The organism is Bacillus sp. V2I10 (assembly GCF_030817055.1).
GTDB lineage: Bacteria > Bacillota > Bacilli > Bacillales > Bacillaceae > Bacillus_P.
This window is the reverse complement of sequence record NZ_JAUSYV010000001.1, coordinates 2,125,396-2,182,680: the sequence shown is the minus strand read 5'-3', so window position 1 is coordinate 2,182,680 and position 57,285 is coordinate 2,125,396. Positions and strand designations below refer to the sequence as shown.

Here is a 57,285-nt window from a genome sequence, read left to right as displayed (position 1 = left end):
ACCTGGTGATACCATATTTGGCATATTATTATTACGCATCATATTTGTTTTGACTCCTTTCCTTCATTTCTTATCTGTCTTACAGTGATAGTCTATGAAGAAAAGTGTGTACATGTACTGATGCATTAACCTATTTTTTACAAGAAAGCGTAGAATGTGTCTTTGAAGTTTGAAAAGATAAAAACTGTTGCAAATAAAACGATGAAAAACAAGTAGAAAATCCCTTTGTACATATTCCGATCACCCCAGGCAGATAGTGTTTACAGTCCTTAATTTTACACACATCTACACCATTCTACAATTACCTATTTTATTCTTTTCAAAATTTCACAATATCGACAAATCCTCTGCGAAAAACCGCTGATTTTGCGCTTCCCCGGGGAATAATCAGCGGCTTTTATTTCCTAATCGCTTCATTCTTTTTAAGAGTGCAAGCTTTTCTTTTTCAGAATCGGTTTTTAGTGTTTGATCTTTTGCTTTAATCGTTAAGTAAGCAGATGTCGCATATGACAGTGCTTTTTCATAGTTCTTTTCTTTGTGTTCATAATACTTCGCAAGCTCTACTGCAGCTTTCGCCTTCTGTTTCAAGCTCGTGCACTCAGCAACAGAATGAAATAATGGCAGGGCTTCCTTCAGTTGTTTTTTCCTTTTCAAATGCATGGCCATTTCGAATTTCGCCTCGAATTCTTTAGCCTCACTGCGGTCTGCTACAGATCTGAATGTGTCGAACGCTGTTTCTTGATCTCCTGCAGACAGCAGCCATCTTGCCACTTCATACTGTTCTGTATCCGTTGCTTCGACACCCGGGAACAAGATTCGGTAAGAAAGATGTGTATACAAAGTAATTAAAGAAAGAATATCAATCTCGTTATGAATCATTACTCCCTCGATATGATCAGGATCCTGAGACTGAACAAAGGTAAAATAAAGCATAGGAGCAAGATAGCCAGGAACATCATGCTCACGTTCAATACCTAGTATTTCTTTCTCTACTATGCTGAGTTTTACTGATTCCAAGCTTGATTTCCATAACCTTCTCGCGGCATGGAACAAATCAAAGTGGCCGAAAGCAGGAAGTTTTGGCACTTGTTCGCGTACTAGAGTATGCCTTGTTTTCACCTGAGGCCAATCGAACGCTTTACCGTTATAGGTTACGAGAGTCTTTGTATTCACATGGCTTAAAAAGCTTTGATAAAGTGCGACTTCGTTTCCCGGTTTAGGGAGAAAATGCTGCTTGACAACCACCTTGTCTTTGAAAACCTGTGCATGCCCAAGCAGAAAGATTGTATTGCCTGCACCGCCCCCGAGTCCCGTCGTTTCTGTATCAAAGAAAAATAATTCAAAAGAATCATGGTCTTTGGACGATAATGGATGCAGGCTGTTTCTTTCATTCCAAAGAGAAACGGCTCTATGAAATTCACCCATTTGATAGAGACCATGTTTATAGTCCAGCGGATAAGTGCGTTCCCTGACCATGCAATACTCTCCATCAAACCAAAAGGGCTTGGCATCTAGAGCGTTCCACTTTTCAAGGTTGGGAATTTCCTCCGAATGGGCTGTTTGTACAGTTTCTGAACTGCCTTCAAGCGACATATGTGTTTTTAATCGATTTAACTTTCCTTTTAATGACAAGGATTCTCTGCTCCTTTTAACTGAACTAATAATTTAAGGGTATCGTTTTTTTGATGATCAGACCCTTCAAGTCCTGTGCACGATGGGCATCCGGATTCGCATGGACAGCCTGCAATCATCCCCATCGCTTCCTGCAGGACGATCTCCATTGTTTCAAACACCTTATTTGAAAGACCCACCCCGCCCGGATAACGGTCATACAAAAATACTGTCGGCAGGTCATTATGAGTCGCTTTCATTTGCGGAATAACACTAATATCGGATGGATCACACATCACGCTTAACGGGACAATATGCTTCAGAGCATGTGCAATTCCCAGCAGCGCTTCCTCAAGCCTGTCTTTTTTAAGCGATTTTGCCAGTTCCTCCGATAAACTGATCCAGGCAGCATTCGTATGCAGCTCTTCTTCCGGCAGATGAATGGGTCCCGAACCGATGTTTTCATGTGTATCGAATTTAATTTTTTTGAAGATCGTAGCCATTGCCTGAACCGTTACATCTCCGAATCCAAGCTGATGCGTATCGTTCCTTTTTGATTTATCTTCCTCCAGCACTTTTAGCTGGACAGCAAGATTTGCGTCCGTAAAATAATCAACATCCACTTCTCTCACAAACGCCTTTTTCTCTTCCCAGTCAAGCTTCTCAACCTGATATTGAATCCCCTGATGCAGGTAGATGGCTTCATCATGCAGCAGAGTCATTGTGCTGAATCTGTCCATTTCCCCAATAACTTTAACGTGAGCGATAGTTGACTGATCAACGATAATGACGTTTTCCTGGGAAGCTGATCTCAGGCTGATGTTATGGGCTGGAAACGAATCGTTCATCCAATGATAACGCTCGCGGTTAAAGTAAAGCACCTTTTCTTCCGTCAAAAATACAAGGATATCCTCGAGCTCGGCATTACCGAAGTTTTCCCCTTTTTTGAAGGGCAGTTCAAACGCCGCACATTTCACATGGTCTACTAAAACAATGAGATTATCTGGATTTATTATGGCTGTCTCGGGATTTTGCTTAAAAAAGTAATCAGGATGCTGAATGATATACTGGTCAATCGGCGTCGATCCTGCAACCATGACAATAAGCGCCTCTCCGCTTCTTCTTCCAGCTCTTCCAGCCTGCTGCCACGCACTTGCAATGGTCCCGGGATATCCCGTCATTATGCACACCTGAAGCTGGCCGATGTCTACTCCAAGTTCAAGGGCATTTGTACTGACAACTCCAAGAATGTCGCCGTTTCTAAGCCCTTTTTCAATCTCTCGCCTCTGCTTAGGCAAATATCCTCCGCGATACCCGCGTATCGTCTGATTGCCAAGTTCCCCTTTAATAAGCTCCTGCAAATACGTTAAGATAATCTCAACACGCACTCTGCTTCTTGCAAAAACGATCGTCTGAATCTTATTTTTTAATAGTTCGCTTGCAATTTTTCTTACCTCAAGCGTAGCGCTTTTTCGGATATTCAGCGGTTTGTTCACGATTGGAGGATTGTAAAATAAAAAATGCTTTCTCCCGGATGGTGCACCGTTGTCATCAACAAGAGACATCTCCTCCTCCAGCAAATTCTCTGCGAGTTCCTGCGGATTTGCTATAGTTGCAGATGTACAGATAAACACCGGATTACTTCCATAAAAACGGCAAATACGCTTCAATCTTCTTATGACATTAGCAACGTGGCTGCCAAATATCCCCCTGTAAATATGGAGCTCATCGATAATGATATATTTTAAGTTCTCGAAAAGAGAGACCCATTTCGTATGGTGCGGCAAAATCGCAGAGTGAAGCATATCCGGATTTGTCATGACGATATGCCCCGCTTTGCGAATGACATTTCGGATGTTTGGTGCCGTGTCACCGTCATACGTATATGAATTAATATTGACTCCAAGCTCTGTGATCAGCTCGTTCAATTCACTTTTCTGATCCTGCGCAAGTGCTTTCGTCGGAAACAAATAGAGTGCTCTGCTTGATTCATCATTTAGAATTTGCTGCAGCACCGGCAAGTTGTAGCAAAGTGTTTTCCCTGATGCTGTCGGTGTCACAGCTACAAAGCTTTTATTCATATGTGCAAGCTCATAGGCCGTAGCCTGATGAGTATATAAATTATGTATGCCTCTTGCTGCAAGAGCTGATTTTAATTTCGGGTCCACTGAAGCAGGCATTTCAGCCGTTTTTGCTTCTCTTGGTTCAATTGAATGAGCATGTACAACCTGATGCTTAAACTGCTCATCCTTTTTTAGAAATTCAATGATTTCTGCTAGTGACTGCTTTCTTCTCATTCGCTTCACCTCTTCATTCATTTTAACAGAATAAACGTTCGTTTTTAAGTGGAACAGCCCATAATTAATTATTGGAAATTTTGGTGAGGTTTATTGAGAAATATGAGGTCTGAGGTTTGGAGATCGGTTGCCTGATTTAAGAATGAATTCCATGACTTTTATTATGTATTCCGTTCAATTGGATCTAATGAAATCCATTCTGTTACCCTGCCACCTGCCAATAAAAAAAGCAGGCAGCTGCCCGCTTTATCCATTTCGTTATTTCACTTTTATTTCAAACACTTTATCAGAGCCGCCTTTAACCTCGCCTAATGGAGATTTTTGCACATTTTCTATAATATCTCCGTTTGTGATGATGATTGGTGTTATGGTGCTCGCTGCTTTTTCTTTAATTAAATTCAGATCAAACGTAATTAATTTATCTCCAGGTTTTACTTTATCGCCCTCTTTCACAAAAGCTTCAAAGCCTTCCCCGTTCATCGCAACCGTTTCAAGTCCGATATGAAGTAAAATTTCCATGCCAGTCAGGCTTTTAATTCCAATCGCATGTTTTGTGTGAAAAAGCTGAATGATTTCTCCTTCAACCGGAGATACAAGGATACCTTCAGAAGGTTCAATTGCCATCCCGTCGCCCATCATTTTTTGAGAAAAGACCGGATCCGGTACATCTTCAAGGTTAAGTAATCTTCCTGTTAGAGGTGCGTAAACCGTTTCTTCTGTTTGCTTTTCAGTCTTTTTTCCAAATAATTTTTTCAGCATGTTCATTCTCCTTTTCTGCTTTCGTTTCTATTATTAGAAATACCCTGTACCCCTGAATTTAAACGCTTCCCTAAGCCCGTCCCCATCTTAATCATCATTATTTAATCACAAAAAGCTTGAATCAAGCAACCAATTCACAACTTCTTGCATAATTTAGCCTAAAAGAACGGGGAGAGCATAAAAATGAATAAGAAAAAACAAAATCCTTTTTATGAGCTCGCAGAACATTTTTTTGGCGACAGCTCTTTTGAACAGCATTTAATTGAATTTGAAAAAATGTTTCAGAAAAAGGCGAACGCATCCTATCTGAAAATTTCTCAGTACGAAGAAAGCGGCCATTATTTTGTTAAAGCGGAGCTCCCGGGTATAAAAAAGGATCAAATCCGCATTGAACTGCATGAATGCTATTTAACCATCACCATCACCCATCAGGAAGAAATCAACATCCATCACACAGGAGGTTCGAGCGTTTCACAGACATGCGAGCACATCTCTAAAACAGTATTCTTGCCTTTTGCCCCGGATAAAAATCAATTATACACAACTTATAAAAACAGCTGTCTGCTGATTTCAATACCTATTGCAGAATCTTTTCCCCCATCCAAAAATTAACACTATAATTATGCCTCACCTATAAGAAACTATAGGCAGGAGGTGCAATACATGCAAAATGAACATACGAAAAGAATAAGCGCAGAACCTTCAGATTCCCCAAAGCTTGTGATTAAGACAAATCTGGACTCTTCAACCTCTGCTGAAGAGAATCCCTATTTTTCCGGCAGCGATAAGGAAAAAGTAAAAAAGTACTTTGAGGACCGCTGAAGATGGATAAATCATTAAGCTATTTGCGCGAGGTACTGTCCAATTATCTGGATGATCATGAAGTAAGCAGGCATTTATATCAAAAGCTGACTCAACAAGTCTATGATGACGAAAAACATTTTGCCCGTGAATTATCTGAAAAAGAACAGTCTTTTTTAAATAAGATGCTGCCTCATGAAATCAAGCACGCAATGGGTGAACAGGATTATGTGCGTGTTGATCAGCTCAATGAAGTTTATGAAGAACTGCTGTAGAGGTGATTAAAATGAATGAGACTGGAATTTCAAATACAAAGCAATACAGCAATACTGATATTGAAAAAGTGAAACAGCTGAATGCACAGTCAGGCCTGTCTTATCAGGATGTAAAACGGCTTCTGGCTCTTAAATATGCATCAGATCACAAAGAACCATAACAAAACAAAAACGCGTGCTGATTTTCACGCGTTTTTGTTTTGTTCATCATTATTTCTTTCGACCACTGATTGTTTATATGCCTGATGAGTTGTAATTGCTGCACCTGCCGCAATAAATCCATTTGCAATGCTGCTTACGGAAAAACCAAGTGTAAAAATACTTGCGATGATGCCCGTGCCCAGCAAAATCCAGATAATCATCCAATCTTGAACATTAGGAGTCCTTTTTAAGGCAGATCCTAAAATCATTAAAGCTGGTACAACAATAACTAGTTTGAGGATGAACGCTGATTTGATCAAACACGTTTGAAAGTGCGCCTATCACCAATTTGAACACCTCTTTTCACTTCTTCCTTCATGCATAAAATCCTTTTTATACCTTAAACATTGATGTAACACCTTTTACGAGGGAACTCATCTGGTTCACAGCACCCATCATCTGCCCCGCAGTATCCATCACCTTATTGAAGTCCATTTGTCCGTCCGGTTTTTTAAATTGGGACATAACAGTTGAGATTCCTCCTGCCTGATTTTTAGGATTTGGCACAGGCTTCGGATAAGGATTGGCATACATGGCTTGCGGGATAGTCTGCGGCTGCTGCGCTGGAAATCCTTGAGCATGATAGCCATTCATATAAGGCGGCATTTGACCTTGCTGAAAGTATCCTGGATTTTGCTGCATTTGTTGATAATTATGTTGAACCTGAGGTAAATATGTTGGGTTTTCAAATGGCGGATATCCTTCGTATGGATAGTAATAGCTAATTCTTTCTTCTTTTTTCCTTCTGTGGTTTTTAAATGAATTTGCTCCTGCTGAATACATGATTCATACCCCTTTCAGATACATTAGGCTATTTCATAGGTATGCAGAAAAAAGAGCGTCCGTGCTTGTCCTTCAAAAACGAAAAAATATGTCAACTCTTGTCGGAAGTTTAAATTTTACAAAAAATTAAGATAAAAAAATGACATGTTACGATATTAGAAAGGGGAATGGGAGGAGATAAAAGATGAATTTGCAAAGCATAAAAACATCATTTTTTGAAGCGAAGCAATTTGAACCAAAAAGCATGAGTGAGCTCCTGAATTTTATTAAAACTATGTACATCAAAGGGGAATTATCCATCAGCGAGTACCGAACTGCCGTTATGCTGCTTGAAACGTCTGAAACATCTAATCCCGGACAGAAAGTAAAAATATAGCCATTATTTTCTTAAACAGAGAGGCGATTCCTTCTCTGTTTTTTCTTTTTAAATACATAATCCTGCTGAATGAAACCATATTATGAAGGACTCTTAAATCAAATACTTGGAGGTTTTATATATGGGAAGAGGCAAAGATTTCAATCATAAGAAAAAAGGGCGGGATTTAATTTCAAAAAAAGGACAGCCCGTCGCTGCAAAACATTCTAAAGATGTCGAATATGCAATTGAACCTGTTGCAAGTGAAGGAGACCGTGCTGTCACCTTTCAGGAAGCTCGTGAAATTGATGAATAGATCGGGTAGGCCGGCTCAAGTTTAGCCGGTTTATGCTTTTTGATAACACAAAAAAGCTCCTCTTCAATTAGGAGCTCTTCATCTGAATGTGTGCAATTACTTGCTCAATCACATAGTCTATGGACTGTTTCATGTTTTTGAATCGAATTGGTTTTGACTCTTTATAAAAAGATTGCAGCACAAGCTGTTCGAAATTTTCTACTGTAGAGTCAATTTGAGCTGGAAATAAATATTTTGGTCTTGCTGTGATCCTCCATGTCAAGACATCTTCTTTCCACTCATTCATGATAGCCATCGCCTCTTCAAACGCAGGCTTTACTTCATTAAAGAAATCAACCTCATCCTTCTTTTTTGCATCATTTTCAAATCGGCTGACACATTCGCCTGTTATATGAAGGAGCTTATTTGAGTTTTTCAGAATTTTGGTATTCATGCTCTGACACCGCCTCTCTGGGGTATCTTACCAAACATGAACAGGAAATTCCATCATCTGCTGTACATTAGTAACTTAATCGATATCTCGGCTGAACTCTGGAGTTCGTGTCCTCCCTTGTCCCATCATCTTTCAAGAACTGGCTTGCTTCGGTTAAATGCAAAACAGCGCCTTCCATGTTCTTATATAGATCTTCTTCACTTTGGCATATCGTTTCTGTTACTCTTTTTTGTATGGCAAGTTCTAATTTCGTCATCTCTTCATCTAATTCCATCAATAACTTTTCAACAACCATCTTAGGTATGAGGTGCTCCACGCTGACTCCTCCTTTCAAACTACAGGTACTATTCGAGAAGCTTTACCTTCCTCCCTTCATGGGTGACAAAACTAGTTCGTATTCGGCAAAGAAAGAAGAAAATATTGGATAAAGCTTAATTTTCGACATCCTCTAATGCGACATTCTGCATGAAATCAATCTGCGTGCAAACAATATTGATAGGAGGTGGCATCATGGCAAAAGAAACGAAAAAGAAACAGCAAAAACAATCTCAGGCTCCATCAAAAAATGACCTGGATAAAAAGCTTGGAGGGCCGAACCGCCCTTCGACATAGAAAAGCGGAATCGCCCGTTTAGCTCCGCCAGAACTTGCTTAAGAAAAGAAAGCAAGGATCGATTAATCCTTGCTTCTTTTTCCTTTATTGTGCATGTATTCTTTTAACAAAGAAAATGCATGCATCTGATTTTGCTTTTTTATAAGCCACTCTGTCATGTCGAATTCTTTTGGTGACGGCAGAGGTCCATACCATTTTTTCATTGACTGGCCATGAAACCAATTTCTTTCTTTTACGTCTAATTGGTGGGAGATCACCGGATAGGATGTTCTTAAATAGGGTGTTTCTCTTTTTCTTCCATCATTCAAGTATTTTTCATAATCATATCTGGACCCTGTATGGACTGTCCGTTCTGAAAAGTCCATAAACTCCTGATAATAATCCGGGTGAAAAAGCAGCCACGATAAAGACCTCCCGAGTTTGATGCGGCTTTTCAGTTTTTTAAAATCATAAACAGAAAAACCGAATAATCTGCCTTCTACAGTAGGGAAAACGACTGTGCTAAAATGAAAGAAGTCCTGAAATAAAAAAAGAGGTGTATGAAAGACCTTTCTCTTAAAAATCGCCTTTTCAATAATCGGCTTCTGAATTAAATGCTGTTCGTTAATAATCAGCGAGGTCATTAAATGTTCTATGTTTTTTTTCCTCCAAAAAATCTGCCATTCTCTTTTCATAAACGGAGAAACATGGAATTCATCAAGCAAGTGAAAAAGAGGATGCCCTATTTGTTTTGAAATCTCATACAGCATGAGCTGGGGATATGCATCGGAGAAAATGAGCCAGTTTGCATCCTCATAAGTCAGAAACAATGCTTTTATCATTTTTTTATTTATCATTTTTTGAAACCAAGTACCTTTTAAATCCGTCATACAGTAGCCGGCATTTCGTGATACCATGCTTGCTAGAAATGCCCATCTTATTTCAGGATTCCTTTTATAATAGCTGTGGTAGCTTTCTGTTCTCGAAATGTTGTCGTAATTTTTTTTTAATGTCGTATTCTTTATAAGTGCTATAATATTATTTTCTTCCATAGTTTTTTGATTCGATGGCAAATCTTTATAGCCGTGCATACGATCACCTCACTTCTTATAGACTCTCCTGATTGAGGCTGAAGTACACATAGCGTTAACAAAATCGAAACTTTTTCACCATGTCTTTTTCATTTTTTTTGATATGATAAGTAGTAGTTTTACCTGAGGAGGGAAGAAATGATTTTTCGTTATCCTAACGGAAAAACGTATAACCCGGGCACTGCTCCGCCTAAACAGCGCCAGCCGAAAGAAACATACAGCAACAGAGGGATGACGCTTGAGGAAGATTTGAATGAGACAAACCGTTATTATTTAGACAGAGGCATCGCTGTCATTCATAAAAAACCGACCCCTGTTCAAATAGTAAATGTTGATTTCCCTAATCGGAGTGCCGCTGTCATCCGCGAGGCTTATTTCAAACAGTCATCTACAACGGACTACAACGGTGTTTATAAGGGAAAGTATATTGATTTTGAAGCTAAAGAAACCAGGAGCTCTACTTCTTTTCCGCTTCAAAACTTCCATGAACATCAGATCGGGCATATGAAAATGGTGCTTGATCAGGGGGGATTATCTTTTGTCATTCTCTCTGCCTTCCAAACATTTTATCTGATGGAAGCAGCCATCCTTCTTGAATTTTGGGAGAGAAAAGAAAACGGCGGAAGAAAATCAATCACAAAAAAAGAAATTGAATTAACATCCCACCCCATTCCGCTTGGCTATCAGCCCAGAATTGATTATATTAAGGTATTGGAAAAACTATATTTTCTCTAATCCTTTAGCGAAGCGGATTTTGTGAAATGAAAGGTTGGAAAAAGTAATGTCAGATCAATATAAAAGCCGTGAAGAACGCAGAAAAGCGTTAGCGCAAACAAGTAAAAGCAAAAAACCGAATAAACCAGAACGGGGCTCTCTCTTTAAACGCATCCTGTTCATTTTAGTTTCCATCGGCCTGATCGGCATGATCGCAGGCGGTGTTACCTTTGCAGTGATTGCTGCAGGGGCTCCGAAGCTTGATGAGAAAAAATTAAAGGATTCCTACTCTTCAACAATCTTTGATAAAGAAGGTAATGAAATTTCAGAAGTAGGCGCCCAAAAACGCACCTATATTTCTTATAATGATATTCCCAAAAAATTAGAAGAAGCTGTACTTGCTACTGAGGACGCCCGTTTTTACGAGCATAGCGGTGTGGATGTCATCCGTCTCGGCGGTGCTGTTGTGGCCAACGTTACACAGGGTTTCGGCTCACAGGGCGGAAGTACCATCACTCAGCAGGTTATTAAAAATTCCTTTTTCACACATGAGAAAACCATTACAAGAAAAATACAGGAACTATGGCTCGCTTTTCAATTAGAGCAAAAGTATTCAAAACATGAGATTCTCGAAATGTATTTAAACAAAATCTATTACCACCCTCAATACTACGGTGTAGGGAAAGCTGCAGAAGGATTTTACGGAAAAGAATTAAAGGATCTTGAACTTCATGAAGCTGCGATGCTTGCAGGCATTCCGCAAAGCCCGACGAATTTTGATCCTAGAAAAAATCCTGAATCAGCAGAAAAAAGACGAAATATCGTCCTTAACTTAATGGTGAAGCAAGGGTTCGTTACAGAACAAGAAGCAGAAGAAGCTAAGAAAGTGCCTGTGCAGTCAACGGTCGTTCCAGAGAAGGAAAAATCGAATCCTTACAGCGCGTATGTGGAACAAGTTATTGAAGAAGTGAAAGATAAAACGGATATTGATGTAAGTTCAGCGGGTGCAAAAATCTATACAACGATTGATACAGATGCTCAAAAATATGTGGAAGAATTGCTCAATGGCAGTGAAATCGGCTATCCGGATGACAACTTCCAGGCCGGTGTTACCCTCATTGATACTGAAACCGGCGAAATCCGCGCAATTGGCGGAGGCCGGAACCAGAACGTCGGAGACTTTAACTATGCGATTGACACAAGAAGACAGCCAGGTTCAACTATTAAGCCAGTGCTGGATTATGGTCCTGCAATCGAATATTTAAAATGGTCAACGTACGAACAAATTAAAGACGAACCTTATTCTTACTCAAATGGGGTCAAAATCAATAACTTTGACAGAAGCTTTAAAGGACAAATGTCCATACGTGATGCTCTTGCAGAGTCCCGTAATATTCCTGCTCTTAAAGCCATGCAGGCGGTAGGGCTGGATAAAGCACGTGACTTTGCAGCAGGACTTGGCATCCCGCTGGAAGAGGAAATACCGGAAGCTTATTCGATAGGCGGATTTGATACTGGTGTCTCCCCTCTTCATATGGCAGGAGCCTTTGCTGCATTCGGAAATAACGGTATTTACACAGAGCCTCACGCAGTAACAAAAGTTGTTTTAAGCGACGGCACAGAAATAGATCTGTCTCCTGAGCCGGAAGCTGCCATGAGCGATTATACAGCTTACATGACAACTGATATGATGATCTCTGTTGTAGAAGAAGGTACAGGTACAGCTGCCCGGGTACCTGGTGTTACTGTGGCAGGAAAAACAGGAACAACGAACTTCTCTGAAGAAGACAAACAAAAATACAACATACCTTCAGGCGGAGCGAAAGACAGCTGGTTTGTTGGATTTACACCAGAATATTCAGCAGCAGTATGGACTGGATATATGAAAAACGATGAAAAAATGCACTTGACGAAAACAGATCAGCAGCTTGCAAAAAAAATCTTTAAAGAAGTAATTTCAGAGGTTTCAAGCGGTGAAGGAAAAGACTTCAAAAAACCGAATTCCGTCGTTAAAGTAACGGTTGAAAATGGTTCTAACCCGCCGAAGTTAGCAAGCAAATATACTCCTGACAGCAAAAAAATCAGCGAGTACTTTGTAAAAGGAACAGAACCTACAAAGGTTTCAGAGCAATATAAACGTCTTGCTAAACCATCCGGCTTCAAAGTAGATTATGATCAAACAAGTAATCAAATTACACTCAGCTGGGACTATAAAGATGAATTAAGAGACGCTGTATCATTTGAAATCAGCCAATCTGTCGACGATAGTCCTGCACAAGTAATCAATAAAACAAAAGATACAAGTATGGTTATCCCTAATGCTGTTCCAGGTTCGACTTATAGGTTCCAGGTAACTGCAGTAAGCGATGATGACAATTCGAACCGCAGTGATTCTGCTGCTGCTGTTTTACAGGTTCCTGAAGCTATCATTGAAGAGCCTGTTGAACCAGAGGAGCCTGAAGAAGAACCAGGTGAAGGTGAACTGCCTCCTGGTGAGGAGCTTCCTGGTGAAGAATTGCCTGGTGAAGAATTGCCTGGCGAAGGTGAACTGCCTCCTGGCGAGGAAACTCCTGGTGAAGGAGACGATGACGGCGGTGAGGACGAAGGACAGCCTGGTGAAGGTGAAACACCTCAAGAACCAAGCACCCCAATCGTTCCTGTACCTCCTCTAGATGGCAACGGGAATGGGAATGGCAATAGCGGAAACGGAAATGGCAATGGCGGAAATGATAATGGTGATCAAGACGGCGACAACGGATAATACTTTGTAACCCTCTGCTTAGGCAGAGGGTTTTTTTGTCTGGTGCGTTTTATTGGCAATTTTCTGTTGGAGAAAAAATGATAGGTTTCCGCTAATAAATAGTTCCTAATTTTGTTGATTTCATTCCTTTTAAAAAAAAATAAAAACGCAAGAATCAATGCTGATTCTTGCGTTTATTTTTCCCTGCTTCTCATTGCCCTATTTTTATAATACTGCTTAAGTATTTCTTCAATAAGCTGATTGAGCTGAACGAAAGAATGATACTGTTCCGGTTTTAATAGGACATACATCAGTCTTTCAGACGCATTTATTGGCTTCACCGAAAAAGCTGTGTAATCATCAGATTTTATATCAAGATCATGTACGGGGCTTTCATTGCTCCAATGAATCAGGCAGATCAGGATTGAGATCCCCTTGATCATCTCAGCTTTATCGGCTTTTCTTGTATTTGAACGGATCCTGCTTTTGATTGTCTCCTGAATTGAATGCCATTCATCTATTAGGACGGGAATACTTAATTCAGGATTTTTCCATGGATAAAAATCAATGGGCACATTTGCTTTAAAACAGATATCAAAATAAAAAGGATTGCTTTTTAAGATTTCTTCCACCGCAGGCGAAGAATTTAAAGGAATATCGTGTTCATCCCTGCAAAAAAACGGCTCATACTTAAAGGCCACTGGCAAATTAATCAATCGCGGCATTCCGTACCGTTCCCTTTTTCATTCTTTTTTGCCCTTCACGGCACATGTGAAGCAACGGGCATTCCGTGCATTTAGGAGCCTGTGCTTTACAGTGGTATCTTCCAAAAAAGATGAGGCGATGATGAGTAAGCGACCATTCTTCTTGCGGCACTTTCCGCATAAGTGTTTTTTCTACTTCCAGCACGGAATCTTTCCATTTGCATATAGCAAGTCTCTTGCTGACTCTTTCTACATGCGTATCAACGGCAATAGCAGGAACTCCAAATGCGACTGAAACAACGACATTTGCTGTTTTGCGGCCTACACCGGGAAGCTTTGTCAGCTCGTCTCTGTCTTTTGGCACCACTCCCCCATATTCTTCTAAAAGGAGTGTGCAGAGTTTTTGTATGTTTTTAGCTTTATTTCGGTATAAACCAATGGATCTGATATCATTTTGGAGTTCTTCAATGGGTACAGATAAATAATCCTCAGGCGTTTTGTATTTTTCAAAAAGCTTTTTCGTCACTTTATTGACCAAGACATCTGTACATTGTGCAGAGAGAGCCACCGCGATGACAAGTTCAAAAGGATTGCTATGATTCAGTTCACAATGTGCATCAGGAAACAGCTCCCCCATTGTATCAAGAGCTTCTCTGATTTGTTTCTTATTCAGCATGAGATCACCTGTTTAATTATTGTTTGAATACATTCCTTGAATTTTAACTTTCCAGCCAATTATAAAACGGCACTTTTCGTTTGTATTCTTCATCAGATTGATTTTGCTTCTGAGGCTGGGATTGATGCTGACGGAATCGTTTGCCGTAATTTCTTGCCTGATCGATTGTCCGGATCCCATTTTTCTTCCACTCAAATAGAATTCTGTCAATATACCTGAAATTAAGTTTACCCGATATGACCGCCTCTTTTAAAGCAGCTTTTATGATAATCGGATCATGATAATCCTGATCCATCCAGATCGAAAGTGTCTCAACTTCAAAAGGTGAAAGAGGTCTTCCAAATTCACTTTCAAATACAGGATACAAATTTACGTTTTCCTGCTGCTGCTTTTCTTCAGTTTTTTTCTCATCTTTCATCAGCAAAAATTCATATATTTTTCCCCAAAGAGGTTTCAGAGAGTACCGTTCGTATTTGATGGAAGCTTGCTCATATTCCTCGATGTCTAAAAATCCTCTTTGCAGCAAGTTTCTGAGAAGGGATGTACATGAAGATACAGATATGGACATGTGACTTGATAATTCACTTGGGGTAGGAAACTGATTTCCATTTTGAAGATGGAGATTTACTTGTAAAAGCAATACGAGCTCCTCTTCTTTCATTCCAAATTGATGATAATGCATAATTAATGCTGCAGGAACAGATAAAGACCCCTGCTCTTGCAAGTTTACAAATTGTTCCTTATTCATAACGAGTCACCTCACCTAAAATAGTATAACATGTCTCAGCAGAAAAACGGTGATGGACTTTCATTCCAATTTAGAAAAGCGGAGCCGACTGTTCAGTCCCGACAGACAGATAAGAATTCACCCGAAAAGTCCGGGTTTGACTTTTTGGGGGAATTTGTTCTGGCCGAGGGGTTAGGAGGTGGAGCTAGACAATGCAGAAAAGCAGAGCCGACTGTTTAGCCCCGACAGACAGATAAGAATTCACCCGAAAAGTCCGGGTTTGACTTTTTGGGGGAATTTGTTCTGGCCGAGGGGTTAGGAGGTGGAGCTAGACAATGCAGAAAAGCAGAGCCGACTGTTTAGCCCCGACAGACAGATAAGAATTCACCCGAAAAGTCCGGGTTTGACTTTTTGGGGGAATTTGTTCTGGCCGAGGGGTTAGGAGGTGGAGCTAGACAATGCAGAAAAGCGGAGCCGACTGTTCAGCTCACTTAAGTGTATAAAATAAGGCAAATTAAACTCGTCACCGCGAGCCTAAAAATAAAATGTGAGCCTCCTATCAAGGAGACTCACATTTATTATTAAGGATATAGTCTGTTAAGCAAACGAGGGAACGGAATGGATTCGCGGACGTGTTCTACGCCGCTGATCCATGCAACTGTACGCTCAAGGCCAAGACCGAATCCTGAATGCGGAACAGATCCAAATTCACGCAGCTGCAGGTACCACTGATAAGCTTCTGGTGATAAATCGTGCTCATCAATGCGCTGCTTTAATAGTTCATGATCATGGATACGCTGTGATCCGCCGATGATCTCTCCGTAGCCTTCTGGTGCAATTAAGTCTGCGCAAAGCACGACATCGTCCCGGTCTGCAGCAGGCTGCATGTAGAAAGGTTTAATGGCAGTAGGGTAATGAGTTATGAATACCGGCTTGTCAAAGCTTTCTGCGATAGCTGTTTCGTGCGGTGCACCAAAATCATCGCCCCATTTAATGTCATCAAATCCTTTTTCATTTAAGAATTTGATTGCATCGTCGTATGAAATTCGAGGGAATGGCGCTTTGATTTGTTCGAGTTTAGCTGTATCACGTCCAAGGGTTGTCAGTTCAAGCCTGCAGTTTTCAAGTACGCTTTGCACGATATAAGACACATAGTTCTCCTGTACAACCAGGTTGTCTTCGAATTCATAGAAGGCCATCTCAGGCTCGATCATCCAGAATTCAATTAAATGGCGTCTTGTTTTTGATTTTTCAGCACGGAACGTCGGTCCGAATGAAAAGACCTTTCCAAGTGCCATTGCAGCTGCTTCCATGTAAAGCTGGCCGCTTTGTGATAGATAAGCATCTTCATCGAAATATTTAGTTGCAAAAAGCTCTGAGGTTCCTTCGGGTGCGCTGCCTGTTAAGATAGGCGGATCTACTTTTGAAAATCCTTCTTTATTGAAGAACTCATAAGTCGCACGGATGATTTCATTTCTGATTTTCATCACAGCATGCTGACGCTTAGAGCGCAGCCATAAATGGCGATGGTCCATTAAAAATTCTGTGCCATGTTCTTTTGGCGTAATTGGATAGTTCAAAGACTCGTGAATCATTTCAATGCCCGTTACCCCTAGCTCGTATCCGAATGGTGAACGCTCGTCCACTCTGACAATACCTGTTACATAGATAGAAGACTCCTGAGTAATTGATTTTGCTGTCTGGAATACTTCTTCATCTACTTCTGCTTTTACGACTACGCCCTGGATGAAGCCCGTGCCGTCACGCAATTGCAAAAAGGCAATTTTGCCGCTTGAACGTTTATTCGCAATCCAGGCGCCAATTGTGACTTCTTTATCTACAAATTTGCTTACTTCTTTAATTGTTGTTTTCACGAAATTGTTCCCTCCAAAAAACGGATCATAAATATATGTATATAGTTGCTATTATACATTTGTTGCATGCTTCGTTCAAACATAAATGTGAGCCGTCAAATGACGGCTCATCTTTTATCAATGAACACTGTTTTCTTTTACAAATCGATCAATTCTGACTAAAGCTTCTTCTAGTGTATGAAGAGAAGTTGCATATGAAAGCCTTACATTGTCAGGTGCTCCAAAACCGGATCCAGGGACAATCGCCACTTTTTCTTTTTCAAGCAATGCTTCTACAAAGTCATCTACATTTGCAAAGCCGGTACTTTCTGCCGCTTGCTTGGCATTAGGGAAAAGATAAAAAGCTCCCTGAGGCTTTAAGCATGTAATTCCAGGAATCGAAACAAGCTTATCATAAATAATATTCAGGCGTTCTTCAAATGCTTTTCTCATCTCTTCCACCGGTTCCTGTGAACCTGCATATGCAGCAATCGATGCATATTGAGCAATTGAAGTCGGATTCGATGTGCTGTGGCTTGCAAGGTTTGTCATTGCTTTAATGATTTGCTCATTTCCGGCGGCATACCCTATTCTCCAACCAGTCATCGAATGCGATTTTGAAACACCGTTAATGATAATTGTCTGCTGTTTTAATTCCTCAGAAATCTCGGCAATGGATACATGAGTATTTTCGTCATAAATTAATTTTTCATAAATTTCATCTGAAACAATCAGCACATTATGCTCTAGGCAGATGCTTCCCAGCTCTTCAAGCTCTTCTTTTGAATAAAGCATTCCTGTTGGATTACTTGGAGAGTTAATGATGACAGCCTTGGTTTTATCCGTGATTGCTTCTTTAAGCTGATCCGGAGTCATTTTAAACTGATTCTCTTCGAGCGCGTTAACATATACAGGCACACCATCTGCAAGCTTGACTTGTTCAGGATAGCTTACCCAATAAGGAGCAGGAATGATTACTTCATCTCCTTTATTGAGAAGAACTTGAAAAAGTGTGTAGAGAGCATGCTTTGCACCTGTGCAGACGATAATTTCACCCGGTTCATACGAAAGACTTTGGTCCTTCTGAAACTTGCCGATAATTTCTTTTTTCAGCTCTGCAAGTCCGCCTGCAGGTGTATATTTTGTCTGTCCCGCATTCATTGAATGAACAGCTGCATCAATAATATGCTGTGGTGTATTAAAATCAGGTTCCCCAGCTCCGAGTCCAATCACATCATGACCGGCGGCTTTAAGCTCTTTTGCTTTTGCTGTAATCGCTAAAGTGGATGAAGGTGTTAATGCAGATACTCTATCGGCTAATTTCATGGATGTGGCCCCCTATTTTTTAATTGCAATATGCTTTCTTATTTCACCATTGCTGAAGTTTATTAAATCATATGTATAACGATTTTGATCGTCAATATATTTTACTTCCCAAAGCGGTATGGTCTTTTCCATTCCAAGCTTGACGCTTATCACTTTTTCAGGATTTTGTTCTGCTTTTACAATTTCCAGCGCTTTTTTTTCTGTAATGCCGTCAGCGGCAAGCTTCAGCACAGGTTTTTCCTTGCTGTCCTCAGGAACCCATACATAAACAGCTTCATTGCTCTTATTCAAGCCTGTAATCACGTAATATTGTTTAAGGCCATTAAACGTTTCAACACTTTCGGCATTTTTCAGGTCCGTTTCCTTCAATGCACGCGCAATAGCTTCTTCATGTCCATCGTTCTTTTGAGCCATGGCTGAATGATAAACGGTGAAAAAGGCTCCCAGTGCAACCAGCAGAAAAACGGATAAAACGCTTGCTCCGATTATTATTTTTTTCCCCATGTTTCGAATCCCTACGTTCTGTAAATCGTAAATACGGCTTTATTTTTATCATCCTGATCAAGTGCAAGCCCAAACATCAAATTTTCTCTCTTCAACGTCCGATTTAACCCATCGACAATTTTATAGAGGTCATCTGAGTGCTCTACGGTTACAGTTGATAAAATTTCAATTTTACTTTCCATGACCAATTCCTCCTATGCAAAAACAAAAATTGTAACTTATATGTCAGCCTCAAAGGGCAACAATAACAAATACAGACAACATGATGTTGTTTTATGTACCCATTATAACAGTATCATTATCAATTAGTGAAAATAAATTTTCTCCTACCCACACCATTGCCTGTGCAGCTCGCACAGGCTTTTTTCATATGCCTCTTTTTGTAAGTTTCACAATTTTATGGCCCTGAGCAAGCTAATGCGTGACGTCATCATTCATTATGATTCCAGCGGATAATTTCATTATGAAGGCGCTCCATAGGCTCTATATGGACATCTATGGACGGCAAGGATGCAATAAAGTGTCTGCCGTACTTCGCTTCAATAATTCGTTTATCAAATACAAAGAGCAGTCCCTTATCCCTTTCAGTCCTGACAAGTCTGCCGAAGCCCTGTTTAAATTTCAGGATTGCTTCAGGAAGTGAATAGTTGTAAAAAGCATTTTCCCCCTGCTTTGTTATCTGTTCGCATTTTGCTGCAACAACTGGATCATCTGGCGGAGAAAAAGGAAGTCTGACGATAATCAAAGTTGTCAGTTCATCACCCGGGAAATCCATGCCTTCCCAAAAAGTGCCCGTTCCAAGAAGAATAGCCTGATCAAATTGACGGAAATTCTTTGTAAGCTTTGAAATGCTTCCGCCTCCCTGACCCATAATCATAAAATCTTCCAGGCTGGAATCGGCTTTTAAGAGCAGATGTGTTTTTTTCAGCATGTCATAAGCCGTAAACAATACGAGCAGCTTTCCTTTTGTGGCCTTTGCAATAGTTGAAACATTTTTAGCTATAGCTGCCGTGTATTCATCAAGGGTCACATGCTGCACAGCTGGAAAATCTGAAGGAATCATTAATTTTGCCTGTTTTTTATAAGTAAATGGCGATTTTATGATTAAGGTCTTCGGATAATAGTCCGCAAGACCAAGCTCTCTGATCATGTAATCAAATGAATGATCTACAGTCAGGGTAGCTGATGTCAGAATCACGCTTTTCATCTCTGCGAAAAATCCATCTGCCAATTGTTCAGATACAGAAACGGGCTGTGAATAGACACTGACAGCGTTTTTGGCTCCCCTTGATTCGATTTCTATCCATTTGACAGCTTCTAATTGTTCTTTGAAAAAAAGTGTATCCAGATCCTTGTATGCAGCACCGAATTTATCAAGGACGGCAAAGTATTCATAAAGAATAAAGGATTCATCTTCATTTTTTATCTTGTGAAAATCTTCTTTTTGTTTATTCATGATTTTTATTAAATCATGAAGCTGAAATTTCACTCTTGCTGCCACCTCTAAAATGGCAAGCCATTTTCTGCTCTGCTTTTGGTTATGTTTAAAACGATGAGTGATCCTGTTCGTTTGCACTTCTTTTTCATTTTGAAGGACATAGCTGTGCAGGGTGCTGAACAGAACCCCATTGTCTTCTACGAGCTGTTTTACGATGACATCCATCTCAAGAAAGGTATCATTTAACCCATTCTTCGAAAAAAGAGCCTGTGTTCTTCGAAGCAAGCCGTTTGTATACAGGTTTCCAAGCTGATTTGTTAAAGCCTGCAGGGTTAAATAGTGCATTCTTGTGCCTAAATGTTCGCATGCGATTCTCTCAAAATGATGTGCTTCATCAATGATCACTTCCTCTATATCATCAAGTAAAGGACTTGATGATGAGATGCTTGAAAGCAAAAGAGAATGATTGGTTATCACAACATCTGCTTTTTTGGCGTTTTCATATGCTCTTTTGAAAAAGCAGCGTGACAGCCAGGGATTTTTATCTGAATTTGATGATTTCTCATCATAATAAAGCCTTTGCCAGAGCAATTTCCCCCCAGAAGGCAAATTCAGTTCATCAAAGTCCCCTGTCTCAGTTTCGGTCAGCCATATTAAGAGCTGTGCTTTCGTTAAAATATTATCGTAGTTGTAATCATCTTCATGCAGATATTTTTCAAATTTGCGCAGGCATAAATAATGGGACTTGCCTTTAAGAACTGCCATATGGAAGGGCTGAACAATGGCATTTCGGAGCATTGGAAATTCTTTTGCCATAACCTGCTGCTGCAAAGCGGTTGTATATGTACTCACTAATACACTTTTTCTTTCAGTCATTGCGTAATAAATAACCGGGATTAAATAGGCAAGCGTTTTTCCGGTTCCTGTACCTGCTTCTATTAATGCATGCTGATGAGATTGAAAGGACTCATAAATTTCCTGCATCATTTTCACTTGCTCAGTCCGCATTTCATACTGCTGAAATTGTCCTGCAATTGGGCCGTTTCTGCCCATCAGCCGATTTGAAAAGGCCTGAAAATCCTCAGTAAGCCGGCTATCATGATCATGATCTTGTTTGGAATGTTTTTTAATTGCAATTGAGCGAAAGACTTCAATATTCTCAGGTTCACTAAGATTAAGCATCCTCTCAGATATGATATCTTCCAGTACATCTTCAATATCGCTGATAAACGAGCGTGATAAACGCTTCAGTGCTTGAAGAGTGGCTGGTGGCAGCCATGCTAATTTTTTTAGAATATGTATAAACAGCTCCCCAGTTACCTCTGCATCGCTGTCGGCACGATGGGGATTGTCATGCCTGATGTTCAGCTCTTCGCACAGCTCAGACAGTTTATAGCTGTCTGCTCCCGGAAAAACAATTCTTGAGAGCTCAACTGTGTCAAGCACAGGTCCAGTAAATCTCTGCATCCCGCTGCGTTCGAGTTCTTCTTGTATAAAGGAAAGATCAAAATGAACGTTATGCGCCACGAAATAAGCATCACTTAAAAGAGAAGAGACTTTTTCAGCAATTTCTTCAAACGGGGCTGCATCCTTTACCATTTCATTTGAAATACCGGTTAATTGCTCAATAAAAAGAGGAATTGGCTTCAGCGGATTGACAAAGCTTGAAAAACGCTCCGCCACCTTGCCGTTATCAATCACCACGGCTGCAAGCTGAATTATACGATCCCCTTTCTTTGGAGAATTTCCAGTCGTTTCAACATCTATTACAACAAATCTTTGTTTCATTTTGATACACCTCAATTAATCGAAAAACCAATAACGTTATTTTACCACTTATAAAGCAAAATCCCCCAAACAATCGGGGGATTTTTAAAAATTTTTATAGGATGGTTGCCGCAGGCTCCTGACCGAGGAGTTCGACAATCTGATTTTTTTCATTCATGATGGCAACTTTAGGTTTATGCTCATGAACTTTTTCCTCAGCTACCATTGCATACGAAATAATAATAACAACATCATCTTCTTGTACAAGCCTTGCTGCTGCCCCGTTCAGGCAAACAACGCCAGACCCTCGCGGACCAGGGATTATATATGTTTCAAATCGTGCGCCATTGTTGTTGTTGACGATTTGAACTTTTTCATTCGGAAGCATATCAACGGCATCCAGAATATCTTCATCAATTGTGATGCTGCCGACATAATTCAAGTTTGCTTCTGTGACTCTTGCACGATGAATTTTCCCCTTCATCATTGTACGAAACATTAAAATCTCCTCCACTGCTGTTCTCTATCTAAAAAAATTTCATTCGTTATCATTTAATTCGATTGTAATATTATCAATTAGCCTTGCTTTTGTAAACTTGACAGCAATTGCAAGGATAACCTTCCCCTTCAATTCCGCTAAAGCCTCAAGTTCAGGATAAGAATAGATCTCGACATAATCAATCACGCCGGCTGTATGAGCGGACAAATAGGATGACACTGATTCAATGACCGCTGCCGTTGATTTTTCCCCATTAAGCATTATATCTTTTCCTGTCTGCAGGGCTTTATAAAGATGCGGGGCCTGTTTTCTTTCTTCTTCAGTTAAAAAAACGTTGCGGGAGCTTTTCGCAAGGCCATCTTCTTCCCTTACTGTCTGAATCGGAACGAGCTCAACAGGGAAATGGAAGTCTGTAATGAGCCCGCTGACAACCGCTACCTGCTGGGCATCCTTCATTCCGAAATATGCGCGGTCAGGACCGACCAGGTTAAATAGCTTAGTTAGCACCGTTGCTACTCCGTCAAAGTGGCCAGCTCTTGATTTTCCGCATAAAACGTCAGTTCGCTTTTCCACTCTTACTGTAACGGAAGGCTCGTTTTTGTACATTTCGTTCACTGATGGGGCAAAGATATAATCAGCCCCCGCCTCTTTTGCAAGCTGTGAATCCCTCTCCATATTTCTCGGATAGGTATCAAAATCCTCATTCTCTCCAAATTGCAGAGGATTAACAAAAATGCTGATGATCAGGATTTCATTCTGGCTTCTTGCTTCTTTTATTAATTTCAAATGTCCTTCATGAAGAAAGCCCATGGTTGGGACAAAGCCAATCGTCTGCTGTGATTTCTTATGGTCTTTCATTGTCTTCTGCAGTTCTTTTATCGTGGTAATGATTTTCATTTAGCTTGCGTACCTCCATATAAGGACTGAAGTTCATCATCCTTCATCGTGAAGGTATGTTTTTGCTCAGGAAATTGTCTGCTTTTTACCTCTTGAACGTATTCATTTAAAGAAGTTTTTATTTGACCGCCGATGTTTGTGTATTGCTTAACAAATTTCGGCACACGGTTAACACCGTATCCCAGTACATCATGATAAACAAGCACTTGTCCATCTGTTTCTGCTCCTGCACCGATTCCGATGACAGGTATATTTAATCTATTTGAAATTTCTGAAGCGAGCTGTCTTGGCACACATTCAAGCACTAAAGCAATTGCGCCTGCTTCTTCGCACTGTTTTGCGTCATGAATTAATTTTTTTGCACTTTCTGCATCTTTTGCCTGTACCTTATAACCGCCAAGTACACCAACTGACTGGGGAGTAAGCCCTAAATGGGCAACGACAGGCACCCCCGCTTTTGTAAGCGCTTCAATAATTGGCAGCACATCATCAGCGCCTTCAACCTTTACAGCATGAGCCCCGCTTTGCTGCATAATTTCAGCTGCATTTTTTAAAGATTGCTCTTTTGAAAAGTGATACGACATAAAAGGCATATCTGTCACAATGAAAGTAGATGGCGCACCTCTTTTGACAGCCTTTGTGTGATGAATCATATCGCTTACTGTAACCGGCACTGTAGAATCATAACCGAGTACAACCATGCCAAGGGAATCACCGACTAAAATCATATCCACGCCAGACTCTTCTGCAAGCTTAGCTGAAGGAAAATCGTATGCTGTTAGCATCACAATCGGTTCATGCTGCTGCTTCATTTTCATAAAATCTAATCTTGTTTTCATTTTTTCCCCTCCCATTAATTGCAGAGGAATTTCGTAACCGAAAAGACATGAAAAAACCTTCTTCAAATAGGAAGAAGGATTATACTCATCGTATCCAGCCGGTTGTTCATCCCTCTGTCCCAGTCCGCATTCCGGATCAAGGCAGAACTTTTATTAAAAAATGTAATAAAACTTAGTGCAGGTGCAGTTCCAGCTAAGGATACTACCCGACAAGAATTATAACAGAAAATAAAACGGGATACCACTTTATTAGGCTCATGTTAAAAGGAATATTTTTGGCTAAAACTTACTAAGACTGAATTTCGATATCGGCAGAATATATTTTTTCAATGTTGCCTTCGTTTGTTTCTAAAAGCAGCACACCTTCATCATCTATTCCGATGGCACGCCCGCGAATTGTACCCTGAAGGGTTCTTGCAATCAGATTTTTATTGAGGCTGATAGCATAGCTTTCCCATAACAGCTTTACAGGTTTAAATCCATGAATTAAATAGCTGGTATAGAGCTTTTCAAAATTCTTCATTATGGCCTGAATAACCTGTGCTCTGTCAGCTGGCTCACCGGTTTCTGCAGCAATTGAGGTTGCGATTGCCTGCAGCTCCTCGGGAAATTGATCCAAAGTGTGATTGACATTCATTCCGACACCGATGATTACGGAATGGACACTGTCTGCTTCTGCCTGGAGTTCCGTCAGGATGCCGACAATTTTTTTGCCGTTTATGAGAATATCATTCGGCCACTTGATTTCTGGTGTGAGGCCTGTCACCTCTTCAATCGCCTGGATAAGTGCGACAGCAGTCAGCAGCGTTAATTGCGGGGTTTTGTTAATCGGAATCTTTGGTCTTAGAATCATGCTCATCCAAATGCCTGTCTGCTTCGGAGAGTACCACGCTCTTGCCAGTCTGCCTCTCCCGCTTGTCTGCTGATCTGCTACGACAATTGTTCCTTCCTCCGCTCCATTCCCCGCTAATGTGTGGGCAATTTTTTGCGTCGAGGAAATAACCTCTTCAAAATGAATATGACGGCCCATAAATTCTGTCTTCAGTCCAAGCTGTATTTCATTGCCGCTGATTTTGTCAGGCTTATGAGTGATCCTGTAGCCGCGCTTTCTCACAGCCTCAAGCTCATACCCTTCGCTTCTTAAATCTTCAATATGCTTCCAGACTGCCGTTCTTGAGCAGCCAAGTGTTTCACTTAGTTTTTGACCGGATAGAAATTCTCCTTCAGCTTCTGAAAAAGCCTGCAACAATCGTGTTCTTAGATCAGATTGCACGATCTTAACATCTCCTTAATAGCTTCCTTGCTGTTTTCGACTTCATCGTTTACAACGGCAAGCTCAATCTTTTTAAGTAATTCACCCATCCACGGGCCAGGCTTTTGACCGCTGATCTGCATCAGGTCAGCTCCGCCAATCGCGAGTTCATTTTTAGAGTGAATCGGCAGACTTTTATAGAATACTTGAAGCTCTGCCATTCGCCCTTGGGACATCGTTTCTCCTTTTATTAAACAATAAACGGCTTCCACTTCAAGAGTGCATGGCAAGCCTGCATCGTATACGGACTGCCTTGTCAATTCACCCTCTTTGCGTTTCTGCAAATAAAAGATGTTTTTCGCGATCATCCAGATTTGGCGGTTTGAAAGCTTCCATTTCCTTAAAAATGCTTCAATGCTGCTTATTTCTAAAACATCCAGCAAAGCCGTCCATCGTTCTTCATTTGAAGACAAGCCGTTGATTGGCAGGATACTAGCATTCAGCAGCAGCTGTTTTTTCCCTTTTAATCCTGGAAGGTAATCGATGATACCTGTATCCGCCACAAGCTTCATCGCTTGACTGCTTCCTTTACCGGCCATGATTTTTTCAAACTCTGCCGTTTTTCGCTCGACAGATATATTTTCAAGCAATGGCACTTTTTCGCAAATTGCATCAAGTGTTTCTCTGCTTAAAGAAAATCCGAGCTGGCTGACAAATCTGACCGCTCTCATCATTCTTAACGCATCTTCGGAAAAACGCTCATGCGGACTGCCGACTGTTGTAATCAGCTTAGCTTTGGCATGTTCTTTGCCTTGAAAAAAATCAATAATGGTTCCTGCATCATCCATCGCCATTGCATTAACGGTAAAATCCCGCCTTTTCAAATCTTCTTTCAGGGAAGAAACAAATGTGACCCCCCTTGGTCTGCGATTGTCTTCATAAGCAGACTCCGTTCTGAAAGTCGTAATTTCATAATGGATGCCATTTACAATTACAATCATTGTTCCATGCTCTGAACCAATATCAATTGTTTTCTCAAACAGAGCTTTCACCTGATCCGGGGTTGCAGAAGATGCGATATCTACATCTTTTATTTCGCTTTTAAGCAGCTGATCTCTTACAGAACCGCCGACAAAATAGGCTTCAAAACCATGTTCTTTTAACCTTTTTATAACTGGAAGAGCCTCTTGAAACTCTTTATTCATCCCGCTCACCTGAAGAAAGGAGGCTATAGTACAGATCCTCATACTGTTTGACAATAATGCTTGAATGAAACTCTTCTTTTGCAACTCTCATCGATTCTGCAGCCATTCGGCTGTACAGCTGTTTGTCCGTCAGAATAGAAGTTGTTTTCTCAGTGATCGTTTTAATATCTCCTACGTCACATAAGAAACCGGACATTCCGTCTCTAATCACTTCAGGAATGCCTCCAATGTTTGTCGCAACACAAGGAACTCCGCAGGCCATTGCCTCTAAGAGGACAAGTCCAAAGCTCTCTTTTTCAGATAGAAGGAGCTTTACATCACTAATGGAATATAACTCTTCCAAGTGATTTTGCTTTCCAAGAAAAAGGACGTTTTTTTCGACCCCAAGTTCCCTGACCAGCTTGCACACAGATGTCATTTCAGGACCGTCGCCTACAAGCAGAAGCTTTGATTTTACGTTGTCTAGTACACGAGCAAACACACGGACAACATCCTGAACACGTTTTACCTGCCGGAAATTAGAGACATGGATGATGACCTTCTCGTCTTTTGAAATTCCATACTCGCTTTTTAAATGGGCCGCGTTCTTTTTTTGATAAATGCGTTCATCAATAAAATTATAAACTGTCTGAATTTTTTTATCAGGATTCAGCAGATCATAGGTTTGGTCAGCGAGTGCTCTAGATACAGCTGTAACCGAATCAGAAGCTTCAATGCCAAACTTGATCATATTTGAAAGGGATAAATCATGTCCTAAAACCGTAATATCCGTTCCGTGCAGAGTAGTGACAATCTTTAGATGATCACCTGTCATTTGTTTGGCCAGGTGAGCGCAAATAGCATGTGGAACAGCATAGTGGACATGAAACAGGTCCAGTTCTTCCCGCTTTGCAACTTCGGCCATTTTACTTGCAAGGGCAAGATCGTACGGGGGATGTTTAAAGACAGAGTACTGATTAACCTCTACTTCATGGAAGTAAATATTATGATACATTTTGTTTAATCGGAACGGTCTGCTTGTTGTGACAAAATGTATCTCATGTCCATTTTCAGCCAGCTTTTTTCCAAGCTCCGTTGCTACTACGCCTGAACCGCCCACTGTAGGGTAGCAGGTTATGCCTATTTTTAATTTTTTCATAAACTGTCCCCTATTAAATCTTTATCGAGCAAAATCGGGGATTTTGTTAAAAATCCCTCTGCGTACTTAACGCCTGCCTCTTTGCCGAATAAGCGCTCACGGCTCTCAACACTTTCTATATAACCATTAATTAGTGGCGTGATTAATGAAGTATCACTTTTAATAAACTGACTTTCATATGCTTTTAAACTAGAGAGTTTTTTCTCCATAGTTTCAGTTATATCCACCACAAAATCAGGCTTGTGGTACCCATTAATCATGTAATAGTAGAGGCGGTTTACCCGATGAGGCAAAAGACCTCCGGGTTCCCTCACCTTTTTCACACCTGCTGAAAAGCTAGCTTCTTCAACCAATTTCGCACAATTTCCATGATCGGGATGGCGGTCTTCGAACCACGGAACAAATACAAGCCGCGGCTTATATTCCCGAATAACCGATACAATCTTTTCAATATATTGTTCTTTCAGGAATAGGCCTCTGTCAGGCAGGCCCAGAAAAATCCGTTTATGTATGCCGAGAATACTTGATGCCCGTTCTGCTTCTTCCTGTCTGAGCTTTACTGTTCCATTGGATGAAAGCTCTGCTTCTGTTAAATCGCATATGCCAATTTTATAACCTTGCTCTGCGTATTTTGCAAGAGTTCCTCCCATCCCGATTTCGGCATCATCAGGATGAGCTCCGAAGGCAAGGATATCAAGTTTATTCTTTTCCATAGTCGTCATCGATTTCTTTGTCATTTACAATTGATCTCCATTTCAAATCACCGCGTTCGAGTCCATGAATAAGGATTTCAGCAGTTCCCATGTTTGTCGCTAGCGGAACGGCATATACATCACATAAACGGATAAGAGCTGTAACATCAGGCTCATGTGGCTGCGCTGTCAGCGGATCTCGGAAAAAGATGACCATATCCATTGCATTGTTTGCGATGCAGGCCCCAATTTCCTGATCGCCGCCGAGAGGGCCTGATTGAAAACGGTGGATGCTGAGTCCGGTAGCTTCGGATACTTTAAAACCGGTTGTTCCTGTTGCATATAGCTTGTGGTTCTCAAGAATTCCTTTATAAGCAAGCGTAAATTGAATTAAATCATTTTTTTTCTTATCGTGAGCTATGAGTGCAATATTCATCAGACATTCCCCTTTAGTCGATTAAATTTTCAAGCCCGTATACCAGTACATCAAGTTTCATAACCTGCTCCACACATAATTTCACGCCAGACATGAAGGATGCCCGATTAAAAGAATCGTGACGGATGGACAATGTCTGCCCGTCCCCTCCAAACAAGACTTCCTGATGGGCGACAAGTCCAGGCAGGCGGATGCTGTGAACATGAATTCCCTGATAATTAGCTCCCCTTGCTCCCTCTAACGTTTCTTTTTCGTCAGGATGGCCCTGTTCTTTTGCCTCTCTCACCACAGAAATCATTTCGGCTGTTTTAAGACCTGTGCCAGATGGTGCATCAAGCTTTTGATCATGATGCATTTCGAGGATTTCTACGTCGTTGAAGTATTTTGCAGCCATTTGTGAGAATTTCATCATTAGAATAGCTCCAATTGCAAAGTTTGGTGCGATAATGGCACCAATTCCCCTGTCTTCGGTAAGCTCTTCAAGCTCCTTTAAATCTGGATCCGAAAATCCAGTCGTTCCCACAACAGGTCTTACGCCATATTCAAGTGCCTTCTTTGTATGAATTTTTCCGATTTCAGGTGTTGTTAAGTCAATTAAAACGTCTGGCTTCGTCTCGGAAAAGCATTTCTCAATATCTGTGTAGATAATGGCGTCACTTTTAAAATCATCTGCTTCACTGAGCTTTTGCCCTTCATATTTGTGATCAATTACACCGGCAAGCGAAAAGTGTGCTGTTTCCTCTACAAGCTTTACTGCTTCTCTTCCCATTCTTCCCCTAGGGCCTGCAATTACAATTTTGATTGTTTCCATGTCTGTTTCTCCTTAAGAATCTTTTTTTGTCCAGCGGTCTTTGTCTCTAGTATTAAATTTTTTCATCACAAGATTATGAGCTTCTTCAAGATCAATATTTAAGGAATTGGCAAGACAAATTAACACAAATAGAATGTCGCCTGCTTCTTCCTCTATCTTTTTTTCCTGTTCTGTCTGCTTTTTTGGTTTTTCACCGTATGTATGATTTATTTCACGGGCGAGTTCGCCCATTTCTTCTGTTAGCCTTGCCATCATGGCAAGCGGGCTGAAGTAGCCTTCTTTAAACTGCCCGATATAGTCGTCAACTTCTTTTTGAAGATCTTTCATCGTTTTATTGCTCATGATTCTTCACCTCTTCTTTATTCCTTTCCATGTTAGCGGGTCTGAGCCTTTTTGACAAATTATTTGGTATTGTTTCAGGCTCAGATTGCACCTTTTGTTTCCATCATCTATAATATTATCGCTAAGACTTAGAGCAGAGGATGATGTACAGCATGTTCAATCAGTTAAAAATACGAAATATTTTCTTTATTTTACTCGGATCAGCTATATTTGCGTTTGGTCTAGTTCATTTTAACATGCAGAACAATTTGGCTGAAGGCGGTTTTACCGGAATTACCCTGCTTTTATATTTTATTTTCAATATCGACCCTTCCATTTCAAATCTCGTGCTGAACATTCCGATTTTTTTTATCGGCTGGAAGCTGCTTGGCAGAACAACCTTCCTCTACACCATAATTGGAACTGTCGCATTATCCGTTTTTCTATGGCTGTTTCAGCGATTCCAGATTTATATGCCGTTAAAAGACGACCTGACTCTAGCCGCTTTATTTGCAGGAGTTTTTATCGGTGTCGGGCTTGGAATCATCTTCAGATACGGCGGAACAACCGGCGGAGTAGACATCATTGCAAGGCTTGTACATAAATATAAAGGCGTCAGCATGGGCAAAAACGATGTTCATGTTTGATTTTGTTGTCATTGCCCTCTCTCTTGTCACATATTTATCCTATAAGGAAGCGATGTATACATTAGTGGCAGTATTCATTGCTGCAAAAGTCATTGACTTTATGCAGGAAGGTGCTTATGCAGCCAAAGGAGCCACCATCATATCTGAGCGAAACGGGGAGATTGCGGATAAAATCATGCAGGAGATGGACCGCGGTGCAACCATCTTAAAAGGTCAGGGTTCTTTCACTAAAATGGACCGCAACGTTTTATATTGCGTGGTCGGCAAAAATGAAATTGTCCGGCTTAAAACGGTCATTACCTCTGTTGATCCTCATGCATTTGTCGCAGTAAGTGATGTTCACGATGTGCTTGGCGAGGGATTTACATTAGATGCTGATAAAAATCCAATTCACCGTTAATACATTTTATAAAGCCATTCAAGCAAAAAAGCCTATAAATTTTAAATATATATAAGAACAATTAGTTACCTAAATATAAAGCCTGTATCTTAGATTACCGAGTAATCATTGATACAGGCTTTTTTATACTCCTTGTTGAACTAACGCACCCGTTAGTTTTAAGTACATTTGTTCATAATCTTTGTACATTGAAGAAAATATCTCTCCATTTAAATTAACCTTTTATTATCTAACAATTCCTCCTCATCACATAACATATTGATAAATTTAATTAAAGACGCAGGTACATACTTTTCTTTTCGATAAATGAATACTGTTTTGACTTTTCCGTATAGATTCGGAATTGAATGTTGTCTAATGATTCCGTCTTGTACATGCTTTGTAATCGCACTTTGTGGAAGCATACTTATACCTAGACCAGCTGCTACACAACCGATGATCCCATCTATAGTGCCAAATTCCATTATCTTATTGGGTATCATCTTCTCTTGGTATAACCATTGTTCAAACTTTTCACGATAAGCACATCCTGTATGAAATACAAGCAGTGACCTTGTTTGAATTTCTTTGATAGAAGAAGATATTGGAGGATGAACTGTATCTGTAATGAGCATTAGTTCCTCTTCGAATACTTCTTTCTGAATGAGATCAGGATGATTAATAGGGCCAGACACAAATGCTCCATCAAGTTCATTCTGAAGAACTGCTTGAATATTTTGTTCCGTAGAGCCTGTTTTTAAAGTTAAATCAACCTCTGGAAAGTCTTTATGATACTTTGAAAATAAGACTGGTAAGCGAACTGCTGCGGTTGTTTCCATTGAACCAATAATTAACGGACCTCTAGGTGTTTGATCATCATTCATCATATTTTTGGTTTCTTCTATAAGATCGAATATTTTTTCTGAATATGTTAGCAACATGCTTCCTTTGTCTGTTAATGCAGTGCCACGATTATGTCTATAAAAAAGAGTTGTTTGAAGATCCGATTCCAACTGTTGTATTTTCATCGTGATATTTGACTGTGCATATTGAAGTTCTCTTGCTGCTTGAGAGATACTCCCCATCTTAGCAACACTTTGGAAAATTTTTAATGTATGCAAATCCAAAATAATCTCTCCTTAGTTGATTATCTTTTAGCCATCATAAAGAGTGATACCAAATATCAATTTTAAGTATTATACCATATAGCAAAGAAAAGATATGCTTATAATATCCTACAATTTAACTGGATTCTCTAAAGACATTATTACTTTTTGAGGGGAGACACACAAAAATGCCATTATTACGTTTTGACTTAGTAGAAGGAAGAAACGAAGAAACTCTTAAAAAATTATTGGATTCAGCTCATCGTGCGATGGTGGAAGCTTTCCAAGTGCCTGAAAGTGATCGTTATCAAATAGTTCATCAGCACCCGCCGCATGAGCTAATCATCGAGGATACTGGACTGGGGTTTAAAAGAAGCAGAGATCTAGTAATTATTAGTATTGTTAGTAAAAAAAGAACTGTAAAACAGAAAGAAACCTTATACTTACTTCTTGCTCATAAACTTGAATCAGAATGTGGGATTTCTCCACAAGACTTGATGGTTTCCATAACAGAAAACAGCGATGCTGACTGGAGTTTTGGGCTAGGGGAAGCACAGTTTCTAACAGGTTCATTATAGTAAAAAAGATATGGTTATAATATACAATTTTATTGAGGTGCATCTATGAAGAAGCATACTTATCTTTTTTTAATAGGGGGAATATTTTTTTAATCATTGCTATGGGGATTGGAAGATTTGCATATACTCCCATTCTTCCGCTTATGCAAAAAGACCTTTCTTTATCCAATACAGCTACTGGTTATATAGCATCTAGCAATTACGCAGGATATTTGCTTGGAGCAATTTTAGCAGGTGCCATTCCATTTAAGAAGTATAGAACCATTTTATTAAGAATAAGTCTAATCATCAGTATCTTAACCACTGCTCTAATGGATCTCACATACTCTAATTTACTTTGGAATGTACTTCGCTTTCTATCAGGGGTTGCCAGTGCCTTTGTGCTGGTCTTAGCCTCTGGTATCGTGTTAGATAAACTTTCAACTATAAGAAAATCCAGTTGGTCGGGGTTGTTTTATGGGGGCGTAGGTTTGGGAATCTTTTTATCCAGTCTAATGATTCCGAGTTTAAACCATTTATTTCGGTGGGAAGGAACATGGATAGGACTAGCTGTTGTGAGTGGAATCCTTGCTATCTTTGTATGGATCTGGCTCGATGAAACCCCCAACGTTGTTGAGAAGAAAAATAAACTAGATATTATTGTAAATGTGGCTCTGCAATCCTTGGGTATTGCGATGCCAGCCTTTTGGATGTCAAAAACTAGTTTTCTCATAAGTGCTTTATTATTAGGGCCACGTTTATGGGTATCACCACCCTTGCTACAACATTGGGACGAGAAATGAATCCATCTAATAGCAGTCGGATTATTGGCATTCTGTCCGCTATTTATGCTATTGGACAGTTGATAGGACCAACCCTTGCTGGAGTCTTATCATCATTCACACATGATTTTAATGCTGCTTTTATTGGCGCGGCAAGTGTTGTCTTCTTTGGGGCAATTTTGCTTTTAAGTGGGATTCATTTCGAGAATAACCCTAACATAAGAAGTTCAACCATCCAATACAAAAAAACAGAAGAGAATTAATTGGGATTAAAATACAAAAATCGGGGGAGTAATTGATGTTAAATAATGAAATGATGAAGCATTTGAAGATTAAGAATCCTATTATACAAGCTCCTATGGCTGGCGGGATCACCACTTCGAATTTAGTAGCCGAGGTATCCAATGCTGGGGGACTTGGAATGATTGGAGCAGGCTATCAGACACCAATACAATCAAGAGAGCAGATTAGAGAAATCAAGCAGTTAACGTCAAACCCTTTTGGCATCAATCTATTCGTGCCAAACGAATTTAACGTAACACCTGACACAGTCCAATCTGCTAACCAGCTTTTACACACTATTCGTAGGCAATTAAATTTAGAACAAACAGACAGCTTTGACATTCCTGAATATAAAAAAATTTTTGAAAGCTTTATTGAACAAGTTAAGGTTGTCATTGAAGAGAATGTATCTATTTGTTCCTTTACATTTGGTATTCCTCCTAAGGAAGTGATAGATGAATTAAAACAGCATAACATCACTCTTATAGGAACAGCTACGACGGTTAGGGAAGCCGTTGAAAATGAAAAGGCAGGAATGGATATGGTTGTTATGCAGGGCAGTGAAGCTGGCGGGCACCGCGGGAACTTTATTGATGGTCATCAGGAGAGCCTTGTAGGTTTAATGTCACTTATTCCGCAGGTTGTTGACAATGTAAGCATACCTGTTATTGCTGCTGGAGGAATTATGGATGGAAGAGGATTAATGGCTTCACTCTGCTTAGGAGCACAAGGTGTACAAATGGGTACAGCTTTCTTGACTTGTATCGAAAGTGGAGCACATAAGGTACATAAAGAAGCCATTTTGAATGCTGATGAAGACCAGACAACCTTTACTCGTGCCTTTTCTGGTAAATGGGCAAGAGGTATTAAAAACAAATTTATTGTAGATATGCTGGAGCATGAATTGGTTGTACCCGAATTTCCTGTTCAAAACCTATTAACTCAAGTAATTAGAAAAACGTGCAGTGGACAAAATAATCAAGATTTCATGTCCCTCTGGTCTGGACAAAGTCCAAGATTAGCCAAAAGTGAAACCGTTGAAATATTAATTAAAAATATTCTTGCAGAAGCCGAAAAAATAAATAAAGTATCATTTTCTCCAAAATGAACTCATAGGAGCATAAAGCGGATAAAAATCCAATTCACCGTTAATACATTTTAAACAATCCATTCAAGCAAAAAAGCCTCTTCCGGAGGCTTTTTATTTATTCATATCACGTTCACGATTCACTTTATCCTTCTCGCCTCTGTACTTCCGCCATCCAGTATACGAAAGGGACAAAAAGATAATGCTGCCAGTTGAAATCATAACCCACAATAATGAAGGATCTGCATCGTCCTCTTTTACCCGATTAAACAAATTCTGCAATTCCTCCTCCATCAATGCAAGCTGATTTACTTGAGACTCTACTGGAATTTGAGTGAAAATAGCATCTTCTACAACAGATCTATGGGCATCCATTCTCTTAAGCTGTTCTGAATCGAGATCCATCATCATGCTTGGATAGACTGTTTCATATAGAGAGACAAATTCATCCCAGTTCTGCTGAAAAGATTGATGATCTCCAATTTTCACATCACCCTTCACTTGAGAAAAAGCCGACATGACGGGCTCTTCCATTGAGCTCCATAAAGGCTGATGCTCAGATGCTGCTGCATCCACCACAAGTCTCAGCTGAATAAGCGCTCTAACTTTCTCATCAGGAGTTATGCCGGTCTCCTGCAGCATTTTGGCTGCTGTTTGCTGTGATGCAGATATTGTGCGAATATCTCTTGCTGAAATACTGCCGTCATCTTTTAAAGTCTTTTCAAACTCTCTTTGAAAATACTCAACTAGCTGAAGTGATTCTTCAAAACGGTTTTGCTTTGACAGCTGAAGAGCTGTATCTGAGAGTTTATTTAAATCTTCCCATTCACCTGTGTGATTTGCCTGATGATCAGCTAAAGCCCAATAAGGAAGTGCGACTATCAATATGACGAAAAACGCAATCACGATTTTTCTTTTTTTCATCCTTGTCCCTCCTACAGCTTCTACTAAAAAAGTATGAAAAAGTGGACAAGGTTAGACCACCTTTTTCACTCAGGACATCAAAAGGCGGTCTGCTGTTAAAGAAAATTTAATTTAAGGGAATTCTTTCTTACGACAAAATAGTATGCGAGATAAATGGAGAAAAGGCTCAGCCAAAATGTAAAATATCCGATTTCAGGCAAATAATTCATCAGAACACTGTATTTTGGCATCATGCCAAACACATAGTCTATGATTTCGTTATGCAGAGTCCATACAGCCGCCGCAATTAAATGCCAAGCCTTGAATCTGTAATATGGGGCATACAGCAGCCCCTGAACAGCCATGCCGAGATGAGAAAGAATGAGCATATAGCCGACCGGGTCAAGCACACCTGTCTCATTAAGCACCAGAAGGTTCATCACAACAGCCCAAATACCGTACTTAAAAAGAGTAATAATGGCAAGGGCTTCAATCAGGGGGAGATTTTTCTTAAATAAAAACCCGAGCATAACGATTGTGAAAAAAAGACTCGCTGTTGGACTGTCAGGGACAAACGGAAGAAAAATAGGCGGTGTCTCATAAAGCTGATATCTGTACCAATAATATCCATAAATCGTTCCGAATAAATTAACAGTGAACATCATAAACAAAAAAGGCTGTTTAACAAGCAGATATTGAAACCACTTCATGTTTGTTCAACTTCTTTCATTCTCAAATATGTATCTATCCTTAAACGTAGAAAAAAAGCTGACTTTTCGTCAGCTTTTCATTTATTTTGATGTAACACTAGAAACAAACTCAGAAAGGACTTTTAATTCTTCATCCGTGCCTTTGAAAATGCCAGCAGGCATTCCACCTTGTCCCTCTTTTGCAATCTTAGCAATTTCTTCTGGTTTTAATCCATTATCAACTAATGAAGGACCAGCAGCTCCGCCTGCTAAGGTATCGCCATGACAGGATACACACGTTTGTTCAGTGAAAATTTTGTACCCTTCTGATTCTTTGTCTATTTCAGCTTCAGCCTTAATTTTCCCTTGTTCTGCAGCTGCTTCCCAGTCATGAGTCGCAACGGATTCCCAAGTTAAAAAAATAGTTGCTGAAACTGCAAGAAGCATCATACCAACAGCAACAGGACGTTTTGAAGGCCTGCGTTCTGGTCCGCGGTCAATAAACGGTGCAAGAAGCAGTGCTCCAAAAGCAAGTCCTGGCATAATAAATGCGCCAATGACTGTATATGGACCGGCAGCATATGTGTATTTCAGCAATTGATATAAGAATAAGAAATACCAGTCCGGCAATGGAATATATCCAGTGTCAGTCGGATCTGCAACACGTTCAAGCGGCGATGGATGCGCCACAGTCAAACATAGGTATCCAATCAGGAAAACGGCTCCGACAAGCCACTCTTTTAAGAGGAAGTTCGGCCAGAACGCTTCCGTTTTACCCGGGTATTCAGAATAATCTTTTGGAATATTCGGTTTTCTTTCAGCTGGAATACGTGAATCTCCAACAAATTTCATCCCTTTTCCGCGATGCATGATTTCCCCTCCTTCTTTGGCAGTTCCGCAAACGAAGTCCGTTTCACTTGCGGTTAATTATTTTAAATCAATTATTATTATAGAGGTCCAGATATACCCTGCTTTCGAATCATGATAAAGTGAGCTCCCATTAGCCCAAACAGTGCTGCAGGAAGGAAGAACACATGAATGGCAAAGAAACGAGTCAATGTCTGTGCACCGACGATTTCAGGGTGGCCAGCAAGCAATGTTTTCACTTGAGTGCCGATAAGCGGTGTGGCTTCAGCTATTTGAAGTCCAACTTTTGTGGCAAATAGCGCTTTCATATCCCAAGGCAATAAATAACCTGTGAAACCCAACCCTAACATAACGAAGAAAATTAAAACGCCAACTACCCAGTTAAGTTCACGAGGCTTTTTGTAGGCACCCTGGAAGAATACCCGCAAAGTATGTAGGAACATCATAACGATAACGAGACTCGCTCCCCAGTGATGCATGCCGCGGACAATTTGTCCGAAAGCGACTTCATTTTGCAGGTAATAAACAGATTCCCATGCATTTTTAATATCGGGAACATAATACATCGTTAAAAACATACCTGATAAAACCTGAATAACTGTTACAAAGAACGTCAGTCCGCCAAAGCAATAAACGAAAGCTGAAAAATGGTGTGCCGGATTTACATGTTCTGGCACTTCATGGTCAGCTATATCTCTCCACATAGGCGTAATATCTAAACGTTCATCAACCCAATCATAAATTTTGTTTAACATTGATTACGCCTCCTTTCGCGGTTTAGCTGAACCAAGATACAAAAATCCATCTTTCACTTCACTGACGAATACATCGAGTGGAGCAAGCGGCGGTGTGCCAGGTACATTTGTACCGTCTTTTTCATAGCGCCCATAGTGGCAAGGACAAAAGAATTGGTTAGGATTTTCAGGGTCACTGTTCCAGTTAACCGTGCATCCTAAATGTTTACATACAGGAGAAAGAGCAACTATATCCCCTTTGTCATTTTTAAAAACCCATGCTGATCTAGGTTCTTCAGACTTGTGCCAGGCATCAACTTGTTTAATTTTAAAATTAAATCGTTGAGGTTCTTTAGTAATTTCATCTACATTCACTACCTGTACAAGATCTTGATCTTCAACCTTGCCCAGTACAGGGTCGAGCGCAAAGCGAACCATTGGCATTAGCATACCCGCAGCCATGAAACCGCCTACACCTGTCAGCGTATAGTTGAGAAATTGTCGTCTTGAAACCCGATGTTTTTTCTCGCTCATCATTTTCCCCCCTCTATCTTAAGCTGAAGTCCGTCAGGACATACGATAAAACCATATAAAACTAGGACAATCTCATGATATATCAATCTTCCAGTAAGGTCAATATTATCCTTTTTTGGAACTTTAAAAATGTAAGGGTTTTTATGAAACCCTCCAAGATTGTAAGAAAATGTTCAAAATTTGACTCACTTGATCCTCAATCATTTTCCTTTTCAGTGACTCGTCCATATGTTCCATAGGAATTGGAGGAAGATAGATCACGCTGTCCTTATGCGGACCGCCTTCATTTCGCCACAATTTATCGCTCGTCACGAAAAAAATATGTTTGAAATTGTCCTTTAATTCATGATACCATTGTAAAATTGTTTTTTCTCTGTCATGCATTTGTTCTGATATGTACGTGCAGGCCGGAAGCAAAAAGATTCTTCCTTTAAGCTGGCGTTCAAGGTCTTCTGTGATCAGCGATGTGTACTCTCCCTCTCCCGCCAAAGATTTCAGATTATCTCCAAATCCTATTTGAACAAGCGGGATAATGGCGGTATCTACATATTCTTTTGACTGAAGAAACATGTTAGTGTCTTCTGATGTCCATTTCATGACTTACAGCTCCCTCTCCTTATTATGTAATAATTATATAGATATTATATGTGTTTGTTAATAAGGTTTTGAAATTGAGGGAGATATTGAAGCTATTGTGAAGAAACTTTTGTTCCAAAATCAGTCTTATTAATATGTTATTTCTGCTTCCCTAAATTTCTTATCGGATGCTGATTATTAAATGATTCTGAGCATGGTATGTTTACTCATTATGTTCTCCTAAAGTTTTATTGTTTTTATTATTTTTTCTCTTTCTTCTTTTCTTAAACACATTATACCGGTTTCTTCCATAAAAAATAAAAGCCCCTTCATAGATAGAAGGGGCTTTATTTTTAAGTTTTTTGGTATTTTTTTCGAAACAAAATCGTTCCCAATATCAGCAAGACAGCTCCTATCACCATGTAAGTATAGGTATTTGTCGAAGTCGCAGGAAGCTGATTGTTTTCATTCATAGAATCTGTTTCACCTGTTGGTTTACTTTCTGAGAGATGTTCATTGGATTTATTTGGACCCTGAACTGTTCCGTTTTCTTCATCAATGTCACTCGGACCCGGAGGATTTTCTCCTTCTGCCGGAGGCTCATTCCTTTCATTTTCAACTGATAAAATGAATGTACCTCCAAGCTCCCGATCCACTAAGTCAACCGTTACTTGCTGTTCACTGGAAACCTTGTATTTTTTACCGCTGTATAAATCAATAACCTTAGCAGCTTTTTCAAATGGCACATCAATTGTTATCTGCTGATCTTCTTCTGTCGTGTTTAATCCGATAACCAGAGATTGATCTTTGTATTCTCTTTTGAAGACAAGGAATCCATCTTCATTGCTGCCTGCTACTTTTGTCCGATCTCCTTTTGCAAAAATGCTCGAATAGTCTTTACGGATGTTTAATAGCTTCTGGTAGTGAGTTAACAGATCGTTATTTTCCGTATTGTCCCAGTCAAGATTGTATCGATTTTCATTAAATTCGCCTTTATCCATGTCGCCAGCGTGTTTTCCAGTTTGCCCAAGCTCTTCTCCGTAATAAATAACCGGCTGTCCTTTGGCTGTTATTTGAAGAGCAGCAGCAATTTTCTGCTTGCTTTTATCTCCGCCTGCGTGCGCCAGTAAGAAACCGTCTTCATCATGGCTGCTCAGGAACTGTCCCATTGTCGCCGTGTTCGAGAGCTTGGCGCCCCGCTCCTCAAGTCTTGCTTCAACAGCTTCAATCTCACCATTAATAAAATCTCTTGCTTCGTATTTAAAATTGAAATCCAGCAGAGAATCCATCTGTCCGCTGTTTAAATAGCCTCCTGTATTATCAATGCCGCCGCCATAGTACTCCCCGATCAGTTTAAAATCAGGATTTACTTTAGTCAGTTCATTTTTAAATGCTTTCCATGTTGTATCTTCCACATGTTTCACAGTGTCTACCCGGAAGTAGTCAATTGCATTTCCTTTTTTGGTTTTGTGCGATGCCCACGCAGTCTGCCAGTCAATGATTTGCTCTCTTACAGCCGGATCTTCAGTAATCAGGTCCGGCAGTCCGGCAAGCTCGCCTTTTATGACATCCGTCCCTCCGCTGCGAAGCATACCTTTGAAGCGTTCACGATCTTCATCCAAAGGAAAGTTCGGGATGTTCTGTTCATTCTTGTCCGTTTCCTTTAATCCATAGCCGGTATGATTCAATACAATATCGACCATAATCTTTATATTTCGTTCATGTGCCTTATCAAGCAATTCATTCAAATCTTCCATCTCGCCAAGATGTTCATCAAGCTTTAAGAAGTCCTTTGCCCAATATCCGTGGTAACCGTATTGATTGCCGTTTTTATTATGACGAAGATCCCAATCAATATTATCCACAATCGGTGTAATCCAGATTGTATTGATGCCAAGATCATCAAGATAGTCAAGCTTTTCGGTTATTCCTTTAAAATCTCCGCCGTGATACGATTCAGGATGATTCACATCATATCCTTCATTATTGGGATCGTTATTCCCCTTGTCGCCATCATTGAACCTGTCAGTCAGCATAAAATAAATTCTTGCCTCGTCCCAGTCAAAATCTCCTTCTCCTTCGGAAACTCTTGGCTTTACTGAAATCGCTGCTGTTGTTGTATGTTTGTTGCCAAATTCATCAACAGCTGTAACCGGAATTTCTTTATCACCTGCAGGAACCGAACCCTTTACTGATAAAGTCACTTCTTTTAATTGAGGATCGATCTGCAAGGCATCAGGTCCTCCAATAGATGAAACATCAGCATACATATCTGAAAAAAGGATTTTCTCCTGATCAGATTTTATATCCAAACTCAAGACGGCATTCTGATTGGAAGTCACTTCTTTTGGAGTTACAGCTGCTTTCATCTTTACTTTTGGAATAACGTAGTCGATATATGATTTTTCATAATATGGATCTGTTACTTCTTTCGTTGTTCCGCCCATTGTGACAAGATACTTGTATTCGTACTTACCCTCTTTTGGCAGATCAAATGTATATAAGAAATATTCATTTTTCTCATCATATTTCATGTCAAATTGCTTGTCGTCAATTTTTATTTTTACATGATCAATATCAGACATCGCATTGTTTTCGAATAGCTCCTGATCGCGATAGAAGAATGTTGCTTTCCCTTCCGATAGGACAGGACCCTTTATCGCTGGAATTGTGTGAAACTCGCCCTTTCCGCTTTCGACAAACACTTTTGTCAGCCGCTGTGAAGGATCTGTTTCAATATATCTGTCTTGATCATATGGATCCTTTACAGCCCAGTCCTGACCTTTTCTAATGACAAATCCTATGTTCGATGCCTCCGCTCCTATTTCAAACTTTGAAACGGCACCTTTATCAGTCTCTTCAGTAAACAGCTTTTCGCCATCTTCAAGTCCCGTTTGCCAAGTCCATATATTCCAGCCGTCATAATCGGCATCCTCTCTGGAATACGTAAACTGTACATACCTTTTAACCAGACTGTTCATCTCACTTGTTTTAAAAGAAAGAGAGAGATCCTGCTCTAATGCTGTTCCTGATTTTTCTCCGGTGATGGATTGCTTTGGAACAGTCAGTGTATAGTTTTGCGCTTTTTGCAGAATCTCAGGAACTATTTTCAGCTGGTTTGCATCCGCAGTAATTTCTGACTTTACAGCCTGTCCACCATTTTCTATAAGGGAAATGCTATTCGGCTGCTCCAGTTTTATAGACTCATTGAACGTCAGGATAATTGGTGAAGTTGTTTTAACATCCACAGCTCCATCAGCAGGTGCTGCTGAAGTAAGTTCAAGCTGTTTTGCATCGATGATTCCTTTAATGGTATATTCAGCGCTATAGACAGATTGCTTATTAGAATAATCTTTTTCATTCCATGATCCTGCAGTAGTATTTCCGCTGGTCTCAGGGCTTACATCAAATGCACCATGTTCAGCAGCAGTATTTCCGCTTAATACGGCAATTGCTTTTAGTGCATCATTATTTTCAAGCCCCAGTTCACTTAATGGGATTCTTCCTTCAAATCCCTTCGTGCGGTCAGAAGCGAACTGTGCACCTTTGATATTTTCCCAAGTGGAAAGTCTGGGATGATTAAAATCATCTGCACTGTATAACGCAGCTCCCGCTATTTCACGATCATTCTTTATTCTTGAAACGATATGAAACTGAGGTTTTGCATCCGTACCTCCAAAATGGAATGGTCCTCCCCATGGATTTCCTTCCACATTTGAATCTTCGTTATTTACGTTTAATGCCAGATTCATGTACATGCCATTGTCGCCCCAATTTGGGATATTTTTAGCATCGACCCAGTAATAGAGAAACTGGCTGTTATTTTTCAGATGGACATCTCCGAGATGAAATCCTTCATATCCCGGGTTTGCAGATGATGCAAGCGGTTCTATTCCTTTCCAGTCATCATTGTTTCCATCAACCGTTATTACATTCTGTTCAGCAGCGGCAAACGCCTGCCAAGAACTCATTACACAACTGGCCAGAAGCAGAATAATTAACAGAATTGATGTCCATTTCCTTCTCATTCTCCTCATCCCATTTCCTCCTTTTGCTGTAGGCGAAATCGGTTGCACTATTTAGTTGCTTTCATAAATGTAAGCGAATACAATTACCAATGATATTTTGTCACGTTTCGACCGATAAATCAATTGAAAATTCTGAATAAAAGATTTATTTTCTTCCAAAAAAAGAACCTCATCTAATGGAGGTTCTTCCTTATTTCAAACATTTCAGTTTTTCAGTCAAGCTTTCAAATGCTTCTTTATCCTGGCGGTCAAGTGCATCATCAATCATTTGAAGTAATTTTTCTTTTTGGAACGTTTGAATCGATTGCTCTAAAATGCGTTCAGCTACTACACGGTCTTTTTCATTAATGTTGAGATGTTTCGGCATAAATGGATTGGCTTCAAGCACTGCTGCATAATTCGGCGATTGATAGGCCGAGCGGAAGTTGAGCTGAATGAACAGATCCTCGTCTTTATTTAACCGAATGTCATGGAAGGATTTTTCTGCATCCGTTGTCATGACATTTTCTTTGTAAAAACGAAATGGCACTTCCTCTACGCAGTGGGTTGACATGATAATCCCGCGCGGACAATATTGGGCCTGCTCAACGAAATGCACTTTTTCCATCAGCGTGTCGTGACTCATTAAGTAATTCAAAATCCAAACACATTCCCGTCTTTTCAACTGATAATGATTTAAAAACCACCTGATAAAATCCTTCTTCTCAATGACAGATACAGGGGCCATCATATGCATTTCCCTCCTCTGCTAACTGTAGATTCTTATTCTTAAAGTTCAACAGATCCTAGGTGAAATCCTTCCGATTGGACGTTAAAAATCATTTTCTAATTGTATCAAAATCTCTTCGATTTCGACATTCGCCGGATCATGCTTTAATGCCTCGCGGAACATTTCCCTGGCGGCGGCGCGATTTCCGTCCTCTAACAGGTAATAACCGTACTCTGTAAGAAATTCTGGTTCTTCCTTGAAGAAATTATATGCTCTCTGGTAATGGTTTAATGCATCCGAATATTGCTCTGTTTCATGAAAAGCTCGTGCTAATTTGCGGTCATATTCAGGATCTTCCTCGCCGTACCTCATCACTTCTTTCAGACAGTCAATAACCTCTTCATATTTTTGCTCCTGCAAATAAATATTTGTCAGTGTAATCGTTGCTTCGACATGCCCTGGATCAATGGCAATGGCTTGCTGAAGCAAGGCTGATGCTTCGTTTGGCTCATTATTTTTTAAAGCGATTTTCCCTCCGTAAACATAAAGCTCTTTATTATACTCATCTACCTTCAACCCGTCTTTTACTGTTTCAAGACTTTCCTTCAGCATGCCTTCTTCTTCATATGCTTTTGCTAAATATAAATAAAGAGATGTATATTCATGATCGAGTTCTTTTAATTTTAAAAACTGATCAATTGCTGTCTTAGGATAATTTGCCTGAAGTGCTGTAAATCCATAACCGAACAACGTGTGCAAATCTACTTGTTGATCGACTGCTTTTTCATAGTACGGAAGAGCTTCTTCAAATTCACCTGAAGCACTGATCGATTCTGCAAGCCTTTGATAGACATTGACTCCGGTTATAACTGTATGCTCTTTTAATACATCTTTAAAATAGGGTATGGCTTTGTGATAATGCCCCTGATGAAAATAAAGTTCACCGAGAGCAAAGTCGATCACAGGTTCATTCGGCACCATTTTTTTGGCAGACAGCAGCTTTTGTTCACTTACTTCATTTAATCCCTGCATTTGATACAAATCAGCAGAAAGGATCAAAGCCTGAACATAAGCGGGATCTGTTTCAGGGATTGTACCCAGCAGTTCAATTGCTTTTTCTTCTTCGTCCATATCTATATAGACTTCTGCTAAAAATACCGTAACCTCAGATTCTTCCGGGTACAATAAATGCATGTCTTCCATTATATTCAGCGCATGCTCTGTATTGCCCCATTGGTAGTATTTTTCCGCAAGCAGAAATTTTTCTTCATCATGCAGAGTCTTCTCAAGTCCTGAAAGTTTTTTTAGGCCTTCTTCAGCTTGTCCTGACTCAACTAATTCTATTGCTTCAATTAGTGAATTTTTCAACATGTAACGCCCTTTCCAAGGAAATCCTTATGGGACAGCATTTACAGCAAACCTGCCCGACATGGAGAATTCACAAAACTCTCCAAATCCAGGCCTTATGCAAACTTTTTCATCTACTTTGATCAGCTGTCCCTTATGAATCGTAAATTTAGGAATATGATTATGATACCCGCTAGCGGACATTTCTTCAACTGAATTGAATCCATTTCGCACATAGAGGTTATAATCAACTTCGCCGCCGATCCTGATATCTCCTTTTTCAGGGTAAATCCCGATTTTCATTAAAAGTGATTTTTCAAGCGGTTCATGTTCTGTGGGACAGTCTGGTTCTGCGGACATTCGGTGTCTATCCATCAATGCAGCGAACTGTTTTCTCCTTTTATCTGAATGTTTTCCTGTCCATTGAGGCAGGAATGTCATCGGGAATCCGTATATGCAGCCGCGGATCCATTCCCATGGAAAATCAGCGATTGAATCTTCTGGATGTATCTCTAAAATGAGCAGTGGAATTTTATTTTTTTTGCAGCTAATGAGCAATGATGGGGTCAATCTTTTCAGCGGAACTTTTACACCGATGCAGTAATCGATTGGAGAATTGATCATCATTTGTTTCTTTTTGCGAATGGCTTCGGGGAGATCCCGTTCATATTCTATCTGGGCAATGGCTATTACAGTGGTACAGCCTTTTACGATCAGTTTTTCTGTGAAAGTTCGTTTTATTTCTGAAAAAGAACCTCCAATAGAAAAATCAAGCATCACATGTCCTGATGTTAACAGATAGTCCGCAGCATTCATTTTCATGCAAGTCATCCGCTGCAGCGAAGGACTCATGTAATCAATTTTGTTGTTTCGAATTAGAATCGAGGTCTTAACGATTGCGCCATTTTTTAAAACATTTGCATCTTCGATAAGATAGGCCAACGCCTTTCATCCCTCCCTTACAACTTTCTTAAGACAAGCTATGAAGGGAAGGCGAAGGATATGACAATTATTGAAAAAACCTGCAGGAAAACTTTTATCCTGCAGGCATTTTCGTGAGTGAAGCAGAAAGTTTTAAAGTTTGCTAATTAGTGTCTGGCTCCACCGCCCAACTCCTCGGCCAGAACAAATCCGGCAAATAAGTCAAACCTGGACCTTTTTCCGGATTCTTAACTGTCATGCCTGACCTAGACGGGCGCTTCCGCTTTTCTTATCAGAGAGCTGGTTTAAGTGTTCAAAAAACTGCGGATAGGATACATTGATTGCTTCATGACCTGACAATGAAACCTCTCCTTCTGATATAAGAGCCGCAACTGCAAGCATCATACCGATTCTATGATCACCATGGCTTGATACCGACGCTGACGTTCTTAAGGCCTGCCTGCCCCGGATAATCATGCCGTCATCTGTCGGCTCAATATCTGCTCCAAGCTTCTTAAGCTCCTGTACAACCGTATCAATGCGGTTTGTTTCTTTCACCTTTAGCTCACTTGCATCTTTAATGATTGTCTCCCCTTCAGCTTGAGTGGCAAGCAATGCAATAACGGGAATTTCATCGATCAATCGCGGAATCAGTTCTCCTGAAATCACTGTTCCTTTTAATTCCGACGCTGAAATCGTTAAATCCGCCACCGGCTCATGGGCTTGAGATCCTTTCTCTTCAATCGTTAAATCCGCACCCATTTTATTAAGAACTTCAATAATCCCAGTTCTGGTCGGATTAATCCCTACATTTTTCAGCGTAATGGTACTGCCTGGAACAATTGCACCTGCTACTAAGAAAAAGGCTGCAGAAGAAATATCACCGGGAACCTGAATGGATGCAGCCTTAAGAGACTGACCGCCAATAATTTCTGCCGATAGATCATTTTCCTTCACTTCAACACCGAAAGCTCTAAGCATTCTTTCCGTATGATCTCTTGATTTATGAGGTTCTGTTACTCTCGTTTTTTCATTTTTTGCCTGAAGCCCTGCAAGCAGAATAGCTGACTTTACTTGAGCGCTAGCTACAGGTGATACATAGTCTAATCCTTTAAGTGTGCCTCCGCGAATGGAAATAGGCGTGTAATTGCCGTTTTGTCTGCCATCAATAGATGCACCCATTTCTCTTAGAGGATCAGTGACACGTGTCATCGGCCTTTTAGCAATTGATTCATCGCCGATGATGCAGGCATGGAATGGCCGTCCTGCTAAAATGCCCAGCATTAGACGGGTAGTCGTACCTGAATTGCCTACATCCAATAATTCTTCAGGTTCCCTGAGGGAATCAATTCCTTTCCCGGAGACTTTCACCTTCGCTCCGTCCTGTTCTATTTCAACGCCCATTTGTCTGAAGCAGGCAATAGTGGATAAGCAGTCTGCTCCAGCAAGGAAGTTTTCAATAACTGTCTCACCATTTGCAAGAGCTCCGAACATGACCGCTCTATGCGAAATGGATTTATCACCGGGAATGGCAATTTCACCGCTTAAAGTCTCTGCTCTTCGCAATTTCTTTTCATTTGACATGCTGATCACCTCATTAACTGAAAAATGTTTTGTAGTCTGTATATTTCTCGATGCATTTTTGAGCCCGTTCACGGTCGACATCCGTCTGAAAGCTTAATCTCAGCACACCATAAATCTCTTCGCGTGTTTCGATAATCCGAATGTTCGTAATGCTGATTTCCTCCATTGCAAGGTAACCTGTAATTTCAGAAATGACCCCGGGATAATCCGGAACGTCCACATATAAATCGTAAAAAGAAGGAATCGCGCCTTTCTCTCTCTCCGGCAGGCCATCTCTAAAATCCTTAGCTTCCTGAAAATATGAAAATAATGCATCTCCGTCAAGTTCATCCACAAGCTCTCTGACACGGTCCATTTCGTATTGCCAGTCATCAAACAAAGCAAGCAGCTTCTCTTTATTATGAAGAAGTATATCTCTCCACATTGCAGGGCTGCTTGATGCAATCCTTGTGATATCCCTGAATCCGCCGGCTGCCAGACGTTTTATGACAGGATGATTGTCTTCAAATCTTCCGGCCTGGTGAACAAGGCTCGCTGCGACGATATGCGGAAAATGACTGATGATGCCAGTAACCTCGTCATGTTCAGCTGGAGTCATTTCAACAAAATGAGCCTTTGTTCCTTTAAGAACGTGCTGAAGGATGCCAAGCGATTCTTTGGAGGTATGCTCCATTGGTGTCAGGATATAAAAGGCATTTTCAAAAAGGTGGGCTTTTGCCGCAATAACCCCTGATTTATGTGATCCTGCCATCGGATGTCCGCCGATAAACTGCACATTGCCCCCGAAAACAGAAGCTGCGTGCTTGCTGATTTTTTGTTTTGTGCTGCCTACATCCGTAATAATGACACTTTCTTTTAATGAAAGTGAACTTAATGCGGAGATAATAGACAAAGTCTGTTCGACCGGTGTAGCAAGAATAATTAAATCGGCTGTCTCTATGCCATCGAATTGATCTTCGGCTATTTCATCTATTACGGTCAGAGTCTTTGCGATATCAGCCTGGCTTTGATTAATATCATATCCGACAATCGTTATGGCAGAAAACTCCTGCTTTATTGCAAGGGCGATAGAACCGCCTATTAACCCTAATCCCACGAGATGTATTTTTTCGATCTGCTGTTCCATTTCTTATCACCTTCAGCTGCAGTATGTATAGGAAAAGCGGAATCGCCTTTTCAGCTCAGGCATGACAGATAAGAATCCGGCAGAAAAGTCCGGGTTTGATGACTTTTTTGAAGGATTTGTTCTGGCCGAGAAGCTGGGCGATATAGATATAAAAGGATAAAACTTTATATTTCCTATAGTTATAAGAAAGAGGTGATTAAGATCACCTCTTCTTTTATGAAATCAATTCTGTTAAAATCTGCAGAATCTCTTCGTTTTGTTCTTTCGTTCCGATCGTGATGCGGATAGACGTCGGAAATCCGAGTGCTTTTCCGGAACGGACGATATAGCCTTTTTCAAGGAGCGCCTGAAATACTTCATCAGCATCACGGTTAAAATCAATCAGAATAAAGTTTCCTTCTGAAGGATAGTAGGATAGACCGTGTTCTTTGCTGAATTGATAAAATTGTTCCAGACCCTGTTTATTTTTTTCTGCACATTGTTTAATGAACTCCTGGTCACTTAAAGCATGCAGAGCTGCAGTTTGCCCTAAACGGTTCGTATTAAAAGGCTCTCTTGCAGGTTCGATGCTTTTGATTAACTCCTTGTTCGCAATTCCATATCCGACGCGGAGTGCTGCAAGACCGTATGCTTTTGAGAATGTGCGCAGAATCATGACGTTTTTATATTCTTTGATTAATGGCAGTGTTTCTGGAAAATCAGAGGCTGTCACATATTCATAGTAAGCTTCATCCAGAATAACCAGCACATGCTCAGGAACCTTATTCATAAAGGCATGCAAAGACTGCTCGTTAATATAAGTGCCTGTAGGATTGTTAGGTGAACAGAGCCAAATGACCTTTGTTTGTTCATCAATTGCTGCAAGCATGGAGTCAAGATCGTGATTTCCATTAATCAGCGGAATTTCCTTAATATCTGCGTCTTCGATGACAGCATTGTGGCGGTATTGAGGAAATGTCGGTGTTGCCATCACTGTGTTTGTCCCTTTTTTCAAAAATGCCCGGCAAATGATCTGAACAATTTCATCGGATCCATTTCCAAAAATAATTTCGTTTTCCTCTACTTTTAAAAAACGTGCCAGCGTTTCACGGAGCAATGCACTGTAGCCGTCTGGGTACATAGCAAGCTGATTCAGTTCATCCTGAATCGCTTTTTTCGCACGTTCTGAGCTTCCGTATGGGTTTTCGTTAGAAGCGAGCTTCACAATGTGAGTTAAGTTATACTCTTTTTTTACTTCTTCAATTGGTTTTCCCGGCTGATACGGTTTTAAGTTTGTAAGCTGATCTTTAATTTGCATGAATGGACACCTCTTCTGTTATAAAAGCGAAAACTTTTTTCGCTTACTGCTCATTTCATCCTGTTCTTACTTTAGCATCTGAAACAAATGAGCCGGCTTTTTCTTCAAACTCAAGAAGCGCAGCATCCAGTGAGTCAGCCTCTTTCAATTTTGAAGATAACCTCTCTATTTCTTCTATTAATGCGCTCCCAACCACAACTCCATCACATATCTTCGTCAGTTCTTTTACATGTTCCCTTGATGAAACACCAAAACCGACAACGACAGGGACTGAAGCTTCTTGGTTTACCTCACTCAGAAAATCGAAAATGCGCTGATCAAACGTCTTTCTCGAACCTGTTACACCTAATGATGAAACACAGTATAGAAAGCCTTCTGCACTTGATACAATTTTCTTGAGCCGCTGAACAGAAGTAGGGGCAACCATTGAAATAAACGTGACTCTATGCTGCTTGCAGGACTCTCTTAAGTCCCCGCTCTCCTCAAAAGGAAGATCTGGAATCAGCAGTCCGTCTATTGTGTTTTTCTCCGCTAAAGCAAAGAAGGATTCTTTTCCTAATTGTAACACAGGATTATAATACGTAAAAAGAATTATTGGAATAGTTAGACCTCTTTCGCGCATGGATGGTACCAGTTCCATGGCTTTTACGATATTCATTCCCTCTGACAGCGCTCTTAGTGAAGCCCTTTGGATGACTGGCCCGTCCGCAAGGGGATCCGAATATGGGATGCCGAGTTCAATAGCTGCAGCTCCTGCCTTCTGAAGAGTGAGAGCAAGCCCGATTGTAGCTTCGCCATTCGGGTCGCCTGCTGTAATAAATGGGATAAATAATTTCTTATTTTGCTCCAGCTGCTTCTGCAAGTATTCCTGCATTCTTATCGCTCCCTTCAAGTGAATCCATTAGTGTATGAACATCTTTGTCTCCCCGTCCTGATAGACAGATGAGCAGCGTTTCGTCCGAATCCATTTCCTCGGCAAGCTGGAATGCTTTTGCGAGAGCATGAGCAGTTTCAATAGCCGCAAGAATACCTTCTTCCTTAGCTAAGCAGGTTAACGCTTCTAATGCCTCATCGTCTGTTACACTCTCATATTTCACGCGGCCGGTGTCTGCAAGGTGCGCATGCTCAGGTCCTATTCCAGGGTAATCAAGCCCTGCAGATATAGAATATGGTTCAATAATCTGTCCGTACTGATCCTGCAAAAGGTACGTGAGTGAACCATGAATAACCCCTTTTGTACCCTTAGTGATTGTTGCAGCATGGAGAGGTGTATCAACGCCTTTACCGGCAGCTTCTACTCCTACAAGGTCAACATCTTCTTCAATGAAGGCTGCAAACATGCCAATCGCATTGCTTCCTCCGCCGACACATGCAACCACTTTATCAGGAAGGCAGTCCATTCGTTCAGCCAGCTGCTGCTTTGCCTCATCTCCTATTACTCTTTGAAACTCTCTGACCATTTGCGGATAGGGATGAGGTCCGACTACTGAACCAATCATATAGAAATGATCCTCGCAATGCTGAACCCAGTATCTTATCGCCTCGTTTGTAGCATCCTTCAGTGTTTTATTGCCGCTGTGAACAGGAATGACTTCTGCCCCGAGCAGTTTCATCCGAAAGACATTGAGCTGCTGTCTCATGACATCTTCTTCACCCATAAAGACTTTGCATTCCAGTCCAAACTTTGCTGCAACCGTTGCTGCCGCAACACCGTGCTGGCCTGCACCTGTCTCTGCGATGATCTTTGTTTTCCCCATTTTCTGTGCAAGCAGGGCTTGCCCAATTGCATTATTGATTTTGTGGGCGCCAGTATGGTTAAGATCCTCGCGTTTCAAGAAAATTTTTGCTCCGCCAAGTTTTTTCGTCACGTTTTCGGCATACGTCAATGTTGTAGGCCTTCCGGAATATTCAATTAGAAGACGGTGGTATTCATTCATAAATGCAGGATCTGCCACCGCTTCTGCAAATGCCTCTTGTAGCTCCTCAAGCGGCTGCATTAACGTTTCAGGTACATACTTTCCTCCAAAATCTCCGAATCTGCCAAATTCATCTGGAAACTGATACATGGTGATTCACCCTTTCTTCTAGCCTTGTCAATAAGGTCTCATCTTTTTTTCCGTTTTGTTCAATCCCGCTAGAAATATCGATTCCCGGCGGATGAAGCCCGAGCAGCTGATGAATATTGTCAGGGGCAATGCCTCCTGCAATGAAGAGCGTTTTGTTCAATTTCTGAGCTGTCTGTATATAACATGGAACATTTGACCAATCAAACGTCTTTCCTGTTCCTCCGAAAGCACCATTGACTTTAGAATCAATCACAAAGCCATCCGCCGCATCTGCATATATTTTCATATCAGACAGAGTTCCCTCATAATGAGGCAATGCCTTCCATACTCTCCGATTAAAATGATGCTTGATTTCAGCTACTTCGCTGACTGTCTCAGAGCCATGACATTGAATGACATCAATTGGGAGCTTTTTCATTATATCTTCTATTTCATTCAAGCTGGCATTTACAAAAATCGCAACTAACTGTTTATCCTTTATATCAACTGAATCAAGCCATTCTTTTACCTGATGGGCTTGCACCCTGCGCTTACTTTCGGCAAAGATAAGCCCGAGATAGTCTGCATTTGACTCGCTTGTCATCTTTAAATCTTCCAAAGAACGATTTCCGCAAAGCTTAATTAAAGGTCTATTCATTTTCTTCTCCGTACAGGGCTTTGATGGCAGATGTTTGATCATTCTCCCGCATGAGTGATTCTCCGACTAAAATGGCATTAGCGCCTTCTTGCTGAACAGTCTTAACATCTTCAAATGTAAAAATCCCGCTTTCACTTACAAGCAGTGTATCTTTCGGAACGGATCTGCTTATCGTCATTATTTGATGGATATCAGTCTTAAAGGTTGAAAGATTTCTATTATTCACACCAAGTATTTCTGGGGTGAACTCAGGCAGAAGCTTTTCCAGGACTGCCAGAGAATGCACTTCCACTAAAACAGCCATGCCCAGCTCATATGCATGCAAATACAGTTCGTGCAGCTCTCTTGCTGCAAGTGCCTCTCCTATTAAGAGGATGGCATCTGCTCCTATATTCTTGGATTCCTCTACTTGCTTGTGATCAATAATGAAATCCTTTCTTAAAACAGGGAGACTGACTTCTTTCTTAATTTCAGCTATAAAATCACGATGGCCCTGAAAAAAGCTTTCATCCGTTAAAACAGAGAGACAATCGGCTTTTCCAGCTTCATATGCTTTTGCAATTTCCACCGGATGAAAGTTTTCTTTAATGACCCCTTTAGAGGGAGATGCCTTCTTTACTTCTGCAATTAAAGCAGGTTTTCGGTTTGATTGCTTCAAGGCATTGTAAAATGACCGTTCAGAAACGTTTTTTCTTTCAGGAATAGTAAGCGAAAGGACTTCTTCCCGTTTCTTTTCAAGAATTTTAGTAAGCATATTGCTCCTCCTTCTTACTTTGAAGACGGGCGAGCTGACGATAGGCTGTGCCATTTTCGATTGCGTCCGCCGCTTTTTTCACTCCATCAGCCAATGAATCAGTCTTGCCTGCTACATATAAAGCAGCACCAGCATTCAGTGCAACAATGTCCGCTGCTGCCCCTTCGCGTTTCCCCTCGAACACATCGAGAATCAGTTTTGCGCTTTCCGCAGGACTCTCAACCTGGATATCTTTTAATTCGCCACGCTCAAGACCCATCTCTTCAGGGGTTATTTCATAACGGTCAATCTTGCCTTTTTTCAGTTCAACAATATCTGTTACACCTGTAATGCTGCATTCGTCAAGGCCATCTCTCCCGGTTACAAGAAGAACATGCTCTGAGCCAAGTTCGCGAAGGGCATAGGCTATTTTCTCTGCATACTCTGTAGAAAACACCCCCATCACTTGGCGCTTCGTATTAGCAGGATTTGCTAATGGACCAAGTAGATTAAAGACCGTTCTAAAGCCAATTTCCTGTCTTGGACTTACGGCGTGCTTCATTGAAGAATGATAGATTGGCGCGAACAGAAAACTCATATCATAAGCCTGCAGAGCGAGCTTCGCTTCATCCGGTGTTGTTTGAATGGAGATTCCAAGCTGTTCAAGCACATCTGCACTGCCGCTTTTGGATGAGATTGCACGATTGCCGTGTTTTGCTACTTTTGCTCCGAGAGAAGATGCAAGAATGGCTGATGCAGTCGAGATATTAAATGTCGATGCCCCATCTCCCCCTGTACCGCACGTATCAATCAGATCCTCTGCATAATCAATGCGGGTCATATGCTGTTTCATTGCTTTTGCAAAACCGACAAGCTCGTCAACCGTTTCGCCGCGGAATCTTAATATGGAAATAAAACTAGCAATTTGGCTGGAAGTGGCTTTTCCCTCCATTACCTGATTCATGGCAGCCGTTGCTTCTTCTTCTGTCAGCGTGTGGCCTTCAATGCATTTGCTGAGTAATGTTTTCATTTTTGGGCCTCCTCCTTTTTGCCAAACACTTTTTCCGCAAGTTCAATCGTTTTGATTAAGGCACTTGCTTTATTTCTAGTCTCTTTCCATTCAAGTTCTGGCTTTGAATCAGCTACTATTCCAGCTCCTGCCTGAACATAGGCTTTTCCGCCCTGCAACGCAATCGTCCTGATCGTAATACATGAATCAATATTCCCGTCAAAGCCAATATAAGCGATACACCCTGCATAAGCGTTTCTTGCTGTTGGCTCAAGCTCCTGCAGAATCTGCATGGCACGGACTTTCGGGGCACCTGATACCGTTCCTGCAGGGAAAGATGACAGCAGGGCATCAATTGGATGTGTACCGGTTTTTAATTGGCCGGTCACCTTTGAAATTAAATGCATCACGTGTGAAAATCGTCCGAGCTCCATTAACACCGGAGTTTTGACTGTCCCGTAATCTGCAACTCTCCCAATATCATTTCTTGCCAGGTCCACAAGCATATAATGCTCTGCTTTTTCCTTTTCATCGCTGCGCAGATCTTCCTCTAGCCGCAGATCCTCTTCTTCTGTCTTTCCGCGTTTTCTGGTTCCTGCAATCGGGTGGATTTCCAAGTAGCCGTCCTGCACGTAGATCAGTCTTTCCGGAGAACTGCCGATCAGCTCGGTCTCATCAAATTTAATGTAGAACATATAGGGCGAGGGATTCACAACCCTCAACATACGATATAAATCGAAGCCTTTGGCCGTAATCGGCACTTCAAATCTCTGAGAAAGAACTCCCTGAAAGATATCGCCTGCTTTGATGTATTCTTTGATTTTTTCAACTGAATTCAGAAAATCATTTTTTTCAAAATTGGAGCTTACTCCTTCGAACGATACAGATGCCTGATCCATCGGAGAGAGCATCAAATCATTGAAGTCTCTTTTTTCGGTCAATTGTGAGATCAGCTGATTGATTTTAGCTTCAGCAATCTCGTAGACTGCGCGCTTGCCTGCTTCTGATTCTTTTCCAGATAGACGTTCGTAATGAATAAAAGAGAGTGTTTTATCAATATGATCGAACGCTATCATCGTATGGCAAACGAATAATAAGCACTTTTTAAAATTCAAATCTTGATTGTCATGCTTTTGAACTCGTTCAAACATCGTGACAGAATCATATCCTAAATAGCCTACGGCTCCCCCTGCAAAAGGAATATCAAGATCTGGAAGCTTTACTTTTAAATAGCCGTCCATCCAGAGGAAGATTTCTTTCAAAGAAGATGATTCATAGATTGTTTTTCTTTGCTTGGATCTCACACAGTAACGGTCATTTTCTTCCTCAATGAACAAAAAAGGATTTAATCCAATAAATGAATAACGTGACCACGACGATTCTTCATCTTTGCTTTCTAATAAATACACCGCTTCATCTTCAAACACTTTGAAGAGCTGAATCGGGGTGAACGTATCAACTTGAAAAGACTTAATAACAGGTATTGTTTGATAGCTCATACTATCTTGTTTAAATGAGGCAAAATCGGTATGAAACATACGTACTCACTCCTCCAGCATTGTGGAGAATAAGTATTTAGGAGGTTTTAAGCGGAAACGCTGCGGTAAAAAGAAAAAACCCAAAAACAAAAAATCTGTTTTTGGGTAGTCTTAACCGTAACGGAAAATATAAAAGACCTCAGCTAAACTCATTCTCGGCTACCCTAAACTCATGCTAAACTAATTCCTTTTTGACTAAACTGATCTGACTTTCTCACTATACTCATCTAACGCACTGGAACATATTAGAAGCTCTCTTCTAATTTCTATTCTTGGGGTTTATCTTAATACACATGCTGTTTTCTGTCAACGAAATGATGTTTACTCCGAATGAACATTTATGCTCATCATAGTAAACAGATACGGTACTCATTTAAATGCTGATTTTATTCTTTACCTGTTAAATCAGGTCTTAACACAATCGCTTTCCCCTGGTAAACATGCTTTACTTCTTTTTGATTTAGGCCGGTCTGCACTGTCATCATGACCCTGATGCACTTTTCAAGACTTCCTGCTACAGGGATTTCCTGCATGCACATGACAGGGACATATTCCCACCCATCAAAGTTTCGCAGAGCTTTTGCTGGAAACACCGCATCTAAATCTCCTGTCATTGAGAGCAGGACAGATGCGACATCTTCAGGATCTACATTGTTTTTTTCAATCATTTCTAAAACCAGAGCTTCAGTTGCTTTGATGATCATAGCTTCATCATTAAGTTCAACTGTTGCAGCCCCTCTAATTGCACGAATCAAACTGATCCCTCCTGTCTCCATGTTTCTAGCAAGGATCTTAATTGATCTCTTTCGAAAGGAGAAATTTCTGGTGCTCCGATCGTTCTTAACAAAACCATCGTGATTGTCCCGGAATGCGACTTTTTATCTTTTAGCATTCTGCTGATTAACGCATCAGTAGATAAGTTTTCCGGAACTTCAACCGGAAAGCCTAATTCTTTAAACCACTTTTTGATTTTTTCATAAGGAAGATTCAAACTATAAACCCTGCCGCTGAGCCAAATCGCAAAAAGCATACCTATGGCAACACCATCACCGTGGCTGATCTTTCCATATCCTTCTTCTGCTTCAATCGCATGTC

At 40.6% G+C, this 57,285-nt stretch carries 61 protein-coding genes and 1 pseudogene (1 of these 62 only partly in view); 14 read left to right on the top strand and 48 right to left on the bottom strand.

Annotated elements, in window-relative coordinates:
• Nucleotides 1-387: 387 nt before the first annotated feature.
• From QFZ72_RS11110 to QFZ72_RS11100, 3 genes are all read right to left on the bottom strand, one after another.
• A complete protein-coding gene (locus tag QFZ72_RS11110) occupies nt 388-1,632 on the bottom strand; it encodes a ribonuclease H-like domain-containing protein (protein ID WP_307433107.1) in 1,245 nt (414 codons plus the stop codon).
• The gene (locus QFZ72_RS11105) at nt 1,623-3,908 is read right to left on the bottom strand and encodes a DEAD/DEAH box helicase (RefSeq protein WP_307433104.1); all 2,286 of its coding nucleotides are present in this window, start codon (nt 3,906-3,908) and stop codon (nt 1,623-1,625) included. The genes QFZ72_RS11110 and QFZ72_RS11105 overlap by 10 nt, the downstream gene beginning before the upstream one ends.
• A gap of 258 nt (nt 3,909-4,166) precedes the next feature.
• On the bottom strand, nt 4,167-4,667 hold the full coding sequence (locus QFZ72_RS11100) for a PTS sugar transporter subunit IIA (protein WP_133310396.1): 501 nt from the start codon (nt 4,665-4,667) through the stop codon (nt 4,167-4,169).
• Nucleotides 4,668-4,850: 183 nt separating this feature from the next.
• Between QFZ72_RS11100 and QFZ72_RS11095 the strand changes: the two genes are divergently transcribed.
• The 4 genes from QFZ72_RS11095 to QFZ72_RS11080 are packed head-to-tail and all read left to right on the top strand — an operon-like array spanning nt 4,851 to nt 5,904.
• Entirely contained in the window at nt 4,851-5,279 is a 429-nt protein-coding gene (locus QFZ72_RS11095) for an Hsp20/alpha crystallin family protein (RefSeq protein ID WP_307433100.1), read from the top strand.
• Between the two features lie 51 nt (nt 5,280-5,330).
• Nucleotides 5,331-5,489: a hypothetical protein gene (locus QFZ72_RS11090; protein WP_307433098.1), complete on the top strand. Its 159-nt coding sequence runs from the start codon at nt 5,331-5,333 to the stop codon at nt 5,487-5,489.
• A gap of 2 nt (nt 5,490-5,491) precedes the next feature.
• Entirely contained in the window at nt 5,492-5,743 is a 252-nt protein-coding gene (locus QFZ72_RS11085; RefSeq protein ID WP_307433095.1) for a sporulation protein, read from the top strand.
• An 11-nt stretch (nt 5,744-5,754) separates the two neighbouring features.
• Nucleotides 5,755-5,904 carry a hypothetical protein gene (locus tag QFZ72_RS11080; RefSeq protein WP_307433092.1) on the top strand — a complete coding sequence of 50 codons (150 nt, stop codon included), beginning with the start codon at nt 5,755-5,757 and terminating at the stop codon, nt 5,902-5,904.
• A 24-nt stretch (nt 5,905-5,928) separates the two neighbouring features.
• Here QFZ72_RS11080 and QFZ72_RS11075 read toward each other — a convergent pair whose 3' ends face one another.
• Both QFZ72_RS11075 and QFZ72_RS11070 read right to left on the bottom strand, forming a co-directional pair.
• The gene (locus tag QFZ72_RS11075) at nt 5,929-6,204 is read right to left on the bottom strand and encodes a phage holin family protein (protein WP_307433089.1); all 276 of its coding nucleotides are present in this window, start codon (nt 6,202-6,204) and stop codon (nt 5,929-5,931) included.
• A 73-nt stretch (nt 6,205-6,277) separates the two neighbouring features.
• Nucleotides 6,278-6,727, bottom strand: coding sequence for a YppG family protein (locus tag QFZ72_RS11070; protein ID WP_307433086.1), 450 nt, complete (start codon nt 6,725-6,727; stop codon nt 6,278-6,280).
• A gap of 184 nt (nt 6,728-6,911) precedes the next feature.
• On the opposite strand from QFZ72_RS11070, the gene yppF reads away from it, so the two are divergent.
• On the top strand, nt 6,912-7,103 hold the full coding sequence (gene yppF, locus QFZ72_RS11065) for a YppF family protein (protein ID WP_307433083.1): 192 nt from the start codon (nt 6,912-6,914) through the stop codon (nt 7,101-7,103).
• A 121-nt stretch (nt 7,104-7,224) separates the two neighbouring features.
• On the top strand, nt 7,225-7,398 hold the full coding sequence (locus QFZ72_RS11060) for a hypothetical protein (RefSeq protein WP_307433080.1): 174 nt from the start codon (nt 7,225-7,227) through the stop codon (nt 7,396-7,398).
• Between the two features lie 67 nt (nt 7,399-7,465).
• Here the strand turns inward: QFZ72_RS11060 and QFZ72_RS11055 are convergent, their stop codons facing one another.
• Both QFZ72_RS11055 and QFZ72_RS11050 read right to left on the bottom strand, forming a co-directional pair.
• Entirely contained in the window at nt 7,466-7,831 is a 366-nt protein-coding gene (locus tag QFZ72_RS11055; RefSeq protein WP_252201255.1) for a DUF1798 family protein, read from the bottom strand.
• A 67-nt stretch (nt 7,832-7,898) separates the two neighbouring features.
• Nucleotides 7,899-8,147, bottom strand: coding sequence for a hypothetical protein (locus QFZ72_RS11050; RefSeq protein WP_307433078.1), 249 nt, complete (start codon nt 8,145-8,147; stop codon nt 7,899-7,901).
• Between the two features lie 194 nt (nt 8,148-8,341).
• Between QFZ72_RS11050 and QFZ72_RS11045 the strand changes: the two genes are divergently transcribed.
• Nucleotides 8,342-8,443 carry a spore protein gene (locus QFZ72_RS11045; RefSeq protein ID WP_223436206.1) on the top strand — a complete coding sequence of 34 codons (102 nt, stop codon included), beginning with the start codon at nt 8,342-8,344 and terminating at the stop codon, nt 8,441-8,443.
• A gap of 62 nt (nt 8,444-8,505) precedes the next feature.
• Here QFZ72_RS11045 and QFZ72_RS11040 read toward each other — a convergent pair whose 3' ends face one another.
• Nucleotides 8,506-9,513, bottom strand: a complete 1,008-nt coding sequence (locus QFZ72_RS11040; protein ID WP_307433073.1) for a DUF2515 domain-containing protein — start codon at nt 9,511-9,513, stop codon at nt 8,506-8,508.
• A 141-nt stretch (nt 9,514-9,654) separates the two neighbouring features.
• Here QFZ72_RS11040 and recU point away from each other — a divergent pair, with 141 nt between their 5' ends.
• The gene (recU, locus tag QFZ72_RS11035) at nt 9,655-10,248 is read left to right on the top strand and encodes a Holliday junction resolvase RecU (RefSeq protein ID WP_307439710.1); all 594 of its coding nucleotides are present in this window, start codon (nt 9,655-9,657) and stop codon (nt 10,246-10,248) included.
• 46 nt (nt 10,249-10,294) lie between these two features.
• On the top strand, nt 10,295-12,988 hold the full coding sequence (locus QFZ72_RS11030; RefSeq protein WP_307433070.1) for a penicillin-binding protein 1A: 2,694 nt from the start codon (nt 10,295-10,297) through the stop codon (nt 12,986-12,988).
• A 173-nt stretch (nt 12,989-13,161) separates the two neighbouring features.
• Here the strand turns inward: QFZ72_RS11030 and QFZ72_RS11025 are convergent, their stop codons facing one another.
• The 18 genes from QFZ72_RS11025 to QFZ72_RS10940 form a co-directional block, all read right to left on the bottom strand.
• Complete coding sequence (locus QFZ72_RS11025) at nt 13,162-13,692, bottom strand: YpoC family protein (RefSeq protein ID WP_307433067.1); 531 nt, start codon at nt 13,690-13,692, stop codon at nt 13,162-13,164.
• Nucleotides 13,676-14,347 carry an endonuclease III gene (nth, locus tag QFZ72_RS11020; RefSeq protein ID WP_307433064.1) on the bottom strand — a complete coding sequence of 224 codons (672 nt, stop codon included), beginning with the start codon at nt 14,345-14,347 and terminating at the stop codon, nt 13,676-13,678. The genes QFZ72_RS11025 and nth overlap by 17 nt, the downstream gene beginning before the upstream one ends.
• A gap of 43 nt (nt 14,348-14,390) precedes the next feature.
• Nucleotides 14,391-15,095 (bottom strand): DnaD domain-containing protein, encoded by a 705-nt coding sequence (locus QFZ72_RS11015; RefSeq protein WP_307433061.1) that lies wholly within the window; start codon nt 15,093-15,095, stop codon nt 14,391-14,393.
• Nucleotides 15,096-15,655: 560 nt separating this feature from the next.
• Nucleotides 15,656-16,948, bottom strand: a complete 1,293-nt coding sequence (asnS, locus tag QFZ72_RS11010) for an asparagine--tRNA ligase (RefSeq protein ID WP_307433058.1) — start codon at nt 16,946-16,948, stop codon at nt 15,656-15,658.
• A 117-nt stretch (nt 16,949-17,065) separates the two neighbouring features.
• On the bottom strand, nt 17,066-18,253 hold the full coding sequence (locus QFZ72_RS11005) for a pyridoxal phosphate-dependent aminotransferase (RefSeq protein WP_307433054.1): 1,188 nt from the start codon (nt 18,251-18,253) through the stop codon (nt 17,066-17,068).
• 12 nt (nt 18,254-18,265) lie between these two features.
• Nucleotides 18,266-18,757, bottom strand: a complete 492-nt coding sequence (locus tag QFZ72_RS11000) for a cell wall elongation regulator TseB-like domain-containing protein (RefSeq protein ID WP_307433051.1) — start codon at nt 18,755-18,757, stop codon at nt 18,266-18,268.
• 11 nt (nt 18,758-18,768) lie between these two features.
• Nucleotides 18,769-18,939, bottom strand: coding sequence for a YpmA family protein (locus QFZ72_RS10995; RefSeq protein WP_070878095.1), 171 nt, complete (start codon nt 18,937-18,939; stop codon nt 18,769-18,771).
• Nucleotides 18,940-19,187: 248 nt separating this feature from the next.
• Complete coding sequence (dinG, locus tag QFZ72_RS10990; protein ID WP_307433046.1) at nt 19,188-21,983, bottom strand: ATP-dependent DNA helicase DinG; 2,796 nt, start codon at nt 21,981-21,983, stop codon at nt 19,188-19,190.
• A gap of 94 nt (nt 21,984-22,077) precedes the next feature.
• Entirely contained in the window at nt 22,078-22,461 is a 384-nt protein-coding gene (panD, locus tag QFZ72_RS10985; protein WP_307433043.1) for an aspartate 1-decarboxylase, read from the bottom strand.
• Nucleotides 22,462-22,500: 39 nt separating this feature from the next.
• Nucleotides 22,501-23,358 (bottom strand): pantoate--beta-alanine ligase, encoded by an 858-nt coding sequence (gene panC, locus QFZ72_RS10980; protein ID WP_307433040.1) that lies wholly within the window; start codon nt 23,356-23,358, stop codon nt 22,501-22,503.
• Complete coding sequence (gene panB, locus QFZ72_RS10975; RefSeq protein ID WP_307433037.1) at nt 23,355-24,197, bottom strand: 3-methyl-2-oxobutanoate hydroxymethyltransferase; 843 nt, start codon at nt 24,195-24,197, stop codon at nt 23,355-23,357. Before panB ends, panC begins: the two co-directional genes overlap by 4 nt.
• A gap of 289 nt (nt 24,198-24,486) precedes the next feature.
• Nucleotides 24,487-25,470 (bottom strand): biotin--[acetyl-CoA-carboxylase] ligase, encoded by a 984-nt coding sequence (locus tag QFZ72_RS10970; RefSeq protein ID WP_307433035.1) that lies wholly within the window; start codon nt 25,468-25,470, stop codon nt 24,487-24,489.
• Nucleotides 25,455-26,654: a CCA tRNA nucleotidyltransferase gene (locus QFZ72_RS10965; protein WP_307433033.1), complete on the bottom strand. Its 1,200-nt coding sequence runs from the start codon at nt 26,652-26,654 to the stop codon at nt 25,455-25,457. Before QFZ72_RS10965 ends, QFZ72_RS10970 begins: the two co-directional genes overlap by 16 nt.
• Nucleotides 26,647-27,792, bottom strand: coding sequence for an N-acetyl-alpha-D-glucosaminyl L-malate synthase BshA (bshA, locus tag QFZ72_RS10960; RefSeq protein WP_307433030.1), 1,146 nt, complete (start codon nt 27,790-27,792; stop codon nt 26,647-26,649). Before bshA ends, QFZ72_RS10965 begins: the two co-directional genes overlap by 8 nt.
• Nucleotides 27,789-28,529: a bacillithiol biosynthesis deacetylase BshB1 gene (gene bshB1, locus QFZ72_RS10955; RefSeq protein ID WP_307433028.1), complete on the bottom strand. Its 741-nt coding sequence runs from the start codon at nt 28,527-28,529 to the stop codon at nt 27,789-27,791. The genes bshA and bshB1 overlap by 4 nt, the downstream gene beginning before the upstream one ends.
• Nucleotides 28,492-28,920, bottom strand: coding sequence for a methylglyoxal synthase (gene mgsA, locus QFZ72_RS10950; RefSeq protein ID WP_307433025.1), 429 nt, complete (start codon nt 28,918-28,920; stop codon nt 28,492-28,494). The genes bshB1 and mgsA overlap by 38 nt, the downstream gene beginning before the upstream one ends.
• Nucleotides 28,921-28,933: 13 nt before the next feature.
• Nucleotides 28,934-29,731, bottom strand: coding sequence for a 4-hydroxy-tetrahydrodipicolinate reductase (dapB, locus tag QFZ72_RS10945; protein WP_307433022.1), 798 nt, complete (start codon nt 29,729-29,731; stop codon nt 28,934-28,936).
• A gap of 12 nt (nt 29,732-29,743) precedes the next feature.
• On the bottom strand, nt 29,744-30,073 hold the full coding sequence (locus tag QFZ72_RS10940; RefSeq protein ID WP_252201291.1) for a nucleotide pyrophosphohydrolase: 330 nt from the start codon (nt 30,071-30,073) through the stop codon (nt 29,744-29,746).
• Nucleotides 30,074-30,225: 152 nt separating this feature from the next.
• Here QFZ72_RS10940 and QFZ72_RS10935 point away from each other — a divergent pair.
• Nucleotides 30,226-31,099, top strand: a pseudogene (locus tag QFZ72_RS10935) (YitT family protein).
• A gap of 209 nt (nt 31,100-31,308) precedes the next feature.
• On the opposite strand, the gene QFZ72_RS10930 reads toward QFZ72_RS10935, so the two are convergent.
• Nucleotides 31,309-32,205 carry a LysR family transcriptional regulator gene (locus QFZ72_RS10930; protein WP_307433017.1) on the bottom strand — a complete coding sequence of 299 codons (897 nt, stop codon included), beginning with the start codon at nt 32,203-32,205 and terminating at the stop codon, nt 31,309-31,311.
• Nucleotides 32,206-32,372: 167 nt separating this feature from the next.
• Between QFZ72_RS10930 and QFZ72_RS10925 the strand changes: the two genes are divergently transcribed.
• From QFZ72_RS10925 to QFZ72_RS10910, 4 genes are read left to right on the top strand one after another with little or no spacing between them, the layout of a single operon-like run.
• Entirely contained in the window at nt 32,373-32,762 is a 390-nt protein-coding gene (locus QFZ72_RS10925) for a tautomerase family protein (protein ID WP_307433015.1), read from the top strand.
• Between the two features lie 32 nt (nt 32,763-32,794).
• Nucleotides 32,795-33,544, top strand: coding sequence for a YbfB/YjiJ family MFS transporter (locus tag QFZ72_RS10920; protein WP_307433013.1), 750 nt, complete (start codon nt 32,795-32,797; stop codon nt 33,542-33,544).
• Nucleotides 33,541-33,786, top strand: coding sequence for an MFS transporter (locus QFZ72_RS10915; protein ID WP_307433010.1), 246 nt, complete (start codon nt 33,541-33,543; stop codon nt 33,784-33,786). Before QFZ72_RS10920 ends, QFZ72_RS10915 begins: the two co-directional genes overlap by 4 nt.
• A 35-nt stretch (nt 33,787-33,821) precedes the next feature.
• Nucleotides 33,822-34,913, top strand: a complete 1,092-nt coding sequence (locus QFZ72_RS10910) for an NAD(P)H-dependent flavin oxidoreductase (protein ID WP_307433008.1) — start codon at nt 33,822-33,824, stop codon at nt 34,911-34,913.
• Nucleotides 34,914-35,006: 93 nt separating this feature from the next.
• Here the strand turns inward: QFZ72_RS10910 and ypjB are convergent, their stop codons facing one another.
• The 21 genes from ypjB to aroB form a co-directional block, all read right to left on the bottom strand.
• Nucleotides 35,007-35,816: a sporulation protein YpjB gene (ypjB, locus tag QFZ72_RS10905; protein WP_307433005.1), complete on the bottom strand. Its 810-nt coding sequence runs from the start codon at nt 35,814-35,816 to the stop codon at nt 35,007-35,009.
• A gap of 95 nt (nt 35,817-35,911) precedes the next feature.
• Nucleotides 35,912-36,505 carry a lipoprotein heptaprenylglyceryl N-acetyltransferase LhaT gene (lhaT, locus tag QFZ72_RS10900; RefSeq protein ID WP_307433001.1) on the bottom strand — a complete coding sequence of 198 codons (594 nt, stop codon included), beginning with the start codon at nt 36,503-36,505 and terminating at the stop codon, nt 35,912-35,914.
• A gap of 81 nt (nt 36,506-36,586) precedes the next feature.
• Complete coding sequence (locus QFZ72_RS10895; protein ID WP_252201296.1) at nt 36,587-37,354, bottom strand: menaquinol-cytochrome c reductase cytochrome b/c subunit; 768 nt, start codon at nt 37,352-37,354, stop codon at nt 36,587-36,589.
• A 77-nt stretch (nt 37,355-37,431) separates the two neighbouring features.
• Nucleotides 37,432-38,106: a menaquinol-cytochrome c reductase cytochrome b subunit gene (qcrB, locus tag QFZ72_RS10890; protein ID WP_029280290.1), complete on the bottom strand. Its 675-nt coding sequence runs from the start codon at nt 38,104-38,106 to the stop codon at nt 37,432-37,434.
• Nucleotides 38,107-38,109: 3 nt separating this feature from the next.
• Nucleotides 38,110-38,619, bottom strand: a complete 510-nt coding sequence (locus QFZ72_RS10885) for a Rieske (2Fe-2S) protein (RefSeq protein ID WP_307432993.1) — start codon at nt 38,617-38,619, stop codon at nt 38,110-38,112.
• Between the two features lie 141 nt (nt 38,620-38,760).
• The gene (locus QFZ72_RS10880; protein ID WP_307432990.1) at nt 38,761-39,216 is read right to left on the bottom strand and encodes a YpiF family protein; all 456 of its coding nucleotides are present in this window, start codon (nt 39,214-39,216) and stop codon (nt 38,761-38,763) included.
• 332 nt (nt 39,217-39,548) lie between these two features.
• Entirely contained in the window at nt 39,549-43,232 is a 3,684-nt protein-coding gene (locus tag QFZ72_RS10875) for an alpha-amylase family glycosyl hydrolase (RefSeq protein WP_307432985.1), read from the bottom strand.
• 181 nt (nt 43,233-43,413) lie between these two features.
• Nucleotides 43,414-43,953: a ReoY family proteolytic degradation factor gene (locus QFZ72_RS10870; RefSeq protein WP_223436262.1), complete on the bottom strand. Its 540-nt coding sequence runs from the start codon at nt 43,951-43,953 to the stop codon at nt 43,414-43,416.
• An 81-nt stretch (nt 43,954-44,034) separates the two neighbouring features.
• A complete protein-coding gene (locus QFZ72_RS10865) occupies nt 44,035-45,303 on the bottom strand; it encodes a tetratricopeptide repeat protein (RefSeq protein ID WP_307432981.1) in 1,269 nt (422 codons plus the stop codon).
• A 24-nt stretch (nt 45,304-45,327) separates the two neighbouring features.
• Nucleotides 45,328-46,221 (bottom strand): hypothetical protein, encoded by an 894-nt coding sequence (locus QFZ72_RS10860; protein WP_307432978.1) that lies wholly within the window; start codon nt 46,219-46,221, stop codon nt 45,328-45,330.
• 234 nt (nt 46,222-46,455) lie between these two features.
• Nucleotides 46,456-47,784 (bottom strand): 3-phosphoshikimate 1-carboxyvinyltransferase, encoded by a 1,329-nt coding sequence (gene aroA, locus QFZ72_RS10855; protein ID WP_307432976.1) that lies wholly within the window; start codon nt 47,782-47,784, stop codon nt 46,456-46,458.
• A gap of 13 nt (nt 47,785-47,797) precedes the next feature.
• The gene (locus tag QFZ72_RS10850) at nt 47,798-48,910 is read right to left on the bottom strand and encodes a prephenate dehydrogenase (protein WP_307432973.1); all 1,113 of its coding nucleotides are present in this window, start codon (nt 48,908-48,910) and stop codon (nt 47,798-47,800) included.
• A gap of 214 nt (nt 48,911-49,124) precedes the next feature.
• Nucleotides 49,125-50,207: a histidinol-phosphate transaminase gene (gene hisC / locus QFZ72_RS10845; protein ID WP_307432971.1), complete on the bottom strand. Its 1,083-nt coding sequence runs from the start codon at nt 50,205-50,207 to the stop codon at nt 49,125-49,127.
• Between the two features lie 55 nt (nt 50,208-50,262).
• Nucleotides 50,263-51,081 carry a tryptophan synthase subunit alpha gene (trpA, locus tag QFZ72_RS10840; RefSeq protein ID WP_307432969.1) on the bottom strand — a complete coding sequence of 273 codons (819 nt, stop codon included), beginning with the start codon at nt 51,079-51,081 and terminating at the stop codon, nt 50,263-50,265.
• On the bottom strand, nt 51,044-52,273 hold the full coding sequence (gene trpB / locus QFZ72_RS10835) for a tryptophan synthase subunit beta (RefSeq protein WP_307432966.1): 1,230 nt from the start codon (nt 52,271-52,273) through the stop codon (nt 51,044-51,046). Before trpB ends, trpA begins: the two co-directional genes overlap by 38 nt.
• A complete protein-coding gene (locus QFZ72_RS10830) occupies nt 52,254-52,910 on the bottom strand; it encodes a phosphoribosylanthranilate isomerase (RefSeq protein WP_307432964.1) in 657 nt (218 codons plus the stop codon). Before QFZ72_RS10830 ends, trpB begins: the two co-directional genes overlap by 20 nt.
• On the bottom strand, nt 52,903-53,664 hold the full coding sequence (trpC, locus tag QFZ72_RS10825; RefSeq protein ID WP_307432960.1) for an indole-3-glycerol phosphate synthase TrpC: 762 nt from the start codon (nt 53,662-53,664) through the stop codon (nt 52,903-52,905). The genes QFZ72_RS10830 and trpC overlap by 8 nt, the downstream gene beginning before the upstream one ends.
• Nucleotides 53,654-54,673 (bottom strand): anthranilate phosphoribosyltransferase, encoded by a 1,020-nt coding sequence (gene trpD, locus QFZ72_RS10820; protein ID WP_307432958.1) that lies wholly within the window; start codon nt 54,671-54,673, stop codon nt 53,654-53,656. Before trpD ends, trpC begins: the two co-directional genes overlap by 11 nt.
• Nucleotides 54,670-56,190 (bottom strand): anthranilate synthase component I, encoded by a 1,521-nt coding sequence (gene trpE, locus QFZ72_RS10815; protein ID WP_307432955.1) that lies wholly within the window; start codon nt 56,188-56,190, stop codon nt 54,670-54,672. The genes trpD and trpE overlap by 4 nt, the downstream gene beginning before the upstream one ends.
• Before the next feature lie 386 nt (nt 56,191-56,576).
• Nucleotides 56,577-56,945, bottom strand: a complete 369-nt coding sequence (gene aroH / locus QFZ72_RS10810) for a chorismate mutase (protein ID WP_307432952.1) — start codon at nt 56,943-56,945, stop codon at nt 56,577-56,579.
• Nucleotides 56,942-57,285 carry the 3' end of a 3-dehydroquinate synthase gene (aroB, locus tag QFZ72_RS10805; protein ID WP_307432950.1) on the bottom strand. The gene runs 745 nt beyond the window's last position, so only the last 344 of its 1,089 coding nucleotides appear in the window; the start codon falls outside the window, past its right edge — the gene reads right to left on this strand; the stop codon is at nt 56,942-56,944. The genes aroH and aroB overlap by 4 nt, the downstream gene beginning before the upstream one ends.

Bases quoted from the DNA above. Each gene is read 5' to 3' on its own strand.
- QFZ72_RS11105 (WP_307433104.1), bottom strand. From the start codon at position 3,908: ATGAGAAGAAAGCAGTCACTAGCAGAAATCATTGAATTTCTAAAAAAG.
- QFZ72_RS11100 (WP_133310396.1), bottom strand. From the start codon at position 4,667: ATGCTGAAAAAATTATTTGGAAAAAAGACTGAAAAGCAAACAGAAGAA.
- QFZ72_RS11095 (WP_307433100.1), top strand. From the start codon at position 4,851: ATGAATAAGAAAAAACAAAATCCTTTTTATGAGCTCGCAGAACATTTT.
- QFZ72_RS11090 (WP_307433098.1), top strand. From the start codon at position 5,331: ATGCAAAATGAACATACGAAAAGAATAAGCGCAGAACCTTCAGATTCC.
- QFZ72_RS11085 (WP_307433095.1), top strand. From the start codon at position 5,492: ATGGATAAATCATTAAGCTATTTGCGCGAGGTACTGTCCAATTATCTG.
- QFZ72_RS11080 (WP_307433092.1), top strand. From the start codon at position 5,755: ATGAATGAGACTGGAATTTCAAATACAAAGCAATACAGCAATACTGAT.
- QFZ72_RS11070 (WP_307433086.1), bottom strand. From the start codon at position 6,727: ATGTATTCAGCAGGAGCAAATTCATTTAAAAACCACAGAAGGAAAAAA.
- yppF (WP_307433083.1), top strand. From the start codon at position 6,912: ATGAATTTGCAAAGCATAAAAACATCATTTTTTGAAGCGAAGCAATTT.
- QFZ72_RS11060 (WP_307433080.1), top strand. From the start codon at position 7,225: ATGGGAAGAGGCAAAGATTTCAATCATAAGAAAAAAGGGCGGGATTTA.
- QFZ72_RS11055 (WP_252201255.1), bottom strand. From the start codon at position 7,831: ATGAATACCAAAATTCTGAAAAACTCAAATAAGCTCCTTCATATAACA.
- QFZ72_RS11045 (WP_223436206.1), top strand. From the start codon at position 8,342: ATGGCAAAAGAAACGAAAAAGAAACAGCAAAAACAATCTCAGGCTCCA.
- QFZ72_RS11040 (WP_307433073.1), bottom strand. From the start codon at position 9,513: ATGCACGGCTATAAAGATTTGCCATCGAATCAAAAAACTATGGAAGAA.
- QFZ72_RS11030 (WP_307433070.1), top strand. From the start codon at position 10,295: ATGTCAGATCAATATAAAAGCCGTGAAGAACGCAGAAAAGCGTTAGCG.
- QFZ72_RS11025 (WP_307433067.1), bottom strand. From the start codon at position 13,692: ATGCCGCGATTGATTAATTTGCCAGTGGCCTTTAAGTATGAGCCGTTT.
- nth (WP_307433064.1), bottom strand. From the start codon at position 14,347: ATGCTGAATAAGAAACAAATCAGAGAAGCTCTTGATACAATGGGGGAG.
- QFZ72_RS11015 (WP_307433061.1), bottom strand. From the start codon at position 15,095: ATGAATAAGGAACAATTTGTAAACTTGCAAGAGCAGGGGTCTTTATCT.
- QFZ72_RS11005 (WP_307433054.1), bottom strand. From the start codon at position 18,253: ATGAAATTAGCCGATAGAGTATCTGCATTAACACCTTCATCCACTTTA.
- QFZ72_RS11000 (WP_307433051.1), bottom strand. From the start codon at position 18,757: ATGGGGAAAAAAATAATAATCGGAGCAAGCGTTTTATCCGTTTTTCTG.
- QFZ72_RS10995 (WP_070878095.1), bottom strand. From the start codon at position 18,939: ATGGAAAGTAAAATTGAAATTTTATCAACTGTAACCGTAGAGCACTCA.
- dinG (WP_307433046.1), bottom strand. From the start codon at position 21,983: ATGAAACAAAGATTTGTTGTAATAGATGTTGAAACGACTGGAAATTCT.
- panD (WP_307433043.1), bottom strand. From the start codon at position 22,461: ATGTTTCGTACAATGATGAAGGGGAAAATTCATCGTGCAAGAGTCACA.
- panC (WP_307433040.1), bottom strand. From the start codon at position 23,358: ATGAAAATCATTACCACGATAAAAGAACTGCAGAAGACAATGAAAGAC.
- panB (WP_307433037.1), bottom strand. From the start codon at position 24,197: ATGAAAACAAGATTAGATTTTATGAAAATGAAGCAGCAGCATGAACCG.
- QFZ72_RS10965 (WP_307433033.1), bottom strand. From the start codon at position 26,654: ATGAATAAAGAGTTTCAAGAGGCTCTTCCAGTTATAAAAAGGTTAAAA.
- bshA (WP_307433030.1), bottom strand. From the start codon at position 27,792: ATGAAAAAATTAAAAATAGGCATAACCTGCTACCCTACAGTGGGCGGT.
- bshB1 (WP_307433028.1), bottom strand. From the start codon at position 28,529: ATGACAAAGAAATCGATGACGACTATGGAAAAGAATAAACTTGATATC.
- mgsA (WP_307433025.1), bottom strand. From the start codon at position 28,920: ATGAATATTGCACTCATAGCTCACGATAAGAAAAAAAATGATTTAATT.
- dapB (WP_307433022.1), bottom strand. From the start codon at position 29,731: ATGGAAACAATCAAAATTGTAATTGCAGGCCCTAGGGGAAGAATGGGA.
- QFZ72_RS10940 (WP_252201291.1), bottom strand. From the start codon at position 30,073: ATGAGCAATAAAACGATGAAAGATCTTCAAAAAGAAGTTGACGACTAT.
- QFZ72_RS10925 (WP_307433015.1), top strand. From the start codon at position 32,373: ATGCCATTATTACGTTTTGACTTAGTAGAAGGAAGAAACGAAGAAACT.
- QFZ72_RS10915 (WP_307433010.1), top strand. From the start codon at position 33,541: ATGAATCCATCTAATAGCAGTCGGATTATTGGCATTCTGTCCGCTATT.
- QFZ72_RS10910 (WP_307433008.1), top strand. From the start codon at position 33,822: ATGTTAAATAATGAAATGATGAAGCATTTGAAGATTAAGAATCCTATT.
- ypjB (WP_307433005.1), bottom strand. From the start codon at position 35,816: ATGAAAAAAAGAAAAATCGTGATTGCGTTTTTCGTCATATTGATAGTC.
- lhaT (WP_307433001.1), bottom strand. From the start codon at position 36,505: ATGAAGTGGTTTCAATATCTGCTTGTTAAACAGCCTTTTTTGTTTATG.
- QFZ72_RS10895 (WP_252201296.1), bottom strand. From the start codon at position 37,354: ATGCATCGCGGAAAAGGGATGAAATTTGTTGGAGATTCACGTATTCCA.
- qcrB (WP_029280290.1), bottom strand. From the start codon at position 38,106: ATGTTAAACAAAATTTATGATTGGGTTGATGAACGTTTAGATATTACG.
- QFZ72_RS10885 (WP_307432993.1), bottom strand. From the start codon at position 38,619: ATGAGCGAGAAAAAACATCGGGTTTCAAGACGACAATTTCTCAACTAT.
- QFZ72_RS10880 (WP_307432990.1), bottom strand. From the start codon at position 39,216: ATGAAATGGACATCAGAAGACACTAACATGTTTCTTCAGTCAAAAGAA.
- QFZ72_RS10875 (WP_307432985.1), bottom strand. From the start codon at position 43,232: ATGAGGAGAATGAGAAGGAAATGGACATCAATTCTGTTAATTATTCTG.
- QFZ72_RS10870 (WP_223436262.1), bottom strand. From the start codon at position 43,953: ATGATGGCCCCTGTATCTGTCATTGAGAAGAAGGATTTTATCAGGTGG.
- QFZ72_RS10865 (WP_307432981.1), bottom strand. From the start codon at position 45,303: ATGTTGAAAAATTCACTAATTGAAGCAATAGAATTAGTTGAGTCAGGA.
- aroA (WP_307432976.1), bottom strand. From the start codon at position 47,784: ATGTCAAATGAAAAGAAATTGCGAAGAGCAGAGACTTTAAGCGGTGAA.
- QFZ72_RS10850 (WP_307432973.1), bottom strand. From the start codon at position 48,910: ATGGAACAGCAGATCGAAAAAATACATCTCGTGGGATTAGGGTTAATA.
- hisC (WP_307432971.1), bottom strand. From the start codon at position 50,207: ATGCAAATTAAAGATCAGCTTACAAACTTAAAACCGTATCAGCCGGGA.
- trpA (WP_307432969.1), bottom strand. From the start codon at position 51,081: ATGCAGGAATACTTGCAGAAGCAGCTGGAGCAAAATAAGAAATTATTT.
- trpB (WP_307432966.1), bottom strand. From the start codon at position 52,273: ATGTATCAGTTTCCAGATGAATTTGGCAGATTCGGAGATTTTGGAGGA.
- QFZ72_RS10830 (WP_307432964.1), bottom strand. From the start codon at position 52,910: ATGAATAGACCTTTAATTAAGCTTTGCGGAAATCGTTCTTTGGAAGAT.
- trpC (WP_307432960.1), bottom strand. From the start codon at position 53,664: ATGCTTACTAAAATTCTTGAAAAGAAACGGGAAGAAGTCCTTTCGCTT.
- trpD (WP_307432958.1), bottom strand. From the start codon at position 54,673: ATGAAAACATTACTCAGCAAATGCATTGAAGGCCACACGCTGACAGAA.
- trpE (WP_307432955.1), bottom strand. From the start codon at position 56,190: ATGTTTCATACCGATTTTGCCTCATTTAAACAAGATAGTATGAGCTAT.